Genomic DNA, 57671 nt, shown 5'->3' with positions numbered 1-57671 from the left:
GGTGGGAGACCTGGAAGAAGGCAGGTCCTGCAGGCATCATGATACCAATCTTACGCTGGCCCGTTGCTGGCAGATGATGAGTAAGCACGACAAAGCCGAACGCCTGCTGACGGCCACGTTCAGGCAGGAATCGGCAAAGGCAGGTGATCTGGAAGCAGGCACGCCCTGCAAGAACCATGAAACGAATCACACCCTGGCCCGTCTCTGGCAAATCATGGGTAAATTCGAAAAAGCAGAAACCCTGCTGATCGCCATGTTCAGGCAGCAATCGGTGCGGGCGGACGACCTGGAAGCCGGCAGGGCCTGCCAACACCATGTAACGAATCTCGGGTTGGCCTGTCTCTGGCAAATCATGGGTAAACTCGAAAAAGCCGAATGCCTGATGATCGCCATGTTCAGGCAAGAATCGGCGAAGGCAGACGATCTGGAAGCCGGCAGGGCCTGCAAGATCCATGAAACGAATCTGGGGCTGGCTCGTCTCTGGGAGGTGATGGGTAAACTTGATAAAGCCGAACACCTGCTGATCGCTATGTCCAGGCAGGAATCAGCGCAGGCGGTTGATCCGGAAGTCAGCGGAGCCGGTAAAAACCATGAGACGAATCTCACGCTGGCTCGTCTCTGGCAGATGATGGGTAAGGTCGATGACGCCCAAAGCCTGCTCGAACAATCCCTGTCCGATAACAGGTTGATCGATGTAGAAAAAGACCGTTACCGGCTGACATTATGCATTCTGCATTGCGGGACCCATGCATTTGATACGTTTATTGGTGCTATCACCAACGGTGTCGATAAAGCACTTGCCCAGTCAATCCATCGATTCATGATTTATTGCGAACGTGTCGGCGAAAACGGCTGGCAAGAACCTGTATTACTGGATCAAGCCTTAAATTATGTGGAGGAAGCTATGCAACTGCCTTCCTCCAGTGAAAAGCGGGCACAATTGTTGTCGCAAAAAGCGCACATCATGAGAATGCAGAAAAAGGCTGAAAGCGAATGGAAACCCCTTTTTCAGCAAGCATCCTGCCTGGACCCTTCAAGAGTATTAAAAGAAAAAACAGAGCCCTGGCGGAAAATAGAACAGCGGGCCCTGAAAAGTTAAAAATCCTGAGCACCACTTAACGATTTGAAAAGCCGCCCATTACTCGACTGTATTGAAAGTTTGCAAAAAAGAGCCCGGATTCTGATCCGCAGTAACCACACAGAACAGGCCATCATTGTTACGCCATGAGGTATCACTTTACCGTTGCCTTGGCTGGCAAAGTCATGGTCATTAACAACAGTGGGTTCGACAGCGTCTGCTACGCCTTCACGATAGAAGTTTCCCAGTGTTTCTTTCTTCTTGCTGTCGACGCTGAGCACAGGTTTACCTGCTTCCAAGTACTCCTTTTTCAATCGGTTAATTTGTTTGAATTGCACATCCCGGTCTTTGTTTTCGCCCATGGTCTTTTTCTTCCGGGGCTTTTGATTAGCTATGTAAGCGGTTGGCCAACCGCATATTGTAATACTTAGGCTGAGTTTGATAGAGAACAAGGTTATCCTGAGGATAACCTGGCTAAAAACGCTTTCTCTGCTTTCCTCCAATCTTCATTTTTGATCCGGTCCTGCCTGTAAGGGTCCAGGTTTTGAGCTTCTGAAAAAAATATAGTAACAAGGTTGTTGATCTCATCCTTTGAAAAGTCATCCCATACTTTCCCGGCAGGTAGTGTTGCGGCGATACGAACGCAGTGTCCTAGCTGGCTAAGAGATGAGGCATCGAGATACTGACTTTTTTCTATTGCCTCACATGCATGATGAATGGCTGTGGCTAAACGCATCAAAATGTCCTTATCTTGACAAGAATAAATGCACTCTTTGAAGTAACGGATACTGATACTCAAGTCCGCTTCTGAGCCTTCAAAACCCCTTTTACCAAGCTGCATTTGGTCGAACTGATCCCAGTTGTTTAAGTCAACATAAATATCGCCAAGGGCCAGTTCGATCTCTTTGTCGTCGCAGGGGGTGTCCGCCTGACCATTGGCAGCCCGGGTGCGCAGCCGGGTATAGATGTCCAGCGCCCGTTCCAGGTTGTCCCTGCCGCCCATGATCTGGTAATGCCGGCCAAGGGTTAACTCAATATCCTTATCGTCGCAGGGGGTGTCCGCCTGACCATTAGCGGCCCGGGTGCGCAGCCGGGTATAGATGTCCAGCGCCCGTTCCAGGTTGTCCCTACCGCCCATGATCTGGTAATGCCGGCCAAGGGCCAGTTCGATCTCTTTGTCGTCGCAGGGGGTGTCCGCCTGACCATTGGCGGCCCGGGTGCGCAGCCGGGTAAAGATGTCCAGCGCCCGTTCCAGGTTGTCCCTACCGCCCATGATCTGGTAATGCCGGCCAAGGGCCAGTTCGATCTCTTTGTCGTCGCAGGGGGTGTCCGCCTGACCATTGGCGGCCCGGGTGCGCAGCCGGGTATAGATGTCCAGCGCCCGTTCCAGGTTGTCCCTGCCGCCCATGTTCTGGTAATGTCGGCCAAGGGTTAACTCAATGTCCTTGTCGTCGCAGGGGGTGTCCGCCTGACCATTGGCGGCCCGGGTGCGCAGCCGGGTATAGATGTCCAGCGCCCGTTCCAGGTTGTCCCTGCCGCCCATGATCTGGTATAGCCGGCCAAGGGCCAGTTCGATCTCTTTGTCGTCGCAGGGGGTGTCCGCCTGACCATTGGCGGCCCGGCTGCGCAGCCGGGTAAAGATGTCCAGCGCCCGTTCCAGGTTGTCCCTACTGCCCATGATCTGGTTTAGCCGGCCAAGGGCCAGTTCGATCTCTTTGTCGTCGCAGGGAGTGTCCGCCTGACCATTGGCGGCCCGGGTGCGCAGCCGGGTAAAGATGTCCAGCGCCCGTTCCAGGTTGTCCCTGCCGCCCATGATCTGGTAATGCCGACCAAGGGTTAACTCAATGTCCTTGTCGTCGCAGAGGGTGTCCGCCTGACCATTGGCGGCCCGGGTGCGCAGCCGGGTAAAGATGTCCAGTGCCCGTTCCAGGTTGTCCCTGTAGCCCATGATCTGGTAATGCCGGCCAAGGGTTAACTCAATGTCCTTATCGTCGCAGGGGGTGTCCGCCTGACCATCGGCGGCCCGGGTGCGTAGCCGGGTAAAGATGTCCAGCGCCCGTTCCAGGTTGTCCCTGCCGCCCATGATCTGGTAATGCCGGCCAAGGGTTAACTCAATGTCCTTGTCGTCACAGGGGGTGTCCGCCTGACCATCGGCGGCCCGGGTGCGCAGCCGGGTTAAGATGTCCAGCGCCCGTTCCAGGTTGTCCCTGCCGCCCATGATCTGGTTTAGCCGGCCAAGGGCCAGTTCGATCTCTTTATCGTCGCAGGGGGTGTCCGCCTGACCATTGGCGGCCCGGGTGCGCAGCCGGGTTAAGATGTCCAGCGCCCGTTCCAGGTTGTCCCTGCCGCCCATCTTCTGGTAATGTCGGCCAAGGGTTAACTCAATGTCCTTGTCGTCGCAGGGGGTGTCCGCCTGACCATTGGCGGCCCGGGTGCGCAGCCGGGTAAAGATGTCCAACGCCCGTTTCAGGTCGTCCCTGCCGCCCATGATCTGGTAATGCCGACCAAGGGTTAACTCAATGTCCTTGTCGTCGCAGGGGGTGTCCGCCTGACCATTGGCGGCCCGGGTGCGCAGCCGAGTAAAGATGTCCAGCGCCCGTTCCAGGTTGTCCCTGCCGCCCATGATCTGGTAATGCCGGCCAAGGGTTAACTCAATGTCCTTGTCGTCGCAGGGGGTGTCCGCCTGACCATTGGCGGCCCGGGTGCGCAGCCGGGTAAAGATGTCCAGTGCCCGTTTCAGGTTGTCCCTGCCGCCCATGATCTGGTAATGCCGGCCAAGGGTTAACTCAATGTCCTTGTCGTCGCAGGGGGTGTCCGCCTGACCATTGGCGGCCCGGGTGCGCAGCCGGGTAAAGATGTCCAGCGCCCGTTCCAGGTTGTTCCTGCTGCCCATGATCTGGTTTAGCCGGCCAAGGGCCAGTTCGATCTCTTTGTCGTCGCAGGGGGTGTCCGCCTGACCATTGGCGGCCCGGGTGCGCAGCCGGGTAAAGATGTCCAGCGCCCGTTCCAGGTTGTCCCTGCCGCCTATGATCTGGTTTAGTCGGCCAAGGGCCAGTTCGATCTCTTTGTCGTCGCAGGGGGTGTCCACCTGACCATCGGCGGCCCGGGTGCGTAGCCGGGTAAAGATGTCCAGCGCCCGTTCCAGGTTGTCCCTGCCGCCCATGATCTGGTTTAGCCGGCCAAGGGCCAGTCCATTAACTTTTACTTCTTTTTCATTTTTTGAGCGATTATAAAGCGCTTGAAAAATAGGCAGTGCTTCCGTGAGTCTGAACTTGGCCTGAAGCGCTCTGCCTTTTGCCATCAGAAATCCTTTATTTAACGGAATCTCGCTCTGCTCCAATGTTTCAAATATATGCAGACAATCATCAAAACGCCCTAACTGAAAGAGTGCTCTCACTTTTAACAGGTATGCACTTTGAGTGTCAGGCGGAGAAAGATTGGCACCCTGAGCCAATATCCTTTCTGTGATGTTGAGAGCTCGTTGTGGATTCTGTTTTAAGGATTGAAACCCCTCACGGAAACGCTGTTCATTACCCTGCTGTAGATAACATCCTCCTGGCTGAACATTGGATGGGTTTCGAAGGGACAATGCTTGAAGCCGCTGATGCAATCCGTGGCCCGCACGGTCAAGGTTTGCCATCGACAAATTGGGGCGAGAGGCTGGTTGTCCTTGTGAGTGCTGTATGAATCCCACCTGTCTATGACCTGCCTGAGCATAATGTGGCCTATGTCCTTCTACGTACTGATGATTAAAGGAGGATATTTGAGAATGATGAGGAGGCCAGTAAGGGGAATGAGAATCCATATATAGTAAATACCAATGATACGCGAAGGCCGGCCCAGGAGCCTGCCGGAAAAAAATAGCCCTCTTGATTTACATGGGCTCCAGAGCATATGACCGTATGATCGGGGCTCTTTTCGAATTCCGACCTGCTGAACTATCCCCGGCGGATAGAATTAGCCATCGCCAGAATTGACCATGAATATAGGCCGAATCTTTGATCTTATCAGTAATGAAACCTGCTTTGAGATGATCAGTGAGAACCGCTGGCCAGATGGCACTGTTCTCTGTCCGCACTGTGATTCTGAGAATGTCAAAAAGAATGGACACAACAATGTGCAGGTAGAATGCCAGCGCTATTACTGTAAGTACTGTAAGTCCTGTAAGCGCTACTTCGATGACCTGACAAATACGGTTTTCGCAGGACACCAACGACCACTCAAAGTCTGGATTGCCTGTCTCTATTTAATGGGGCTGAACGTCTCCAACAGCCAGATAGCTCAGGAACTTGATCTGTGTCAGTGATGCACACCATATGACCACAGTCTTACGAAATGGTGTTGTTGACCGAAAGCCTGAAGTGATTGTTGGTGGCGAAGTTGAATTCGACGAGGTCTACATTGTAGCTGGTCACAAGGGACAACCTGTAGCATTAAAAAAATCTGGATCGTACCCCGAGAAAAAGAAGGCCTAAAGGCGCTCCGGGCCGTGGGACTCTTGAAAAAGACAAACCGCCGGTATTGGGAATGATTCAAAGGGGAGGCCAGGTCATTATCAACATGCTGTCGAACGTTAAGAAGACGACAATCGAACCATTTATCAAGAAACACCAAGAAACCTGTATTGAAGGTTTGCAAAAAAGTGCCCGGATGCTGATCCGCAGTGACCACACAGAACAGGCCATCATTGTTAATCCGATGTCAGTCCGCGATGAACCGCGATGAACCGCGATGAACAAAGTATGACGCCAGCTCCATTGTTCGACTGATGACGGAACCAAACTCGCTAAGGGTTGTCTTTCCATGCATGAACACGGCTGATCACTCTACCATCTATACAAACTCATCCGGGCCAATCGGTAGATCACCTCCCGTTATTGGAAGAGGATCGGTGAGAAGGGCAGGAAGAGAAAGCGCTGGCAGGGCTGCTGGAGTGTCGGGCTGTCAGGGAGCGACAGTGAGGCCGGTCACCTCGGCAAGCACCCGTGGGTTAAGACAAAATCCTGCCGGGAGTGCTTATCAATCTGCCTTGACAAGAGCGGTAAAAAAAACTGGAAATACAAAAGAGCTTTTTTCTCAGGGGTTCGAATTACTCAGGGAAAGGCAATGGCACCGTGCGTTTAACGTCTTTCAGGCTATCAAACCGGCAACTCAAAAACAAAATGAAAGCAAAGTCATTGGTCTTGCCCGGGCACTTTATCCCCAGCCCGGAAAGGCTAAAGAGGCACTGAATTTATTAAATCAATTACCGGCTTCTGTCCAGACTGCTGTCTTGCTGACAAAGTCCAGGATTCTGGAAACACTGGAACGTTATCAAGAGGCAGAAGCTCTGCTGAAGCAGATTGCTGTGAAGGAAGCGGGCGACCCGGAAAAAGGCCGGGCCTGCAAGCACCATGATACAAATATCGCGTTGGCCCGTCTCTGGCAAATGGAAGGTAAGCACGATAAAGCCGAACGCCTGCTGATCGCCACGTTCAGGCAGGAATCGGCGAAGACGGACGACCTGGAATCCGACATAGCCTGCAGGCACCATACGACAAATCTCGCTTTGGCTCGTCACTGGCAGATAATGGGTAAGTACGATAAAGCCGAACGCCTGCTGATTGCCACGTTCCGGCAGGAATCAGTGAATGCGGGCGATCCGGAAGCGGGCAGGGCCTGCAAATACCATGAGACGAATCTCGCACTGGCTCGTCACTGGCAGAGGATGGGTAAGCATGATAAAGCCGAAAGTCTGCTGATTGCCACGGTCCGGCAGGAGTCAGCGAATGCGGGCGACCTGGAAGCGGGCAGGGCCTGCCAATGCCATGAGACAAATATCACGCTGGCCCGCCACTGGCAGATCATGGGCAAGCTTTGTCACGCTGAACGCCTGCTGATCGCCACGTTCCGGCAGGAATCGCCGCAGGCAGTTGACCCGGAAGCAGGCAGGGTCTGCAAGTACCATGATACAAATCTGGGGCTGGCTCGTATCTGGCAGATGATGGGCAAGCACGATAACGCCGAACGTCTGCTGATTGCCATGTTCAGGCAGGAATCGGTGACGCCAGGTGACCTGGAAGCAGGCAAGGCCTGCAAGCATCATGAAACGAATCTGGCGCTGGCCCGTCTCTGGCAGCTGATGGGGAAACTTGACCAGGCCGGACCTCTGCTGATTGCGATATTCAGGCAGGAATCGGCGGAGTCGGGCGACCTGGAAAAGGGCAGGGCCTGCAAGCACCATGAGACAAATCTGGGGTTGGCCCGTTACTGGCAGATGATGGGTAAGTTTGATAAGGCCGAACGTCTGCTGATCGCCACCTTCAGGCAGGAATCGATAAGGGCGGACGGCTTGGAAGCAGGCAGTGCCTGCATGTACCATGAGACGAATCTCACATTGGCCCGTTTCTGGCAGATGATGGGTAAGCTTGATAAAGCCGAACGCCTGCTGATCGCCACCTTCAGGCAGGAGTCGGAACAAGTGGACGACTTGGAAGCAGGCAGGGCCTGCAAGTACCATGATACGAATCTCTCGCTGGCCCGTCACTGGCAGATGATGACTAAGCACGATAAAGCCGAACGCCTGCTGATCGCCACCTTCCGGCAAGAATCCGTGACGGCACAGGACCTGGAAGCAGACAGGGCCTGCAAGCACCATGAAACGAATCTCGCGCTGGCCCGTCACTGGCAGATGGTCGGTAAACTCGATAAAGCCGAACGACTGCTGATCGCCACGTTCAGGCAGGAATCGGCGAAGTCGGAAGACCCGGAAGCAGGCATGGCCAGCAAGCACCATGAGACGAATCTCACGTTGGCCCGTTTCTGGCAGATGATGGGTAAGCTTGATCAAGCCGAACGTCTGCTGATTGCCATGTTCAGGCAGGAATCGTTGAATGCAGGTGACCTGGAAGCAGGCAGAGCTTGCAAGAACCATGAGACGAATCTGGGATTGGCCCGTCTCTGGCAGGTGATGGGTAAGTTTGATGAAGCCGAACGTCTGCTGATCGCCATATTCAGGGAGGAATCGGCACAGGCGGGTGATCTGGAAGAAGGCCGGGCCTGCAAGCAACATGAAACGAATCTGGGGCTAGCCCGTTGCTGGGAAACGATGGGTAAGCTTGATCAAGCCGAACGCCTGCTGATCGCCACCTTCAGGCAGGAATCAGCTAAGACGGACGACCTGGAAGAAGGCAGAGCCTGCAAGAACCATGAGACGAACCTGGGGCTGACCCGTTGCTGGCAGATGATGGGTAAGTTCGATAAAGCCGAGTGCCTGCTGATTGCCATGTTCAGGCAGGAGTCAGCGAAGCCGGGCGACCTGGAAGCAGGCAGGGCCTGCAAGCTCCATGAGACCAATCTGGGGCTGGCCCGTTGCTGGGAAACGATGGGTAAGCTTGATCAAGCCGAACGCCTGCTGATCGCCACCGTCAGGCAGGAATCGGCGAGGGCGGGCGACCCGGAAGCAGACATAGTCTGCAAAAACCATGAAACCAATCTCACGCTGGCCCTTCTCTGGCAGCTGATGGGTAAGGTCGATAACGCCCAATGTCTGCTCCAACAATGCCTGTCCGATCAGACGTTGGCCGATGTGCAAAAAGACCGTTACCGGCTGGCATTAAGCATTCTGCATTGTGGGACCGATGAATTTGATACGTATATTGGTGCTATCACCAACGATGTCGATAAGGCACTCGCCCAGTCAATCCATCGATTCATGATTTATTGCGAGCGTGTCGTCAAAAACGGTTCGCAAGAGCCTGTATTACTGGATCAGGCCTTCAATTATGTGGAAGAAGCTATGCAACTTCCTTCCTCCAGTGAAAAGCGGGCAAAACTGTTGTCGCAAAAAGCGCACATCATGAGAATGCAGAAAAAGGCTGAAAGCGAATGGCAATCGCTTTTTCAGCAAGCAGCCTGTTTAGACCCTTCAAGGGTATTAAAAGAGAAAACAGAGCCCTGGAGGAAAACAGAGCAGCGGGCCATGAAAAAGTTAAAAATCCTGAGCCCCGCTTAATGATTTGAAAAACTGTCTAGTGCAGAAAAGTGCTAATACCCATACAGCCAGATCCCTCGTTCCCATGCTCTGCGTGGAAATGTATACCGGAGCCTGCCAGATACAAAACAATCTATTTATGCCCGACATGCATTCCCAAGGGGGAGAGGTTGTCGCAAAACCCTCGTTCTCACGCTCCGCGTGGGAATGCATACCGGATCTGGCAACATGAGAAAGAGCCACTGCCTGAGAGGGTTTTCGGGGGCTCCATGAGAGTATGGTATTTGTGGCTGGATCGGGGTGAGTAGACCTGCCCGGTCACCCGGGCAAGCCCCTCCTCAGAACCGGACTTGCGGAATTACCGCATCCGGCTCCCGAGAGACCCGTGTCCCCACACATGTTCGGTGAGACCGGAACATTGACACCGTTTTCCAACTCTCTGGATACGCCAACACTTTAAGAATTTTCTTCAGCTTTCCCCAGCTCAAGTATCCTTTTCCTCCCTGACGATTAAGCCATCTGTGGATCGTTCGTTTGCCTTGCAGAATGAACTGCCTGACCCGTCCTTGATTGTCTGTGATCCCATGATAGTTGATCCATCCCTTGATCCCCCGAATCGCTCTCTTCAGCGTTCGCACCCGGTCAGAACTCAGGCGCTTCCAGAGGAACTCCCTTAACCCTTTGAGCTTCGATGCAAAACGATCTTTACGGCTGGTGAACTTCAGTCGCCAACCACCTTTTCGCATCTTACCCCAGTAACAGGTGAACCCCAGGAAGTTAAACGTCGAAAGACGCTTACCTGATTGATTGGCCCTCTGAGCTGCAATCCATCCTGCAGGAATTATCTGCGCTTTCTCTCTATGCAACTCCAGACCAAACTTCTCTAACCGTCATTCAACACTCAATCTGAGAATTTCCCTACACCGGCTAAAATGTAAAAAATTCTCAGAATGAACATGTCCAATGCATCCTCATCAGTTCCACATTCAACGTATCGATCATATGGGTTTGGTTGCCGGTATGTGCAAAGAACTCGGTATCTCTAATCATCTGGATTCCCTGGTTCCTAACCAATCTGAACACCGGAATATTTCCTTTGGCGAAACCGTAGTATCAATGCTGCTTAACGGCCTTGGGTTCACTGCCCGCACGCTTCATATGTTCCCGGAGTTTCATGCTGATAAACCGCTGGATAAACTCATCAGGCCCGGTATTAAACCCGAACACATTAACGACAGTGTACTCGGCAGAGCCCTGGATCAGCTTTTTGAACTGGATGTAAGTGAGGTCTATTTATCGCTGGCTGTCAAGGCAGTGAATGTCTTAAAACTGCCGTGCAAGGCTCTGAACCTTGACTCAACAAGCTTGCATGTGGACGGCGTTTATAACAGCGAATCTGACGTCGACGAAGAAGATATGCACTGTATCAAACTCTGTCGTGGATACAGCAGGGATCATCGACCCGAGCTCAACCAGGCAATACTGCTGATGATGACGGAAAATCAGGCCGGTATTCCCGTTTGGCTCTATTTTGATTACGAACTGCTCTACAGTGAAAACTGACTGTAGGTCACGAAAAACAAGGATTGAGCAACATTACCGGACAATATGCTGACAACCTTTGTAGATAAAGGGCTTCAGCAATGTTCAACCCAGTAGCAGTCTGAAATCCTACAAGAGCCTCCCGTTTTTATGAAAGCGTCCAGTGGCAACGTAAACGACAATAAAAACTTTAAAAAAGTCATCAGCAGGGCCAGCAATTTATCACCCGGGTTCCGTCAAAAATCAAAGAAGCCAGAGAACTGATTGACAGTGTCGCTTCTTGTGAAATGACACCAGTGGAGGGTGCTGAGGGCTATGAGAGTCATGAAATGCTGTCAGATCATGCGGGTGTCTCCCAGCGCTGGATTCTGGTCCGCAGCGAGCAGGCTCGAAAGAGCGAACAAAAAACACTGCTGAAAAAAATGCTAAATCTGAGAAAGAAGCAGAAGCGCTGACCAGTAAACTGGCCAAAAAAGCCTTCAAGTGTGAAACCGACGCATTGCGTGCGTTCGATGAATGGCAGTCAAAAACTATTTATTGTCAGGCGGAACCTGTCATTACTGAGAAACCCTGCTATACCAAGGTAGGTCGTCCGGAGAAAGGCTCTAAACCGGACAGTATTGAATATTATGTGAGCGGATATCCTTGGGTATCCGTTGACTGTCGCAAAGATGCAGAGTGTTCTCTGGGTTGCTTTGTGCTGGCGACGAATGATCTGGACGACAGTCGGCTGAGTACAGCAGAAGTGCTAAGTACTTACAAATCACAACAGTCAGTAGAGCGTGGCTTTCGGTTTTTGAAGAGCCCGGAGTTTCTGGTTTTTTCGCTGTTTTTAAAGAAACCGGAACGAATAGAAGCCTTGCTGATGGTGATGACGCTGTGTCTGTTAGTGTATGCGGCGATTCAGCATCGAATTAGGCATGAGCTAAAACGACAGAGTCGGTTTTTCCCGGACATGAAGCGGAAACCCTGCCAAAACCCGACAGCGCGTTGGGTGTTTTTCTGCTTTCAGGGTATCAACGTGCTATTGGTCGATGGACATGAAAAGCATGTGGTTGGATTACAAGAAAGGCAGTTGACTATTATTTCAATTCTTGGGCGACCGTATCAGGAAATTTATTCCTGATACGGGTGCTGAATGACGGATTGAGGGAAATCTTATTACTTATATGCATTTCCACGCTGGAGAGCGTTGTCGCAAAACCCTCCGGACACTCCGGACATCTCGTTCCCACGCTCTGCGTGGGAATGCATACCGATCCCGCCACAAATACCATACTCGCATGGAGCCCCCGAAAACCCTACCAGGTAGCGGCTCTTTCTCATGCTGCCAGATCCGTATACATTCCCACGCGGGACCCACAGGGCCTAAAAGCGTGGGCACGATACAAAGTGAGTATTTCTGACCTGCCTGTTAGTGTTTGAAGAAAAAACAAATAGTTAAATACGCTTATACGTCCTCAAAAACCAATGAACCGGATTCATCAGTTTCGAATCAAAACTTGCACATTCAATCTGAATCCAGGCAATTAACTCAGGGAGAGACCTATGGATAATGGAATTAGTCGACATTCAATGCCTTCAATACCAACTGTAAATATGGGGTCCTTTCAAGCAGCAGAAGCCCAACAGGGGGACTACAAAACTTTTGATTCCCACAGCCATATAAACTCCGGGCTGTCAGTTTATCACAGGACAGTGTCCTTACCGATGACACCTCCAGAGCTTGATGAGTCAGAGAATCACGGACAAGTAATGACATCTCCACCCGGACAAATAGCATTTAACAAGATGGAGTCTTCATTTACCGCTGAGGATATTACCATTAAGGATCCTGAGTTTAGTCGTCTACCATTCAAAAAGAGCAAGCTGGCCCTGGCGATTAAACTCTTTTGTATAAGTTTTAAGGACATGATTCGGATCAATAATCCAGAGACTGATCGAAGTTCCGTGGTGGAATCAATACGTAGTAAGGTTCTCACCGTAACCTCTTCGGTAACCCTGGCATTGTTCAGCATACTATCCTGTGCAACATCCACTGCTATAGGCGTTGGCATTACCATTGGTATACTGACTCTTTGCACAACTCCGGGAGATGCAGCGATCGGATTTATCTTTGCTATTTTTGCTTCTATATCCATAGCCATTGGGCTATTTCTTCTTGGTTTGGCACTCGCCTCGTTAGTTGACCGATTAATTACTGCAACCGTGGCAGCGTCGGCGGATACCTGTGAGAAATTGACTGAGCTAACGGCTTCACCAGAAGAGAAGTTTTTAAAGAAATACCAAAGAATGGAGGATACGCTCCGCGAATCGCGAATCAAGCTTTATGCGGCAGAATCCAAAATGATTAATGACATGACAAAATTATATGAAAAATATGGTGAAACTGAAAAACTGAAGCTTGTGAACGAAAGGTGCGCCAAGCTTGATGCCTACAAAGTTGAGGCAGGCATTCCTGATCTTGATAACGATAAATGGTTTGATAACTATCAGCGCAGATGCCTGAGAGATAGCTATGAGGGCGACATTAAGGAACTAAGGGAGGCCATCCGTAAAACCAAAGACTGGCTTAACAGGGCAGCAAAGCAGAAAGAACTGCTCACTTGTCAATACTCAGAGCTGCAGGAACTGAATGGTAAGGTTGCTACCAAACAATCGATTGCTACGGTGAACGAGGCGAAATACGAAGCAGCATCAGCTGGCTGGCTTCCTGTGTAATTCTCAGTAATAGCAATCGTTTTTTCTCTGGTTAGAATCGAGAAACCCCGGCTTATGCCGGGGTTTCTATGGGAGTCAATGATAAATTTTCGCTGGAAAATTTATTACTCGAAGATCTTGGCAACAACGCCCGCACCAACAGTACGGCCACCTTCACGGATCGCGAAGCGCAGACCTTCTTCCATCGCTACCGGGTTGATCAGGGTAGCAACGAAGTTGATGTTGTCACCAGGCATAACCATTTCAACGCCTTCGTTCAGTTCTACAGCACCGGTTACGTCAGTAGTACGGAAGTAGAACTGTGGACGGTAGCCCTTGAAGAATGGAGTGTGACGACCGCCTTCTTCTTTGGACAGGATGTACACTTCAGCTTCGAACTTGGTGTGTGGAGTAACAGTGCCTGGCTTGATCAGACACTGACCACGCTCAACGTCTTCACGCTTGGTACCACGCAGCAGGGCACCGATGTTCTCGCCTGCACGACCTTCGTCCAGCAGCTTACGGAACATTTCAACACCAGTAACGGTAGTCTTGGTAGTCTCTTTGATACCAATGATTTCTACTTCGTTACCCACGTTGATGATACCACGCTCAACACGGCCAGTTACTACAGTACCACGGCCAGCGATAGAGAATACGTCTTCGATAGGCATCAGGAATGGCTGATCGATGGCACGCTCTGGCTCTGGGATGTACTCGTCCAGAGTTTCAACCAGCTTACGTACAGCAGAAGTACCCATTTCGTTGGTGTCTTCGCCGTTCAGAGCCATCAGGGCAGAACCGATAATGATTGGCGTGTCGTCACCCGGGAAGTCGTAGGTGTCCAGAAGTTCACGAACTTCCATCTCTACCAGTTCCAGCAGCTCTTCGTCGTCAACCATGTCGGCTTTGTTCAGGAATACCACGATGTACGGTACACCTACCTGACGAGACAGCAGGATGTGCTCACGAGTCTGTGGCATGGGGCCATCAGCAGCAGAACATACCAGAATAGCGCCGTCCATCTGGGCAGCACCGGTGATCATGTTCTTAACGTAGTCAGCGTGTCCCGGGCAGTCTACGTGCGCGTAGTGACGGTTTGGAGAGTCGTACTCTACGTGTGCAGTAGAGATGGTGATACCACGCTCACGCTCTTCTGGAGCGTTGTCGATCTGGTCGAATGCACGCATGGTGCCGCCCCAGGTCTCAGCACATACGCGAGTCAGTGCTGCAGTCAGGGTGGTTTTACCGTGGTCAACGTGACCGATGGTGCCGACGTTTACGTGCGGCTTCGAGCGTTCAAATTTTTCCTTAGCCATATCTCTTAACCTTTAGCTATAGATAGTTCGAGGGTAGCAATATCAAGCAGGGCATTCTAACAGCCATTTTCACCGGAAAGAATTTCTCATGTAAAAAAAACATAAAAAATCCTGTTATTTCCGAGAGCCAATAACCGTTAGAGCCCCTTTTTAATATCAACCCTGGTTTTTGATGACCGCTTCAGCAATGCTGGCGGGCGCTTCGGCATACTCATGGAATTCCATGGAGTATGTAGCACGCCCCTGAGTTGCTGAACGCAGATCGGTAGCGTAGCCGAACATTTCACCCAGCGGCACCTGAGCATTAATCACCTTGCCAGAAGGTGTATCTTCCATGCCCTGAACAATACCGCGACGACGGTTCAGGTCGCCCATAACGTCACCCATGTAGTCTTCCGGTGTGACCACCTCGACCTTCATCATAGGCTCCATCAGGACAGGCTTGGCCTGTGGCGCGTATTTCTTCAGAGCCTGCGAAGCAGCGATTTTAAACGCCATTTCGTTAGAGTCAACATCGTGGAAGGAACCATCGTACAGACGAGCCTTCAGACCCAGCAGTGGGTAGCCGGCGATAACGCCGTTCTTCATCTGTTCTTCGATACCTTTCTGGATAGCCGGGATGTATTCCTTCGGAATCGCACCACCCACGATTTCATTGATGAATTCCAGACCTTCTTCGCCATCAGCAGCAGGAGAGAACTCAACAACAACGTGACCGTACTGACCACGACCACCAGACTGCTTGGCAAACTTGTGGTTTGCGTCAACAGAGCCTTTCAGCTTCTCACGGTAGGCAACCTGTGGCTTACCAATGTTCGCTTCTACCTTGAATTCGCGACGCATACGGTCAACGATGATATCCAGGTGCAGCTCACCCATACCGGAGATAATGGTCTGGCCACTCTCTTCGTCAGTGTGTACGCGGAAAGAGGGATCTTCCTGAGCCAGTTTGCCCAGGGCGATACCCATTTTTTCCTGGTCAGCCTTGGTCTTTGGCTCAACCGCAACCGAGATTACCGGCTCTGGGAACTCCATGCGCTCCAGAGTGATAACGCTGTCCATGGCACACAGAGTGTCACCGGTGGTGACGTCTTTCATGCCGATCAGCGCTACGATGTCACCAGCAACACACTCTTTCAGCTCTTCACGGTTGTTGGCGTGCATCTGTACCATTCGGCCAACACGCTCTTTCTTGCTCTTGACCGGGTTATAAACCGAATCACCGGAGCTCAGAACACCGGAGTAGTTACGGATAAAGGTCAGAGTACCAACGAACGGGTCGGTGGCAATCTTGAACGCCAGGGCAGAGAAAGGAGCGCTGTCGTCTGCTTCACGAGTGGCAACAGTACCTTCTGCGTCGTCCAGAACACCTTCAATCGCCTTCACTTCTTTTGGCGAAGGCATCAGCTCGATAACGGCGTCCAGAACCGCCTGCACACCCTTGTTCTTGAAGGCAGAGCCGCCGAACACAGGGATGATTTCATTGGCCAGAGTACGGGCACGGATACCGGCCTTGATCTCTTCTTCTGACAGATCACCCTCTTCGAGGTATTTTTCCATCAGTTCTTCCGTGGCTTCAGCGGCAGCTTCGACCATGTATTCACGCATTTCTGCGCACAGGTCTGCCATGTCAGCAGGGATGTCTTCGTAAGTGAAGCTCATACCCTGGTCTTCTTCGTTCCAGATGATGGATTTCATCTTCACGAGGTCAACCACACCCTTGAACTCGTCTTCGGAGCCAATGGTCATCTGCATAGGCACAGCGTTGGCATTCAGGCGGTCACGCAGCTGGCTGATCACCATTTCGAAATCAGCACCGGTACGGTCCATCTTGTTGACGAAGACCATGCGCGGAACTTCGTACTTGTCAGCCTGACGCCATACGGTTTCCGTCTGGGGCTGAACACCGGAAGAACCACACAGTACGACGACAGCGCCATCGAGTACCCGCAGGGAACGCTCTACCTCAATGGTAAAGTCAACGTGTCCTGGGGTATCGATGATGTTGATACGGTGCTCGTCAAACTGAGCATCCATACCACGCCAGAAACAGGTAGTCGCCGCAGAAGTAATGGTGATACCACGCTCCTGCTCCTGCTCCATCCAGTCCATGGTGGCAGCACCATCATGAACTTCACCGATTTTATGGCTCAGACCGGTGTAAAACAGAACACGCTCTGTGGTCGTTGTCTTACCCGCGTCAACATGGGCACAGATACCAATGTTGCGATAGCGGTTGATCGGGGTTTTACGGGCCACGACTCAATCCTCTGATACTTAGAAACGGTAGTGGGAGAATGCCTTGTTGGCTTCGGCCATACGGTGCACGTCTTCACGCTTCTTAACGGCAGCACCCTTGCTTTCGGCAGCGTCCAGCAGCTCACCGGCCAGGCGCAGCTTCATGGACTTTTCACCACGCTTGCGCGCAGCGTCTACCAGCCAACGCATGGCCAGGGCAGTACGACGGGCAGGACGAACTTCAACGGGTACCTGGTAAGTGGCACCACCAACACGGCGAGACTTAACCTCTACCATAGGAGCGATGGTTTCCAGAGCTTTTTCGAACAGCTCCAGTGGCTCCTTATTGGTACGCTCCAGAACAACGTCCAGCGCACCATAGACGATCTTTTCAGCGACGGATTTCTTACCGCTGACCATCACGTGGTTGATGAATTTTGTGAGTGTTTTGTTGCCAAACTTAGGATCTGGCAGCACGTCGCGCTTAGCGACTACGCGTCTTCTTGGCATTGATAAGCCCTCTACGTCGGTCTTCAGGTAATCCAGGATCAACCAGTAACTTTCTCTACAGGAAAAAGCAGTGACCTGGCCTTACTCTCATCAACCTGATTATTAAATAAATTCTTACCCGGCTTGACACTGGTCTCTGGCAACCGGTTTCTAGCCCTTAGGCCTCTTGGTACCGTACTTGGAACGGCCTTTCTTACGGTCGTTAACACCCTGGGTATCCAGGCTACCGCGAACGGTGTGGTAACGAACACCTGGCAAGTCCTTTACACGACCGCCACGGATCAGAACAACACTGTGCTCCTGCAGGTTGTGACCTTCACCACCGATGTAGGAAGTCACTTCAAAGCCGTTGGTCAGACGCACACGACATACTTTACGCAGCGCCGAGTTAGGCTTCTTGGGAGTAGTGGTATAAACACGGGTACAAACCCCGCGACGCTGAGGACAGGCCTGCAGCGCAGGCACGTCCGTCTTTCTAACCTTACGCTTCCGGGGCTTGCGCACCAGCTGGTTAATGGTTGCCATTCAGCAAACTCCAATCTCTATTCGAGAACCGTTTCTAAGTGTTGAGCTGGACCATCAGAGGAAATAGCAGTCCAGACTCCTGCTTTAAACAGCAAAAGCCGGCAGAAACCGGCTTATGCAGCACCCGGCCAATAGCTGGACCAAGGGCAAAATAAAGCGCACAGATTTTACGGATTGGCAAGACTATCGTCAAGTATAAGGCTTTGAATCGAGGGGATAAGCCCATCGGCTGACAGGAAAAGGGAACTAAAAAAACTGCGGTTAGTCAAACAAGGCGCTGGGGAGAACCTGATGCAGAATCGCAATGAGGAATTGCATTGTTGCCGTGAACAATCCCTGATCAGGCATAAACTGACCTGAACTGCGGGGGATTGTCATTGCACCGGGTGACCAACATATCAGATTACAAATTCCCATGACCGACGATACCGGTCTTGGGAATTTGACAGTAACAAGAGGTTTATCATTATGAGCAACCCTATAAACAGCTCAGCACCGCGATACCCGAACTGCACCCCGCCTCACCCTTCGGGTGTTGAGGATACACTGCATTCTCCCGGCTCAGCCAGAGCTACGGCTCACAGGGTTATTGCCGACAGGGCCGGACCCGCTACTCGCAAAAACATTTCCGACGGAGCTGAACCCGCCAATCCCCGAAACATTTCTGCCAGGCGTGGACTCACCCCTCGCCGAAACATTTCTGCCATGCGCGGACTCCCCCCTCGCAAAAACATGTCTGCCGAGCTCGAACTCCCCCCTCACCAAAACCTGTCTCTTGATCACAAATAGCTACCTTGTTCTATCATTTCTCACTGATAAAACAGGTCATGCTTCCACTTTCTCCTAAACCATGGTCAGAACTAACTTTTGGATGTGCTGATTTGGGCGATACTCGACGTACAAAACGACTTGTCAAAGTTGCTGCCGAGCTTTCAGCTCATACCGGTAATTCTTTGTCATCTTCATGCGAAGGTTATACCGCACTGGTAACTGGAGCTTACCGGCTGATTGAGAATGAGGCCGTAAAGCCTGAAGCAATAGCTGAGGCAGGCTTTCAGGCAACTGCCAAAATAGCGAGACAGTCTCGCCTACTTCTGGCTCTCGAAGATACAACAACCCTGGGTTATAAACATGCTGTCAGATCCGAGCTTGGTGATCTTGGAGGTCCTGAAGGCTCTAAAACCAGAGGATTCCACGTCCACTCTGTCTTCTTGGTTGATGCGGATACAGAGCGAAGCATTGGGCTTATTGATCAAGAACGATGGGTTAGAGAGGACGTTCAGCGGGGGAAAAAGAACCAACGTCGTCAGCTACCTTACGAGGGAAAGGAAAGCTTTAAGTGGCAAAGAGCCTCTGAAAACACAGAACAAAGGATGGGGGGTAAAATGCCTGACATCATCAGTGTTTGCGACCGGGAGGCGGATATATACGAATATATGCACTACAAACTGGATAACCGACAGCGGTTTGTTGTAAGAGCTACACAAAACAGAATCCTGGTGGATGGCGAACTCTTATTATTTGATTCCTTAGCTCAGACTGAAGTGTTGGGGAAATATACGATAGTGGTTCCTCAAAAAGGAGGTAGAAAGAAGCGAAAGGCAACGCTGCAGGTCAAAAGAAAGAAGATGACAATACAGGCGCCGCAAAGGCCAGGCGGCAGGCCGGAACCGGTAACTATGAATATTGTGTCGGCTGAAGAGATTGGCAATGACTCCGAAGACCGTTTGCACTGGGTACTATTGACAACTGAAGATATTGAAACATTCGAAGACTGTCGCTCTATCATTCGATTTTACGAGCTCCGATGGCGAATAGAAGAGTTCCATAAGGCTTGGAAATCGGGAGCAGGAGTAGAAAGGCTTCGTCTGCAATCTCCGGATAACATTGAACGACTTGCGGTCATATTAATGTTTGTCGCTGTCAGACTAATGCAAATCCGTGAAGCATTAATGTTACCGAATGACAGGCAGCACAAAGACAGAAAGCTTTGGAGTGAAAAAACACTCGCGAATGAGGTGGTCAGTGATGATGAATGGCAGGTTCTCTGGCTAACCTATGAAAAAAAAGCGTTGCCCGATAAGCCGCCAACAGTCACTTGGCTGCTTCAAACGATTGCTCGGCTTGGTGGTTGGGGTGATTCAAAGCATACAGGGCAGCCCGGCTGGTTAGTGGTATGGGAAGGCTGGGCGAAATTGCAGGATCGGGTAAAAACCTGGCAGATAGCCCGGCAGTTCAGCGCTGGAGAGATGTGATCAAGAGTCAGCCTCACCAAAACATGTCTGCCAGGCGCGGACTCCCCCCTCGCCGAAACTTTTACGCCAGAGCCATCACCATTGCGCCACAACAACGCGCTTATCATGGACATCAATACAGGCCATCTCCATACGGCTCACCTCGACATGCTAACAATCCACCGCATTATCCGGGCACGTATTTACCAACCGCCCCAGCTCTGCCTACTTCGCAACATCGGATGATCGATGCGATTAACACCCCCCGTCCGGGAGCCTATTTCCCCGGTGCAGTCTTTACACCAGAATCCGGGCGTATGATCGGAACGTCCCGTGACCCTGATGCTCCGGGTCACAGTAGCAATGATGCGCCGGATTTTATGAGACAATGGGTAAATCCGGACGAAATGCAACCCTCCGGGCCCTATCACGGCGACTTGGGATTACCGAAACCCCGTACTCTCTGACCACATGCCATGCAGCAAGGTCATGGCCGATTCAACCCGTAAGTCAGTCCGGTAACCTCAAAAAAACAATACCAGCACTCATTGGCAAGAGAGGATTTATCGATGGTACAAGTCTTGGTCGCTGCAATGCCACTGCCTGAATCTGTTGTATTGAATTGATAATTTGAGGCAACTCAGAAAATAAAAAATAATAATCAGGCCAGAGAGCTTGGTTTCATTATTGCGGTATTGGCAATTACTCACCATACGGTCGTATTAATAATGTATTTACTCGCAAATTAACCATGAGTTCCGTATGCAGTTCCACCAACAATCTGTGCTAAAGTCTCCGCCTCATTTACCTCAAAGTTTACCATCCAATGAAACGCGAACTGGCAATCGAATTTTCACGGGTCACCGAAGTCGCCGCCCTGGCAGGTTACAAATGGCTTGGACGAGGCGATAAAAATGCCGCTGATGGCGCTGCCGTCGAAGCAATGCGTACCATGCTGAACAAAGTCGATATGCATGGTGAGATTGTGATCGGTGAGGGTGAAATTGATGAAGCCCCCATGCTCTATATTGGTGAAAAAGTCGGCACCGGCAATGGGGAAAGCATTGATATCGCTGTTGACCCGATTGAAGGCACCCGCATGACCGCCATGGGCCAGAATAACGCCATTGCCGTTCTGGCTGCCGGTGAAAAAGGCTCCTTTCTGAAAGCACCGGACATGTATATGGAGAAGCTGGTCTGTGGACCCGGTGCCAGGGGTGTCATCGACCTGAATCTGGGATTGCGTGAAAATATCCAGAATGTTTCCCGCGCCCTTCACAAGCCAATCGAGAGTCTCGTCGTCATTACCCTCGCCAAACCACGTCATGATGCCGCCATTGCCATGATGCAAAATATGGGTGTTCGTGTATTTGCCATTCCCGACGGTGATGTTGCCGCCTCCATTCTCACCTGCATGCCAGACAGTGAGGTTGACCTGATGTACTGCGTAGGCGGAGCACCGGAGGGTGTGGTTTCAGCTGCCGTTATCCGGGCGCTGGGCGGTGATATGCATGGCCGTCTGGTAACCCGTGACAAGGCCAAGGGCGAAACACCGGAAAATATTGCCGCAGGCCGACTGGAAGCTGAACGCTGTCGGGAAATGGGTGTTGAGCCGGGCAAAGTGCTGCGTCTGAATGATATGGCCAGCTCCGACAATGTGGTCTTCTCTGCTACCGGCATCACCAAGGGTGACCTGCTCCAGGGCATTATGCGCAAAGGCAATATTGCCACGACAGAAACCCTGGTTATTCGCGGCAAATCCCGTACCATCCGCCGCATACAATCCAGTCACTACCTGGATCGAAAGGATGATGATATCAAGAACATCATTCTTTAACCCACAAATAAGGAAATGAAAAGAGCGTGAGATAGAAATGCTCTCTAATGGAGATAGCTTCAACGAACAAGCCTTAAGAGGGTGTTAAACAGCACTTTCCTGAGCGGCTATCTATGGCAGCATCACAAACTGATCTTTGGACCGACCAAACAGTTCATGAGGGGGCGGGCAATCCGGGTTACTTATAGTACCGGAGTCTTGGAGTTCTTCAGCACAAGACCGGATTAAATCATAATGGGGTTTGAAGTAGACCGCATCGATACTGTAAAGCACAGTGGCAAGATTGGTTACCAGTGTGGCCATTGTCTTATAGGATGGGATGCGTTCCCGGGCGCACTGTATCACGCTCAGGAAGGTACCCAGGCCGCCGACAATGGCCGCAACGGTATATCCTAGCCATTTTTCCTGAGGGGAGGCGGAAAGCACACCAGCATTGAGTTTGATCACAGCTTTCATGCCAAACAATCCAAGTTGTGTTGCTGCTTCGCCGACATTCATACATGAAACCTTGGTTTTGCTAATAACGGACAACCAGTCTGACACCTGAAATTAATGAAAAGTTCCCATAAATCCAACCAGAGGTAAAACATCTCCTTTTTTTGTGTCCTGCCGATATAAATCGTCTGAACAGACGTCAGCAAGCCTCATGATCACTACTCTCAACAAAATCACCACGCCTATTTTCGCGTTGATCATGGCGACATCACCAACCGTCATCAGAGCGCAACCTGCCGAGTCCTGGTATCAGCAAGTCTGGTGCGAGGGGATGGATGGCAAAATAGAGCATCGACTGCCAGATGGCCGACGCATTGACTGCCTTACCGACCAATACGCGATTGAAATTGAGTTTGCACGGAAGTGGCAAGAGGCAATCGGTCAGTCATTGAACTACAGCATGCTGACCGGAAAGAAAGCGGGGATTGTCCTGGTCCTCAAGGCAACAGAAGATCAGACCCATTGGCAACAATTGCTCACCGTCATAGAACACTACACACTTCCCATCAAAGTATGGAAGTTGGGTCCATAGTTGGTAAAACAAACCTGAGCACTGCAACTCAACACCCCGTCATCAATTGCGTTGAGCCCAGATAAAAAACTCACGATTCCCATCACCTCCTGTAATCGGGCTGTCAAAGTAACCACAAACCTCCAGACCAAGTGCCACACAGCAAGCGGTGATGGCTTGCTCAACTTTCGAATAGAGCCTCTCATCCCGGACAATACCACCTTTGCCCAAGCCATCAGGCCCCACCTCAAATTGTGGCTTAACCAGACTGAGCAGTTGCCCGCCCTGTTTTAGTAAAGGCACCAGTGCCGGTAAAATTTTGGTTTGGGATATAAACGACACATCCATAACCGCAAGATCAAAACCCTGCTGCCGATCCGTATAGTCAAGCAGCGCAGCAGGCAGTGTCCGGGCATTCATCCCTTCAAGGCAGACCACCCTCGGATCATTACGCAGCGTCTCGACCAGCTGGCCATGACCGACTTCAATGCCCACGACCCTGGCCGCCCCGGCTTTTAATGCACAATCCGTAAACCCACCGGTAGACTGACCAACATCAATCACTGTCATGCCGGTCAGGGAAATACCTGAAATCTCCAATGCTCCGGCAAGTTTCATTCCGCCCCGGGAGGCAAATTGATCAGACGCATCCTCGCCGATAGCAACCTCAACCCAATCAGGGTATTTCTGACCAGCCTTAATGGGAATTTCCCAGTCACTGGAGTGCCGGACTTTCACCTTGCCCTCACTGATTAATCGCTGGGCTCGACTTCGAGAAGAAACTTTACCCTGCTCCACAAGAATAAGATCGAGTCTGCGCATAAAAAACATCAAATAAGAACGATTACTGATCCGGCATTATACATAAGTCTCCAACCCGTTCAGGGTTTACTTTGACCCTGCCACTTCAAACAGGACACTTGACGGAAGCGTACAGGGGGGGGAATAACCCTAATCACGTTTACAGGAGCAATTAACGTTAGCCCACTCTGCCACCGCCTTTATGAACCTTTTTCCACTGGGAAAACGCCACGCTGGCGGCTTTATCTATTTTATCCTTCAACTCACACGCTCTGCTTTCATCAGCTATGTTCCACGAAGCCGTTATCCCGTGAAGAATATCAACCTGAACCTTTTCAGACACAGGCAGACCTGCTTTGTCCTGAGAATCCACTTTGCCTGAATGAAGCAGTGAGTCCGCCAATTGTTGATAATCCGCTCGACCGATCCGACATATTCCTGGGCATGGGTTGTTAAATTCGCCCTGCAATATCTTATTACCTACCATGTCGCAAATATCTTCCCCCACTGAATTTACCCCCGACAGCTCATGCAGCACGGCAAGCAAGATGCGAGGTTTCAGCGCACAGGCAATCTGGAAGACCTCCTTTAAATCTCTGTCAACCGGCAGGCCTTGCGCTATGCCTCCCTCCTTATTAGAGGATTCTGCATGCAATTTATTGACTGCAGCAATTGTCCTTTCTGCAGTCAAAGCATCCACCTTGAAAGTTATGGCTAAAAAGGTCATCAGAAGATCATCGATTACTTTCATCAGCTCGACAATCTCTTCTTTTGCGCCTTCTTTGGAGCCACTGTTTTTTCCCAGGCGTTCGGATGAATCGGATAGAGAATCATTGAGCACCAGATCAGCGCCCTCTCTTTCCTTCATTGCGCCACGGCAATAAAGCGCCCCCACGGCAAACCCACTCCCAAGGTAGCAAAGCGTAGGGAGGGAAATCATACCGGTATAAAATCCAACACACACTGCTACCCCTGCTAACCGATCACACCAGACCTTATTTTCCCGGTAAGTGTGTTCAACCGCAGGCAACAGCTTTCTGGTGGCAGGAACACATACATCCCACACCCAGGCCCTTGCTCTCTGAAAACGACACCCTTCCCCGGCGGGCTGGGTCTGCGTCAAAGCCCCTAAACCGGAGTTTTTTATATCTGACGTTTCCATAACGCACTCATTTACCCCGAATTCACTTATCCAAGAGGGCCACTGAATGATTCCAACTGTTATTGGAATCACAAGCCCGTACGGAGTATTGAGAGTAATAAAGCAAACACCAGTTCCCCGGGATAATCACAAACAGCGTCAAGTAAACGTAAAATATCGGGTGGCTAAGCAGTGTCATCCTGAGAGTTGGTGTAAAGAAGCAACGCGGAACTGAAAACTGGATGATGAATTCTGGCAGAATCCTGACCAATCTGGCGTCGGGCAGTTAAGCAAGGCGGAGTGAGTTGAGGCGACAACGCTGGCAAACACTGTACAAAAGCACAGCAAATAATGTTGATTTATATAAAATAAAAAGGGGACCTAAGCATTACTTAAGTCCCCCCTACTTACCAGCCTACCATTGCGGTGGCTTTTTTTGGGTTTAAGAGCGGCAAACCACCCTTTAACCCATCAACAATTAAACTTCACCGAAGTTCAAAGCATCAGACAGCGCCTGCTCAACTTCAGAAGCGGATACCTTGGCCGGAGTTTCAAACTCAACTTCCTCACGACCCTTACGACGCTCGGCGTGGTAAGTCAGACCGGTACCTGCCGGAATCAGACGACCAACGACCACGTTCTCCTTCAGGCCGCGCAGGTAATCACGCTTGCCAGTAACTGCCGCTTCGGTCAGGACACGGGTAGTCTCCTGGAAGGAAGCCGCAGAGATGAAGGATTCTGTTGCCAGCGATGCCTTGGTAATACCCAGCAGCACACGCTCAAACTTGGCCGGGAAGCCGTTCTCACGGTTAACGCGATCATTCTCTTCCAGCAGGCGTGTGTACTCCAGCTGGTCACCTCGGATAAAGGTCGAGTCACCGGTATCGGTGATTTCTACCTTACGCAGCATCTGACGCAGAATAGTCTCAATGTGCTTATCGTTAATCTTTACACCCTGCAGACGATATACGTCCTGGATTTCGTTAACGATGTAGCGAGCCAGTTCACCAACACCCAGCAGACGCAATACGTCGTGTGGATTGGTGGGGCCGTCGGAGATAACTTCACCACGGGTTACCTGCTCACCCTCAAACACGTTGAGGTGACGCCATTTTGGAATCAGCTCTTCATAAGGATCAGTACCGTCAGTCGGTGTAATCACCAGACGCTTCTTACCTTTGGTTTCCTTACCGAAGCCGATGGTTCCGGAGATTTCCGCCAGGATAGAATGCTCTTTCGGCTTACGGGCCTCAAAGAGGTCAGCCACTCGAGGCAGACCACCCGTGATGTCCCGGTTACCGGAAGACTGCTGAGGAATACGGGCAAGTACCGCACCCACTTCCACCGTGGCACCATCCACCAGGTTCACCAGGGCGTTCGCTGGCAGGAAGTACTGGGCAGGAACGTCAGTACCTGGCAGCTTCAGCTCGTTACCATTGGCGTCTTTCAGCTGAATGGCTGGACGAATATCCTTACCGGCGGACGGCCGATCCTTCGGATCCATCACTTCCATATTGGACAGACCGGTCAGTTCATCCGTCTGTGTCTTCACGGTAATGTTTTCATCCATACCCTGGAATTCAACAATACCGGCGGTTTCCGTGATGATCGGGTGGGTGTGTGGATCCCACTTGGCCACGGTCTGACCCGCTTCCACCAGGTCACCATCCTTCACCGAAATCATCGCGCCATAAGGCAGCTTGTAACGCTCACGCTCACGGCCAAATTCATCAGCAATGGCCAGCTGTCCGGAACGGCTGACCGCTACCAGAGTGCCATCCTTACGCTCAACCGACTTCAGGTTCAGCAGACGAATAGAACCTTTGTTCTTAATGGTTACACTGTCTGCCGCTGCGTTTCTGGATGCGGCACCACCGATGTGGAAGGTACGCATCGTCAGCTGTGTACCCGGCTCACCGATGGACTGGGCAGCGATAACACCCACAGCCTCACCTTTGTTCACCAGGTGACCACGACCCAGGTCACGGCCGTAACACTTGGAACAGATACCGTGACGGGTTTCACAGGTAATCGGTGAACGTACGCGCATCTCGTCAACATTCATGGTTTCGAGACGTTTCACCCACATTTCATCAATGAGTGTGCCGGCTGGTACGGCAATTTCACTGTCGCTGCCTGGCTTGAGTACGTCTTCGGCCACCACACGACCCAGGATGCGCTCACCCAATGGCTCTACGATATCACCACCTTCAATATGCGGTGTCATCAGCAGGCCGTCACTGGTACCACAGTCGTCTTCAGTCACCACCAGATCCTGGGCAACGTCAACCAGACGACGGGTCAGGTAACCGGAGTTCGCCGTTTTCAGAGCGGTATCCGCCAGACCTTTACGAGCACCGTGGGTAGATATGAAGTACTGGAGTACGTTCAGACCTTCACGGAAGTTCGCAGTAATCGGCGTTTCGATGATAGAACCATCCGGCTTGGCCATCAGACCACGCATACCCGCCAGCTGACGAATCTGTGCCGCACTACCCCGCGCACCGGAGTCCGCCATCATGTAAACGCTGTTGAAGGATTCCTGCTCTTCTTCCTCACCCTGTTTGTTAATAACAGTGTCGGATTTCAGGTTACCCATCATGCGCTTGGCCAGCATTTCGTTGGCACGGGACCAGATGTCGATAACCTTGTTGTACTTCTCGCCGGCAGTTACCAGACCGGAAGCAAACTGGTTTTCGATTTCCTTAACCTCTTCGTTGGCGTCATCAATGATGCGCGCCTTCTCAGGAGGAATAACGAAGTCGTTAACACCGATGGACGTACCGGAAATCGTCGCGTACTGGAAGCCCAGATACATCATCTGGTCAGCGAAGATAACGGTTTCTTTCAGACCAACGTTACGGTAACAGGCATTCAACAGGCCGGAGATTGCCTTCTTCTTCATGGCCTGGTTAACCAGGGCAAAAGGCAGGCCTTCAGGCACGATATCCCACAGGATCATCCGACCCACGGTGGTGTCAGCCAGGAAATGGTTATCGTGGTCGACACCTTCGCCGTCCCGGTATTTTTCATGGACACGCACCTTGATACGCGCATGCAGATCAACCGCCTTGGTACGGTAGGCTCGCATTACTTCGTCGATATCAACGAAGGCCATGCCTTCACCCTTGGCATTGATACGCTCACGGGTGATGTAGTACAGACCCAGTACCACGTCCTGGGAAGGTACGATGATCGGCTCACCGTTGGCGGGTGCCAGGATGTTGTTGGTGGACATCATCAGGGCACGGGCTTCCAGCTGGGCTTCCAGCGTCAGAGGAACGTGCACCGCCATCTGGTCACCGTCGAAGTCCGCGTTATAGGCCGCACACACCAGTGGGTGCAGCTGAATCGCCTTACCTTCGATCAGTACCGGTTCGAACGCCTGAATACCCAGACGGTGCAGGGTAGGCGCACGGTTCAGCATGACCGGGTGTTCGCGGATGACGTCCGCCAGAACGTCCCACACCTCAGGGGTTTCCCGCTCAACCATCTTCTTGGCAGCTTTGATGGTGGTAGCCAGACCTTTGGCTTCCAGCTTACCGAAGATAAATGGCTTGAACAGTTCCAGCGCCATCTTCTTGGGCAGACCGCACTGATGCAGACGCAGGGTAGGACCTACGGTAATAACCGAACGACCAGAGTAGTCTACACGCTTACCCAGCAGGTTCTGACGGAAACGACCCTGCTTACCCTTGATCATGTCAGCCAGGGATTTCAGGGGACGCTTGTTGGAACCGGTGATGGCACGACCACGACGGCCGTTATCCAGCAGCGCGTCAACGGACTCCTGCAGCATCCGCTTTTCGTTACGAACGATGATATCAGGCGCATTCAGGTCCAGCAGACGCTTCAAACGGTTGTTACGGTTGATCACCCGACGATACAGATCGTTCAGGTCAGACGTGGCAAAACGACCACCGTCCAGCGGTACCAGAGGGCGCAGATCTGGCGGCAGAACCGGAAGAACGGTCAGGATCATCCACTCAGGGTTGTTGCCTGAGTTATGGAACGCTTCCAGCAGTTTCAGACGCTTGCTCAGCTTCTTCAGCTTGGTCTCAGAGTTGGTCTGTGGAATCTCTTCACGCAGTGTGTTGACTTCGTCTTCGATGTCGATATCTGCCAGCAGACCTTTGATGGCTTCGGCACCCATGCGGGCATCAAAGTCATCACCGAACTCTTCCAGGGCTTCGTAGTATTGCTCATCCGACAGCAGCTGGTTTTTCTCCAGCGTGGTCATACCCGGATCAACAACAACGTAAGATTCAAAGTACAGTACCCGCTCGATATCACGCAGGGTCATGTCCAGCAACAGACCGATACGGGATGGCAGGGACTTCAGGAACCAGATGTGGGCAACCGGGCTGGCCAGCTCAATGTGACCCATGCGCTCACGACGCACTTTGGCCAGGGCAACCTCAACACCACACTTCTCACAGATAACACCACGGTGCTTCAGTCGCTTGTACTTGCCACAGAGGCACTCGTAGTCTTTGACCGGGCCAAAAATCTTGGCACAGAACAGACCGTCACGCTCAGGCTTGAACGTACGGTAGTTGATGGTTTCCGGCTTTTTCACTTCGCCGTATGACCAGGACCGGATCATGTCCGGTGAAGCCAGCGCAATCCGAATAGCGTCGAATTCGTCCGTCTGGCCCTGTGTCTTGAGCAGATTCAATAAGTCTTTCAAGATCGTATCTCCTCGCGGTGCAAGGTGCCTGCTGTTCTATCAATCAGAAAGCAGGCACCCTGGCCACACGTTCGTTATTCGGTTTCCAGTTCGATGTCGATGCCCAGTGAGCGGATTTCCTTCAACAGTACGTTGAAAGATTCCGGCATACCGGCTTCCATTCTGTGGTCGCCATCCACGATGTTTTTGTACATCTTGGTACGGCCGGTGACGTCATCGGACTTCACAGTCAGCATTTCCTGCAGGGTGTAGGCAGCACCGTAAGCTTCCAGTGCCCAGACCTCCATCTCCCCGAAACGCTGGCCACCAAATTGTGCCTTACCACCCAGAGGCTGCTGGGTAACCAGAGAGTATGAACCAGTAGAACGAGCATGCATCTTGTCGTCTACCAAGTGGTTCAGCTTGAGCATGTACATGTAGCCAACGGTGACCGGACGTTCAAAGGATTCACCGGTACGACCATCAAACAGCTTGACCTGGCCACTGTCATCCATGTCCGCCAGACGCAGCAGGCGCTTGATCTCGGTCTCTTTGGCACCGTCAAATACCGCCGTTGCCATCGGGACACCGCCACGCAGGTTACGGGCCAATTCCAGCACTTCGGCATCGCTGAAGGAGTCAACCTCCACCGGGCTGGAACCAGGAATACCGTTGTAAACCTCATCCAGGAACTTGCGCAGCTCCGCCATGCTCTGCTGAGCTTCCAGCATACGGTTGATCTTGACGCCAAGACCCTTGGCCGCAGCACCCAGGTGAGTCTCCAGCACCTGACCAACGTTCATACGCGACGGCACACCCAGGGGGTTCAGTACGATATCAACCGGATTACCCTCTTCATCGTGCGGCATATCTTCTACCGGCATGATGATGGAGATAACACCCTTGTTACCGTGACGGCCCGCCATCTTGTCACCAGGCTGGATACGACGCTTGATGGCCAGATAGACCTTGACAATCTTCAGCACGCCAGGCGCCATGTCATCGCCAGTCTGGAGCTTCTTCTTCTTGTCTTCGAAGCGCTCATCCAGCTGGGCACGACGCTCTTTCAACTGCTCTCTGGACAGATCCAGCATCTCATTGAGTGCTTCGTCTTCCATGGACAGTTTGAACCACTGCTCGTGCTCCAGGCCATCCAGATAGCTGTCGCTGATCCGGTCACCTTTGCCAAGACCCGGTGCGCGGACCACCGGTTGATCACGCAGGGCACCACGCAGACGGGCGAAGGTGTCATGCTCAACCACACGGAACTCTTCATTCAGGTCCTTGCGGTACTCATCCAGCTGTGCCTTTTCAATGGAAAGCGCACGGGAGTCCTTCTCTACGCCATCACGGGTAAAGACCTGAACGTCAATAACAGTACCTTTGACACTGGTTGGCACACGCAGAGAGGTATCCTTAACATCGGATGCCTTCTCACCGAAGATGGCACGCAGCAGCTTCTCTTCCGGCGTCAGCTGGGTTTCGCCTTTTGGTGTCACCTTACCGACCAGAATGTCACCAGCGCCCACTTCCGCACCGACATAAACAATACCGGCTTCATCCAGCTTGTTCAGGGCAGACTCACCAACGTTGGGAATATCGCCAGTGATCTCTTCGGCACCGAGCTTGGTGTCACGGGCCACACAGGTCAGTTCCTGGATGTGGATGGTGGTAAAGCGGTCTTCCTGAACAACACGCTCAGAGATGAGGATGGAATCCTCAAAGTTGTAACCGTTCCAGGGCATGAACGCGACGCGCATGTTCTGACCCAGCGCCAGCTCACCCATGTCCACAGACGGACCATCTGCCATGATGTCGCCACGAGCAATCTGATCGCCCGCCTTAACCAGGGAGCGCTGGTTAATACAGGTGTTCTGGTTAGAACGGGTGTATTTGGTCAGGTTGTAGATATCAACACCGGCCTCACCTGGCTGTACTTCATCATCGTTCACACGCACCACGATACGGGCAGCATCAACGGTATCGATCACACCGCCACGACGGGCAACCACACAGACACCGGAGTCGGAAGCCACGTTACGCTCCATACCGGTACCCACCAGAGGCTTCTCTGCTCTCAGGGTTGGTACGGCCTGACGTTGCATGTTCGATCCCATCAAGGCACGGTTAGCGTCGTCGTGCTCAAGGAATGGAATCAGAGAGGCCGCAACCGATACCATCTGTTTGGTGGACACGTCCATATACTGGACTTTATCCGGGCTCATCAGGGTGGCTTCACCACGGTAACGCACAACGACCAGTTCATCGGTCAGCTGTTTGTTCTCATCCATGGCAGCAGATGCCTGGGCGATAACGTATTCACCTTCTTCAATGGCAGACAGGTAATCAACGTCATCAGTAACCTTGCCATCAACAACACGACGGTATGGCGCTTCAAGGAAGCCATAGTCGTTAGTACGGGCATAGGTTGCCAGCGAGTTAATCAGACCGATGTTTGGACCTTCAGGTGTCTCGATCGGGCAGACGCGACCATAGTGAGTCGCGTGTACGTCACGAACCTCAAAGCCGGCACGTTCACGGGTCAGACCACCCGGGCCTAACGCAGATACACGACGCTTGTGAGTAATCTCGGACAGCGGGTTGTTCTGGTCCATAAACTGGGACAGCTGGCTGGAACCGAAAAATTCCTTGATCGCCGCCGCCACCGGTTTGGCATTGATCAGATCCTGAGGCATCAGGCCTTCGGATTCTGCCAGGCTCAGACGTTCCTTGACGGCACGCTCAACACGCACCAGGCCGACACGGAACTGGTTCTCAGCCATTTCACCAACGGAACGTACACGACGGTTACCCAGGTGATCGATATCGTCACAGATACCTTTACCATTACGGATATCCACGAGGATACGCAGGACATCAATAATGTCGGCGTTATCCAGAACACCGGAGCCGGTATCTTCATCACGCCCCAGACGACGGTTGAACTTCATTCGACCGACAGCAGACAGATCATAACGCTCTGCGGAGAAGAACAGATTCTGGAACAGGGCTTCTGCAGCATCCTGTGTGGGTGGCTCACCAGGACGCATCATGCGGTAGATTTCAACGAGTGCTTCCAGACGGTTGGTGGTGGTGTCTGCACGCAGGGTGTCAGACATGAACGGACCGCACTCCAGCTCATTGATGAACAGTGTTTCTACAGTTTTGATACCCGCAGACAGCAGCTTTTCATAAATTTCCGGGGTGATTTCAGTGTTGCACTCAACAATGATTTCACCGGTAGATTTGTGAATAACAGTCTTCGCCAGAACACGGCCATAGATGTAATCAACCGGCGCATCCAGGTTCTTGATGTTGGCTTTCTGCAGGTCACGGATATGTCTGGCAGTTACACGACGACCTTGTTCTACAACCACATTACCGTCGTTATCGTAGATATCAAAGCTGGCTGCCTCACCTCTCAGGCGATCGGCAACAAACTCCGTACTGACACTTTCAGAACCAATATTGAATTCAACAAAGTCAAAGAAACTGTCAAGAATTTCTTCATTGGAAAGCCCAAGAGCTCTCAGCAGGATAGTGGCAGGCAACTTACGACGACGGTCGATACGGACATACAGCAGATCCTTTGGATCAAACTCGAAGTCCAGCCATGAGCCACGGTAAGGAATGACACGGGCAGAATACAGCAGTTTACCGGAGGAGTGGGTTTTACCCCGGTCATTATCAAAGAATACGCCCGGAGAGCGATGCAGCTGGGATACGATAACACGCTCTGTACCATTAATAACAAAGGTACCGTTATCGGTCATGAGCGGAATTTCGCCCATGTACACTTCCTGTTCCTTGATGTCCTTGATTGCCTTGTTGGCGGAGTCTTTATCGTAGATAATCAGACGCACCTTGACACGCAGAGGTACTGCGTAGGTGACGCCTCTGAGCTGACATTCCTTGACATCAAACGCAGGAGCGCCCAGTCTGTAGCTAACATATTCAAGGGCGGCATTGCCGGAATAACTTACGATTGGGAAGACGGATTTAAAGGCTGCGTGAAGCCCGATATCTTCTCTGGCTGCCGGTTCTTTATCTGACTGCAACAGCTTGTGATATGAATCAAGCTGAATCGCCAGAAGATACGGCACATTCATGACACTCGGCAGCTTGCCGAAGTCCTTGCGGATGCGTTTTTTCTCTGTATACGAGTATGCCATCAGCGTTCCCCAGCTTGGTTACCTGTTTTTGACTTCAGGCGGCATCGCCTGGCCATAGTAGGTTAGTTCGAGAGCGGGTGGCTCCCTGTCAAAACCAATAAATTTTCAACTTTTCTGGTCATTAACTGACCTGTATCACAGACACCGTTGAGGTGTTGAAGATACTCTCAATGTCCTTACAGGGACTTTCGTATCGTTGTAGACACTCATGTCGCTGCAGACATTAACCGTTGCATGAGCTTTAGCGTCTGAGCAGAAAGTAATCTGTCCCAAATAGTCAGATTTACCAGCCTGCTTGCACGGCAAAACCGCTTACATCGCACAAGGCAACAGAAGCGGTATTCTGATCTACCCGATGAAGCATCAGGCAGCAATTTAGTTCAGGCCGAAACAAAACGGTCAGCGCATGAATTCTCCATAGTAACCTGTCATCGTCTCACAGCTTGTTATAAAGTGGAACTATAACAATGAAAAATCCATGCATTGAGTTGTTTTGCACCAACATAAAAAGTCTTCTCGGGATTAACCCGTTCCTGTGACGACTTTTCCGAACTCATATCCATGCCACACATATCCTGCCGAAACAGCAATACCTCAGCCAACATCACAAAGAAACCCCGGCAGTAAAAACTGAAAGGGGTGATACGCTTCATGATAAAAGACAGGTTCCACTCGCAAATACAGTTACTCAGACGATACAGCTCATACAACGGAAAAAAGGCCGGCACCTTCGCAGGCACCAGCCACCTGAATCTATTATGCAACAGACTCGGGATTATACAATGCTTTTATAGAAATTACTTGATTTCTACTTTTGCACCAGCTTCTTCCAGCTGCTTCTTCAGCTCTTCAGCTTCTTCCTTGGAAGCGCCTTCTTTCAGAGGAGCTGGAGCGCCGTCTACAACAGCCTTGGCTTCTTTCAGACCCAGGCCAGTAGCAGCACGTACTACCTTGATGACGTTAACTTTCTTCTCGCCAGCGTCAGCCAGGATTACGTCGAACTCAGTTTTTTCTTCAGCAGCGGCAGCAGCTTCAGCAGGAGCAGCAGCAACAGCAACAGCAGCAGCAGCAGAAACGCCGAACTTTTCTTCCATAGCGGAAACCAGTTCAACAACGTCCATTACAGACATTTCAGCGATTGCATTCAGGATATCTTCTTTGGACAGAGCCATCTCTATATCTCCAAAAATCTTGGTTGGGGCAAACAAACAGCTGGCCCCGGAATTTGTTTAAGCAAAAAAGCAAGAAAACCAATCCAACAAGGATTAAGCGGCTTTCTTCTTCTCGTCGGCAACAGCTGCCACTACACGGGTAATGCTTGCAGGAATCTCGTTCAGAGTTCTTGCCAGCTTGGTTACCGGTGCGATCATTACGCTCATCAGCATTGCGCGAGCCTGATCCAGAGTCGGCATCTTGGCCAGAACATCGATCTGTTCTGCACCCAGCAGCTGTCCGGAAATAGACAGTGCCTTGATGTCCAGCTCTTTGTTCTCTTTGGCAAAATCCTTCATCAGACGCGCAGCGGCACCTGGATCTTCCATAGAGAAAGCAAGCACAGTTGGGCCTACCAGAACTTCCTGCAGGCACTGAAGCTCAGTACCTTCTACCGCGCGCTTGGCCAGGGTGTTACGCACTACCTTCAGGTAGACGCCACCTTCACGGGCCTGCTTACGCAGAGCAGTCATTTGACTAACAGTAAGACCACGGTAGTCCGCGATTACAGCCGACAGAGCGCTTTGTGCAGCCTCGCTGACTTCGGCAACAATGGCCTTCTTGTCTTCGAGTCCTAACGCCATGGGCTTTACTCCAAATTTATGAAGTTTCACTTATGATTTATCCGTGATAAATCATTAAGCGCTTACAATACGGTGATGGGTGTATATCGTTTTGGATAAAACGCATACTCACCGTCTACGCAGGACATTAAGCCCTCTACCTATAACCCTTTGTGAAGAAAGGCCCCTGACTGAACAGGCACGGTATTGGACACCTGCGATCTTTGACGACCCCCGCTATGAAAGCAGGGACCCCAAAGAGGGTTGTGGCTGGCTTACACCAGCCAGAAATCTGATAATTCAGATTTCGGTAATTCTTTCTATCGCTTACGCAGACCGTCTTAGGCAGAAAGAGAAGACATGTCGATAGTCAGACCCGGACCCATGGTAGAGGACAGGGTAACTTTCTTCATGTAAACGCCTTTGCTGGAAGAAGGCTTCAGCTTCTTCAGATCAACCAGCAGAGCTTCGACGTTCTGCTTCAGGGCAGCCGCTTCAAAGTCGATCTTACCAACACCAGCGTGGATGATACCGTTCTTGTCAGTACGGTAACGAACCTGACCAGCCTTGGCGTTTTTAACCGCTTCAGCAACGTTAGGTGTTACAGTACCAACCTTAGGGTTAGGCATCAGGCCGCGTGGACCAAGGATCTGACCCAGCTGACCAACAACGCGCATCGCATCCGGAGAAGCGATGACTACGTCAAAATCCATCTGACCCACTTTAACCTGTTCAGCCAGATCTTCCATACCAACCACTTCAGCACCAGCTTCTTTAGCCGCTTCAGCATTAGCACCCTGGGTAAACACAGCGACGCGAACATCTTTACCAGTACCGTTAGGCAGTACAGTAGAGCCACGAACGACCTGGTCAGATTTACGAGGATCCACACCCAGATTCACAGAAACTTCGATCGTTTCCTTGAACTTGACGCTGGAAATCTCTTTCAGCAGGCTGGCCGCCTCTTCAAAGCCGTAGGACTTGGTAGAGTCGATCTTTTCAGCGATCAGTTTTGCACGCTTTGATAACTTAGCCATTACTCAACACCCTCCACGATCAGACCCATGGAACGAGCTGAACCAGCAATGGTACGTACCGCTGCGTCTTCGTCAGCAGCCGTCAGATCAGGCTCTTTGATCTTGGCAACTTCAAGCAGTTGCTCGCGAGTCACAGTACCGACTTTCTCGGTATTTGGACGGCCAGAACCTTTTTTCAGCTTCAGAGTCTTCATCAGCAGAACAGAGGCAGGCGGAGTCTTGGTTTCGAAAGTGAAACTGCGGTCGCTGTATACAGTAATAACAACAGGAATCGGCATGCCAGCATCCATTTTCTGGGTGCTTGCATTAAATGCCTTACAGAATTCCATGATGTTTACACCGTGCTGGCCCAGGGCAGGACCAACAGGTGGAGATGGGTTCGCCTGTCCAGCAGGCACTTGAAGCTTAATATAAGCTTGTACTTTCTTGGCCATTTTCAACCTCTACATGGGTCACTGCCTCATCCAACCCTCTTTCCCAGACCCCTCCTACACAAGGAATCCCAAAAAGAAAAAGGATCAAACTCCACGGCTACCCGTCTACAAAGCGCGGTAGTTTACAGAAATCATCCCGAAAGCACCAGCGCAAAAACACTTAAGACAATTGCAATTTTCACAATTATCTCTTTTGAGCAAAAACAAGGGAAAAGCAAATAGAGAAAAGAACACAGCCCTACCTCAGATCCCATCCCCTGAAAATACAAAACCCCGCTACCAGAACTGGAAAACGGGGCAACAAGATCAATCCGATCAGCTTAAACTTTTTCGACCTGGCCAAACTCAAGCTCTACAGGCGTTGAGCGACCAAAAATCATTACCGCAACCTGAAGACGACTTTTCTCGTAGTTAACACCCTCTACCACACCATTAAAGTCGGCAAAAGGACCTTCAATAACACGAACCATCTCACCAGGCTCAAACAACGTCTTGGGTCTTGGAGCCTCTGCACCTTCGTGCACACGTCGAAGTATCGCGTCTGCTTCCTTCTCAGTGATCGGCGCCGGTTTATCGGCTGTACCACCAATAAAGCCCATAACACGAGGGGTATCTTTAATGAGATGCCAGGAGTCTTCGTTCATTTCCATCTGGACTAACACATAGCCCGGAAAGAACTTTCTTTCACTCTTGCGCTTCTGGCCGTTCTTAATCTCTACCACTTCCTCGGTAGGCACCAGAATTTCACCAAAATACTCTTCCATACCAAGACGCTTGATACGCTCATTCAAAGAGCGCAACACCTGCTTCTCGTATCCAGAGTAGGCATGAACCACATACCAACGTTTCGCCATGTCCTGTCCCTATCAAATCAGGCTGCTGACCATCCAGCCTAGCAGAGAATCGAGCCCCCACAAAACAAGACCCATCACCAACACGACAGCAACAACCACTAGCGTGGTCTGCACTGTTTCCTGACGAGTAGGCCAGACAACCTTGCGAATCTCGGTTTTGGCATCCTTCAACAGCGTCCAGAAGGCACCACCCTTAACAGTCTGCAAAGCAACAATCCCGGCTACCGCAGCAATTACCAGCAGGCCAACAACCCTGAGCAGGATGGACTCAGCAGAGAAATAATAATTACCGTAAACAGCAATAGCGACCAGAAACGCCACAAGGCCCCACTTGAGACCATCCAGACGACCCGCAGTCGCAATTTCAGAATTTCCACTCATCAGCTTGATTTTCTCTATCTAGGCTTTCTATAAAGACCTTTAAAAGACTTTTGAGAACAAGCACCACAAGAGCTTGATCACTGGAAATGGCAGGCCAGGAGGGAATCGAACCCCCAACCCCCGGTTTTGGAGACCGGTGCTCTACCAATTGAACTACTGGCCTAAATCCTTATCACCCTGAACTCAGGACTGACGAATTATAATCATCATCAGCCGATCTGAAAAGCATTGCAACTTAACGAATGCAAAAAAGCGATCAGAATCCGAAAAAAAAGAGACTAATGCCTCTCAAAAATGGAGCTCTTAACCGGAATTGAACCGGTGACCTCATCCTTACCAAGGATGCGCTCTACCGACTGAGCTATAAGAGCAATTATTAGAAACAAATAAGTAAAGAAAAAACTGGAGCGGGTAGCGGGAATCGAACCCGCATCATCAGCTTGGAAGGCTGAGGTTCTACCATTGAACTATACCCGCGTAAACAAACCTTTGTTTATGCAGAAGCTTCCATTCACCCAATAAAGAATACAAAAGAAGCCATCAGTCTCCAAGCATTAAGAATGCCTACCATGAGCCGCTCAATACCAGGAAATACAATCTGGTGGTGGGGGCTGGATTCGAACCAGCGAAGCTTTCGCGTCAGATTTACAGTCTGATCCCTTTGGCCACTCGGGAACCCCACCAGATGCTGCGACATTTTATTCAGGAAGTTATGATTGTCAAGCCAACCTTTTTTTGAGGACAATCCAGTTTTACTGATTACCTTTCATATCCCGGTCTGGCTAACTGTCTCCCTGAGCAGCGAGGCGTATACTAGAGAAACTCTTGGTCCGTTGCAATGCTTTTACCTCACTTTTTTCTATCCTGCATTTTTCTTGCAGGTCGTTGTTAACTTTTCCAGTTCAGGAAACTGGTCAGCTGCTTTATCCCAGAATGACTCGCTCAACTTTCCCCCTGCTGCAGCATCCATCTCTAGCCACCATTGTTCCGGAACCCTGGGCAGAGACTTGATCGCAACATCATACCCTGCATCCATTAAACGACGACCTACTGATTTTGCAGATTCACTGCGCGAAAAAAGCCCAAGCGATATCCCGTTAGCCAGCTCACCCTGAGTAATCACAAAGCTGTCAATCCTCTGAGCCTGAAGCTCTCTTAACAGCCGTGTCGCTGCATCCCTGCTGGCCAGTGGCGGTATATGAACCCAGTAATCTTCCTGCTGACTGTTTTCATCCGCACGCTCTTTACTACTGACACCAATAGCAAAGAGGCGCTGCTGCAGTTCGTCTAACTCCACCACATTGGCAAAAGGCCCGACAATCAGACACTCCCGGACAGTCCTCTGCGAATCAAGTGATGCGTTCAACGCAGGCTGAACCTCAGCCTGATTCCGAAGAGACTGAAGATAATCATCAGTTTCAGTTAACAAAACCAGTCGCTCACCAGAGGCTTCTGTATACGCATCATCACTCTCAGGGAGCCAGTAACCGACCCTGGACTCCTGCCAGCACCCCCAGGCAAAGTAACTGATGTTGGCAAACACAAGAAATATCACAGTCAAACGCATCTTATCTAACGGTGTTACCCTGCCCCTCCTCTTCGAAAGCCAGTGCCAGACCATCCATCACCAATGCGGGATGATGGTAACACTCACTCTGGATATACGGCTGAATCAAAGCAGCATCCCCCCCCGTGAGATAAACCGTACACTCTTTTCCACCCTTTCCACCCTTTCCACCCTTTCCACCCTTTCCACCAACCGCTTTATACCGTGCCTGTTGTGTATTTATCATCGATACGGCCATGGCCAGAATACCGTTATTGATGCACTCAGCGCTGCTTGCTCCTGGCATCATCGTTAACGCATCAGCTTCAACCATAGGAAGCTGAGCCGTCTTGCTGTGCAGCATACTCTTCATCAAGCCAACCCCCGGCACAATATATCCACCCAGGTGGTTACCACTACCGCTCAATAGGTCAATGGTAATAGCTGTGCCACAGCTCACAATTAATTTATTAGAGCGCTCTTTATTATTCTCAGCCCCATCCACATGGTGTGTAGCAAGCATAGCCAACCAACGATCAACCCCCAGGCCAGGATAAGCGACCTGAACCCCTCGCCACTGCTCTTTAACCTCGGCCTTTAACAGGGATACATTAAAATGCTGATCAACAGCAGCTCTGAGCAGCGCAAAACGCTCATCACCAGAGACAATGGATGCCCTGGCAGAATCAATCTGCCCGATTTGATCCAACAGCCCGGGCAGCTCGCACTGCCAGTCTTCGCTATTGGCCAGAAAGCCATGGGAAGTGATCAGGCCCTTATTCAGAAGTCGCCATTTTAATCGGCTATTGCCTGCATCCAGCTCCAGAATTCTCATTTTATTCGCTCTTACCACACCGGCGCTTTTCAGGTGTCATCGCCCTTAACGAAACCTCACCGCCATTGAAAATAATCATGCCTTCACCGGTCTTCAATAACAGTCCACCATGGCCATTAACCCCTGAAGCCACGCCAAAAACCGTTTTGCCCGACGCGTCCAGGACAACATCCTGCGCGGCAAATGCATCATATTGCTCCCACTGTTCTTTAAAATAGCCAAACCCTTGTTGGCTGAAGATATCCAGGGTACGGCACAACTCATTAATCAGCTCACTGGCTACCCGGTTGCGACTCACTGTGGAGCCACAGACACGTTGCATATCCACTGCCGGCTGGTTAATACTGTTGATATGCTCCGGGCTCAAGGCAATATTGACGCCAATACCGATGATCACCTCACAATCTCCGGTAGGATCTCCATGAACTTCCAGCAGGATTCCACTCAGTTTCTTAAAACCGTTTGCAGAGCTCCACAACACATCATTAGGCCACTTCAACCGGAGATGACTACCTTCGCAACGCTCAAGCGCTTTCAGTACACCCAGCCCAATCGCCAGACTCAACCCTTCCAGGGATGCCATACCCGCACGGTAAAACCAGCGCACAGACAGACTGATGGTAGAACCAAACGGGTTACTCCAGGATCTGCCCCGACGTCCACGGCCGTTGGACTGATATTCTGCCAGGCACACCGTTTTTATTAAGGGACCGGCAACTGGAATCGCTCTGACCAGATCATTGGTAGACCCTGTTTTCAAACAAGTATGGACAACGACTGCCTTTTGGACAGATGGGTCCAGAGCATGGAGAATACGTTCACTATCCAGCAGCTCAATCCCGGGATGCAGCCGGTACCCCCTGCCTTTGACTGAATCAATCTGAAGACCCAGCTGCTCAAGCATTTTCAGCTTTTTCCAGATTGCTGTGCGACTGATGCCCAATACACTACCCAGAGCTTCACCTGAGTGAAAACCGCCATCAGCCAGAAGTTCTAATACCTTTTCCATTTATCGGAAGTCCGGATATCTGTCAGGAAACTGACTAGTATATCAGGCCAGGCCATTTAACGGACCCGGCATCTTTCTGATAGCTTCACCCGGGAACTCTGCCCTATACTGCGTGCTCTCCAGATACCGACAACAACAGATGGATCAGGGAAACGCAAATGAATATTTTCAAGTCCCACATCATTCAGATGATCGCTTATGTGCCACCGCTTGAAGGCAGAAACCCTCATCACCATCTGCTGCTGGACTTCAATGAGAGAACACGGCCCGTCAGTGAGCATGTCAAACAGGCACTGATAAACTACATCAGTGAGGATCGTTTGCAGGTTTATCCATCCTATGGCGACCTGACCCGGAAAATTGCCGACTATGCTGGCATCAATGAACCCCAGGTAATGATCACCAATGGGTCTGACCAGGGAATTGACATCATTATCCGTGCCGCCTGTACCGAAGGCGATGAAATCATCATCCCGGTTCCGACCTTCGCGATGTACCACCAATGTGCCAGAATTGCCAAGCTGAACGTTGTTGAGCCTGAATACACACGGGAAACCGGCTTCCCGGTTAGCGCCCTGTTGGACGCAATCACACCCAAAACCCGGCTGATTGTCATCGCAAACCCCAATAACCCCAGCGGCACCCGAATACATCGTAACGATATTCTGACCATTGCCAGATCCGCACCGGATATCGCCCTGCTGGTTGATGAGTGCTACTTTGAATATTCTCAGGAAACTGTCGCTGATGCGGTGATGGAATACCCGAATATTCTGATCACACGCACCTTCTCGAAAACCTGGGGCCTGCCTTCCATTCGGCTGGGCTACGTGATCAGCCACCCTGATAATATACGTGCATTACTGAATATTCGTGGTCCTTATGATGTTAACCAGTTTGCCGCCGTTGCCATCAGTGCCGCCCTGGATCACCCGGAGTATACCCATCAGTACGTCAGGGAAGTCATGGAAGAATCCAAACCGTTGTTTGAGCAGTTCCTTGATCAACAGGCCATTCCCTATTGGCCCAGTTCGGCTAATTTTATCTGGGCATTTCCGGATAATCCTGATGTCATCGAACAGCACTTGCGCCGCCATGGCATTCTTGTTCGCCCCAGGTCTGACCAGAGCGGACACAAAGGCCTGAGAATAACACTTGGTGATATTGCTCAGACCCGGCAGCTGGTAGACAGGATTCAGGAGGGACTTTCTATCGCCGGAGCCGGGATGATGAAGGTGCCTCTCCCGAAAAAGTAGTACCGGAGGCCCTGTCAGGTGTAATCACCATCCAGTTCTTTGAGTAACTTGTCCATATATTCCCTGAGATAATCAGAATTCCGCTCTGCCATCCTGCGTCCGGCAGTTGTCTGCATGGTTTCTGACAGTTTTAACAGTTTTACCTGAAAGTGATCCAGAGCGTATTCACGGTCATCAAGCCCCCGATGCTTCGCCAGCGGGTCTTCAGGGTCGAACATTTTCCGCCGCAGGAGGCCTGAGGTATAAAAAACCCGGGCCAGCCCGATAGCCCCCAGAGCCTCCATCCGATCAGCATCCTGTACCACTTTTGCTTCGATCGTTTCGGGTACAATACCGGCGGAATAGCTGTGACTTTCTACTGAGTGACATACGTTCTCAATCAATTCACAGGGAAATCCCATATCCTCAAGGCAAGCTCTGGTCTTCAGGGCAGCGAGCGACGATGCCCTGAACCTCTCAGGATGGTCCTTGGGCAAAACCACAATATCGTGGAAGTAGCAGGCAGCCAGAACAACCAGACGATTCACAGGCATTGGCTCCTGATCCATTATCTGCTGCGCAGTCTTCCAGACACGCTGAAAATGGGAAAAGTCGTGGGAATCGTCATCATGGTTATGATTCAAGGATTGTAGTCGGACGATAATTTTCCGTTCCCAACTACTCAGGGTGTCGATACTGCTATTGCTCATGGGTTCAAAAAAAATAGTGACTGGAAGGAAATAAGTAGAAGCACTGATAATGGTGCAAAAAAATTGTGCTGCAACTATATGAGATGAGCTGTTTTCAGCCAATAATTCATATTGGCGATTGTATGCGATAACGCGCAACAGTACAGGTACTCCACCCTTCGAAGCGGTCAAGGGTCATTCCCAGTTGCTGCATGACACCTTGGGCAAATTCATTACTGGGTGTGATGTAAGAAATAATCTCTTCTATGCCCAACTGGTTAAACCCAAATTGCGTCACGGCCTCAACAGCTTCAAGTACTAACCCCTGACCACGGTAAGCGGGTAAAAAACGCCAGCTCATTTCAATATGCTTGCCATAGGGGGAAAAGCCACAGTACCCAATCAGCTGATTATTCTCCTTGAATACCACCGCCCAACGAGACCATCCCCATTTATCAAGCTCAACCTGATAGCGCCACAGCTCCGTTTCTGCAAGACTTCCGGGCTCTGTCGCCATGGCATCTGAAGCACGGGCAGGCGCTTCGCCCAGCAGAGCAGAGTATGCATCCACATCCTGTAGTTGCCAGGTACGGAGTATTAGACGGGGCGTATCAGTAACAATCAGCACGGTAAAACAGTCTCCAGAAACTTAACTCCAATTAAACGATTGCGCCGACATTTGGACAGTTAGATGATCTTAAAAGTTCTCACTAAATAGATAGCCTGATTAATACAACTGACTGATTTACTGATGTAAATATCAAGAACAGCGATTGCCATCATAATACAGAAAAATTACGCCAATAACTTAACAGACAAAATCTCAACCCAGACGACCTGATGATCAGGCAACGGCGAAAAGTGCTTTAAGCTGCAACCTGTTGCAAATAGATAATGATTTCAAAGGCTACACAAATTCCTCTGCGGGTATTAGTGTGCTCAGATAGTCAAAAGTTCCCTGATCAAATAAACCAGAAACTGCTGGTAACCGGCAATATTCGTTAGTACTGTGTTTTTAACGTAAAGTGGAGAACAACAAGTGGCTATTGTTACCTTGCCCGAGCCTGAAAAACAGATCACACTGGGTATCAGTTCCTGTCTTTTAGGCCATAAAGTACGTTATAACGGGGGGCACAAGCGCTCATCATTTTGCGTAAACACCCTGGATAATTTCTTCCATTTTGAGCCGGTCTGCCCGGAAATGGCCATAGGATTGGGGACTCCGAGAGAACCTATTCGCCTGGTCGGGGAGTTGGCTGCAACATCGCAAATATCCGGACAAAGCTCATCGTCTGCGCCGGACAAACAACTGGAAGTCCGGGTAGTTGGTACTGAAGATGCCAGCCTGGATGTCACTGACGCATTGACGCAGTATGGCCATCAGATGTCTTCACAACTCGCGCATATCGGTGGCTATATTCTGATGCAAAAGTCGCCCAGCTGTGGAATGGAACGGGTTAAGGTATACCATGAAAATGGCCATCCACTGGGTGAAAGTGCTCCCGGGGCCTATGCCCGGGCATTCATGGAGAAAAACCCGCTGCTGCCCGTAGAAGAAGAGGGCAGACTTCACGACCCGATTCTCTGTGAAAATTTTTTCACCCGCGTTTACGCCTACGATTGCTGGCAAAAAACCGTATTGGCAGCACCATCCTATGCCGCACTGGCCGACTTTCACGCTACCCACAAGTATATGATCATGGCTCATTATCCCCAGGGGTATGAATTACTGGGCCAAGTTGTGGCCAAAGGCAGCAAAGTGTCTCTTGAAGCATTGCTGGGGGAATATCTGCTCAGCTTTATGAGCGCCCTTAAACGACGTGCCAACCGCAAATCTCACACCAACGCCATGATGCATATTCTCGGATATGTTAAAAAGAGCGTCGATGGCAAAGAGAGGAACCAGCTTCTCAAGCTGATTGAAGAGTACCGTCAGGAAATGGTGCCTCTTATTGCACCAATGTCCATGCTTCGATGCTTCATCGAAAGTCATGGAAATGAATACATTCAACGACAAACCTACCTGAATCCTCACCCGGATCAGCTGGGCTTGCGAAACCGGATCTAACCAGTAACCGGATCTCTCAATTAACGAGGAGAAAAGAACCAGGATGTCGATCTGGAAAAGACCTTTTAACCCTGAATCAGCGGTGTTCAGGGAGAATATGTGCGACCATGTGGGTATTGAGATTACCGACATTGGCGATGACTTTCTGCGTGGCACCATGCCAGTTGATCGCAGAACCATTCAGCCCATGGGGCTGCTTCATGGTGGAGCCTCTGTGGTTCTCGCGGAAACACTGGGCAGCATTGCCGCGAACCTGAGCTGTGAGGACGGAACCTACTGCGTTGGCCTGGAGATTAACGCAAATCATCTGCGCTCTGTGACATCGGGCAAAGTGACCGGCACAAGTCGGCCAATTCATATCGGGCGCAGTACTCAGGTATGGGAAATCAAAATTGAGGATGAACAGGGCAGGCCTACCTGTATTTCCCGCATTACTATGGCAACCAAAAAAATGTAGTAACTATTCAGCACTGAGCAAAGGCATATTACAGTAATTCCGAACAGCTCTATGAAGTGATTGATATATGTCCATTCCCTGTTTTCTGGCAGACGACAAATAGCTGCGAATCCGTGCAAACATAGAACCACCGTCTGCACTCCTGAAGCAGCCTGAGATTTTCTGCTTTAACTTGGCCATTCGAACATCCCGCTCACTGCCATTGTTATCGAAGGGAATGGTAAAATCTGACATGAAGCGCAGTGTCTCAGCCTTGAACTCAGTGAGTCGTTTGAAGAGATTGTAAGCTTTAGTATTCTTGACTTTCTTGCGCTTAAGCTCCTCTCGTTGCTTCTCCATATAGACGACTTCTTTCATTAGAGCCCGCTGAAGCAACCGGTCATAAATCTTCTCGATTCGTTCACAGACAACACTTGGCATCTGTAGCATACCTATGGTCTTAAAGCCCTTGCAGTAATGCCAGGAAAGCCTCAGTAGCTTCATCAATCGCAACGCCAGTTGATTGCTGTCCCTATCAACAACACCCAAAAGCTCCCTCAGGTGATGGGCATTGCAAAGTACGTGAGTTGCCGCATATGCAAAATAGGATTTCCAATGATCATGAACCAGAACGCCTGCAAATGTTAGCAGTATGCCCATCGTGTCCATGGCCTCACGACCTCGCTTTTCAGACAAGTAGTAGAGCGTCCATTGTTCATCCCGCATAACGTGTAGCCAGTGCAAAGAGCCCTCGGCCCGCATACCCGTTTCATCGGCTCCGGCAACAGACGATTCCCGCAAGGCGTCACGAATAACCTCTTCAGTAGAAGCCAGATTTTCATAGGTTCTGGCCACAAAATTGGCGACAGTGCCTGCACTTACACTCATTTTATAGAGAGTATTAAAATACTCTGACACGCGCTTAAAAGGCAGGAAATGGTATTGGTTAAGATAGACGGCCATAGCCTGTGTGGCTGAGCCATATTGTGCGGCAGCGGTAACACCTTCCGGGAATTCAGCCTGATTCCGACAACCACAAGTGCAGATTTTTACTTCAGCTCTATGGGCCGTTACTTCAAATTCACCCGGTCTCCCTGGTTCAAACACCTGTCGTTCAATATATTTGACCGGCTCACTATCAAGAAGAGACGCCTGACATTTATTGCATTCTTTAACCGGAAGGTACTCAATATAGTCAGGGATATCGACCTGTTTAAGACAAGTGCCCTGATGCCCTTTCTTTCCACCGGCTTTATTACCAGAAGACTGTCTCAGACTTTTAGGATTGGGTTTTTCATCCGATGGATCGGTACCTTTATCTGCGGAAAGGTCGTCAGAATGATCTGGAGAATTACTGTTTTTACAAGGTTTTTGATAACCATCAGACGATGGCGGCTTGCTGCTGTTTTGACTGTTCTTGCCAACCTTTTCTTCCAATTCTCGACATCGCTCTTCCAGACAGGCAACTCTCATCCGCAGCTCTGCATTCTCTTTCAAGAGAATCTCAGCCGACATAGTTGCGGGTAGTTCTGGAATCATGCTGGCGAATATTGTGGAAAAATGGTGCTTAAGAGGATGGTATAAAAATCAGAAAATTCCAGATTTATGTGGGGGTGCTGAACAGTTACAAAATGTAATTACCTTCCTGCCCCGGACTTTCAACTGCCATCGACCTCCGGTGTCCGGGGCCAATCATCTGAAAGCATCAACCAGACTTTGCTCAGGTGATACAGCCGGACGTTCTATCGATCAATCTCAAGGCTATTATCCGTATCTATTTGATAGCGTATACAACCCTGCATTTTTTTACCGGGTTTATCAGTACAGTGCTTTCCTTTTAGAGTGCATCAAGCAACTGTTTTTCCAGCTTAATCTGATCAGCAGTAAAGTTCCGGATGCCCTCGGCCAGTTTTTCTGTCGCCATGGCATCGTCGTTCATCGCCCAGCGAAATGCAGCCTCATCCAGAACCACTTTTTCATCACGACATCCCGGTGAGACAACGGAAGGGTCAGCAAACAATTTTTGTTCCAGCAGCTTGTCTGATGATTCCAGCTGGTCCAGAAGATCCGGACCAATGGTCAGACAGTCACAGCCTGCTAACTCAATAATCTCACCGGTATTTCGGAAGCTGGCTCCCATCACGATGGTTTTATAGCCATGCTGCTTATAATAGTTGTAGATACGGGTAACCGATTGAACGCCCGGATCTTCTGACGCTGAGAAGTCTCTACCTTCTGCTTTTTTGTACCAGTCCAGAATCCGGCCAACAAAGGGTGAGATCAGATAGGCACCGGCATCGGCACAGGCCCGGGCCTGGGCGAAACTGAACAGCAAGGTCAGGTTACAGCGAACGCCTTCTTTTTCCAGGACTTCAGCCGCTCTGATACCTTCCCAGGTAGAGGCAATTTTGATCAGCACTCGTTCACTATCTGCCCCCAGCTGTTGATAAAGATCAATCAGTTGTCTGGCCTTTTGAATCGTCGCATCCGTATCAAATGACAGCCGTGCATCCACTTCCGTTGAAACCAGGCCCGGCACTACCTGCTGGATCTCTTTACCAATACCAACAGTCAACCAGTCGCAGGCATAACGGGCACTTTCCGCTTTGTCTTTGCCATGGTTGCCAGAATGGCTGCGTCCAAAGGCAACGGCTTCATCCAGGAGCGTTTTATACGCCGGTAGCTGAGCAGCTTTTAAAATCAGTGACGGATTGGTCGTCGCATCTACCGGCTGGTATCGACGAATGGCCTCGATATCACCGGTATCGGCCACAACCTTGGTCATTTTTTTTAATTGGTCGAGCTGATTTTGCATACGCCACCTTCTTCCAGCCAACAAACAGGCTGGTTCCTTTATAACCATGCAATAAACGTCAGGCTTCCAGAGTATCCGTATTAACTATTTAAATCAAAGAAATACAAGAATCGTCAGATAGGTGAGACGGCAACCGCATCGGCAATTTCCCGATCGCACTGAATGAACTCCTCAACCTGAAAACGATAGGGAATGGACGCCTGAGAGCCAGCACTCATAACGGAAAGACCCGCACTGGCATTAGCAAAAAAAACAGCGTCCTCCAGAGACTTTCCTTCTGCCAGGGCCACCAGCAACGCACCATTGAAGGTATCACCGGCAGCGGTTGTATCCACTGCTTTAACCGGAAACCCCGGAACGGCCAGCCCCTCAGGCTGGCCTGATGTCATTGACGATAGATAGGCGCCACCCTGCCCCATGGTGATCACAACATCAGTAATACCCTGGTCATGCAGTATGGCAGAAGCCTGTATGGCAGAATTTATGCCTGAGATTTTAATGCCGGTTAACATTTCAGCTTCCGTCTGATTTGGGGTAATCAAATCCACAGGCGGTAGGCCATCAATAGCATATCTGGCCGGTGCAGGGTTCAGAACAATGGCGGTGTTATTTTCCCGGGCAATATGAGCAGCCTGAAGAATGACAGGCTCCGGAACCTCTTGTTGCATAAGCAGATAATTCGCATCAGCAATAAGATGCCGGTTCTGCTCAATACGGTGTTCGCTCAGGCAACCATTGGCACCTGCTGAGACACCAATAATATTTTCGCCGTTGTCGTTAACAAAAATCAGCGCAACCCCGGTTTCCGTATTCACTATTTCTGAAATTGCCGTCGTATCAACACCTTCATCACTCAGTTGCTGCACTATTTCCCGCCCCGGATCATCCGCACCAATGGCTGCCATCATATGAATGTTTCCGCCAAGACGGGCACAGGCTACCGCCTGATTAGCACCCTTGCCTCCCGCCATAATGGTATACGATGAGCCAGTAATGGTTTGACCTGGCTTTGGAAAACAGTCAACCCTCAGCACATGGTCAACATTGATACTGCCTAGGAGGCTGTCCGAGAATAGCCTGATTAAGTATAATCAGGCATCTTCTGCCCACTTTGTTGTTGCCGAAACGGATGTCATCAATCAAATTCAAAGATAACCCTGCTGATTTTGACCAGCACCTGATGTTCCCATCGAACATCTTCGACCTGCTGCCACCAGATCATGATTGCTTCGTTTTTGAAGATATCTTCAAGCATATCGACACCTCTGAAGTGGAAAAGCAGTATCACCATCTTGGCCAGAATGCCTACCACCCACGACTGATTATATCGATCCTGATCTATGCCTATAGCCATGGTGTGTTCAGCTCCAGGGAGATTGAACGGCGCTGCAATCAGGACTTGGCTTTCATGTATATCGCCAAACAGCACTGCCCAAATTTCCGGGTGCTCAGTGACTTTCGTAAAAACCAGGCCACCTTTTTTAAAAGCAGTTTCAAACAGAGCGTGCTGCTCGCCCGGGAACTACAGATGGCCTCGCTGGGCCACATCGCTCTTGATGGTTCCAAATTCAAAGCCGACTCATCAAAGCATAAGGCCATGAGCTACGCACGACTTAAGGCCAAAGAAGCTGAATTAATGGCTGAAGTTGAGGCCCTGATTAAAAAAGCCGAAACCAGTGACAGTGAAGAGGACGATGCTTATCAGCAGGAGACTGGCTACAGCATTCCTGAAGACTTGCAATTCAAGCAGGAACGGTTAGAGAAAATCCAGGAGGCCAAAAAAGCGCTTGAAGAACGGGAACAGGCCCTGAATCCCGATAAGCCGATAGACGACAAAAAGCAAATCAGCTTTGCTGATCATGATGCCAGGATCATGGGTAAAAAAGGCAGTGGCTATCAGTACAGTTATAACGCCCAGATCAGCGTCGACAGCGATAATGGTATCATTGTTGGCCAGCACATCAGCCAGCATGCCAATGACAAGCAGGAAGTAAAGCCTGCACTTGAAGCCATTGCAGAAGCAACAGATAACGCGTCCATTGGCAAAATGAGTGAGGATAATGGCTATTACTCAGGGCCCAACCTGCAAGCGTTTGATGATGCGAACATTGACGCTTACATGGCTACGGATCGACAGGAGAAGCCTGCAACAGAGGGACTGGAAGACTCTGACAGAAAGTTTGTCAAAGCGGATTTTATTTACCATGAAGCAGACGACAGCTTTACCTGCCCTGCCGGTGAGAAGCTGATTTATAACACGGCTAGCAAAGCAAAACACAAAAGCTACCGCGTCAGTAAAGATATCTGCCGGGATTGCCCGTTACGTAAAAGGTGCAGTGGTGACAACAAAGACCCGGGGAAAGTGATTCGCACAGACCGCCACGAAGCCATACGCCAGGCGATGAACCGCAAAATGGAAACCAAAGAGGCCAAAGCGGTTTATGAGCGTCGCAAGGTGATTGCGGAACCGCCTTTTGGCCAAATCAAGAACTCAGGATTCAGAGGGTTCAGTGTCCGGGGTAAGGAAAAAGTGGCTGGAGAATTTTCACTGGTCTGCAGTGCTTATAATTTCAAAAAAATTGTCAAATCGGTTTCAACGGGATCAATCCGTCTTGAAGAAGCAAAAAGGCTTAAAATGGCAGCATAAAGGCAAGCAAAAGGGTAAAAAACGCAATTTTTACCCCAAAACAGGCTAAATTTAGGTCAATATTTGATCAGCCAAGAAAATGCTGAAGCTTTCGTTTTTTCAATAGCTAGTTCTCGGACAGCCTCCTAGTACGAGAATCTGCTTACTCATATCACCACCGGTGAAAATCAGGCTGACAACTCGTAAAGTGTAATTCAAATGTCGTTTAACGCAGGTGGTTTTATTTATAAGGGACAGTCTGAGAAATACTGCGTTCATCAAGATACTGGCGCAGCAGGGGACCCGGCACCTGATGATTCAAGAGTTATGTTTTACTCAAAAAAAGCCTCTTGGATCCGGGTGACATACTCCAGTTCAACCAATTTTTCCAGGGTCCCCCGATAATTAGCCTGATAAGTATCACCAATCACCAGGTACTGTTCCTTACCACACTGTAACCGCCCGGGGGATTCATGGTAGACAATCGCTGTTGGATCAATAGACATCACCTGCCGTGCCGTATTCACGCGTGCCGGAATACAAAACTCATAGCTCAGGGATCGCTTGCCATCAGCTGGCCCATGAAGACCATCGTCATCCAGGCGTGTCAAATCAAAGGTCACCTTCTGCTGAATTTTTTTTTGCTGAGCACTGCCTTTCAGCAGGCCATCCAAATGGCTACAGGCCGACAGTAAAAACGCGCTCAGCACAATGACAAATAATGTTGATGTGTTCATGGGAGTTCCAATCAAGCGATGATGCCTGTCATTATTGCTTTTATTATTCAGCATGGCCTTCCCAAAGGAAAGCCATGCTGGTGGGAACGTTCACCACCAGGAGGCTGCAGAATGTTATGCCAACGGCCTGAGGCCTACGGCTTGACGAATTGACGCCAGGAAAGGAGCAGCTTCGGCCCTGGCCTTGTCAGCTCCCTTAAGCAGCTCTTTTTCGATAAAAGCCGGATCTTCAATCAGGGCGTTGTAACGCTCTCGGGGCGCTTTCAAGTGAGCATTCAGAAACTCAAACAGCTCATTTTTCAAGTCTCCCCAGCCAGCGCCGTCGGCATATTGCTGACGTTTCACCTCGATCCGGGTGGCATCGGCAAATGCCGAGTAGATCTGGAAAAGCGTACAGGTATCCGGGTCTTTCGGCTCGCCCGGTTCCAATGAGTTGGTTTTGATCTTGCGAATCAGCTTAAGCAGTTGCTTTTCAGGCACAAAAAGCGGAATCGTATTATCGTAGCTCTTGCTCATTTTTCGACCATCAAGACCATTGAGAACCGCCGTGGTTTCACCAACCACCGCTTCAGGCAAAACAAATCTGGTCTGGTAATGGTGGTTCATACGCCCGGCGATATCCCGGGCCATCTCAATATGTTGCACCTGATCACGGCCCACCGGCACTTTATGGGCATTGAACATGAGAATATCTGCACTCATCAACACCGGATAGCAGAACAGTCCCATGGTGACCCCCTTGTCGGGATCCGGTTCACCGGCCTCTTCATTGGCCTGAACCGCTGCTTTATAGGCATGGGCACGGTTCATCAGACCTTTGGCCGTCATGCAGCCAAGAATCCAGTTCAGCTCGGCAATCTCCGGAATGTCTGACTGCCGATAGAAGGTCACACGATCCGTATCCAGACCCAGTGCCAGCCAGGTAGCCGCAATCTCCAGCGTAGACTGGTGGATTCGCCTGGGGTCACGGCCTTTGATCAGGGCATGAAAATCGGCCAGAAAGTAGTACGAAGCGATATCGTCACGCCAGCTTTCCTCAATCGCAGGCTTGATAGCCCCCACGTAGTTACCCAGGTGTGGTGTTCCGGTGGTCGTAATACCTGTCAGTACTTTCGTTTTATTCATGAGTTCACTCGCACAGCGACGATGTAACCTGGCCACAACTGCAGACCAGAAAAGAATTTCCCCAGACTCTGCTGATCGGACTTCAGGGAAAGGGCCGCATTATAGAAGAGCGCAGCCCTCTCTCACAATAGACACCAGGTGTCAGGATCAGGCGGGCATAGGCACGACTTCAGAATCAGATCTCCGATTTCGCCGGATAATGACTCGCAGACGCAAGGTCAACAGAAAGGCACCCATGACCAATGCGCTCACCAGACCAATCCACAAGCCATGAGGTCCCATTGGCTCAACCATCCAGTCGGTCAGCCCCAGAATATAGCCCAGGGGCAAGGCTACACCCCAACAGGCAAATAGAATCATCGTCATCGGCACACGGGTATCTTTATAGCCTCGCAATGCACCATTGGCGGCAATCTGAATGCCATCGGCGTACTGGAACAGTGCCGCATAAACCAACAGCTGGGCAGCCAGAACGGCGACCTCCGGGTTCTGTGTGTAGATTGAGGTCACCACTCCCGGCAGGAACAACATAACCGAAGCACTGACGGTGGCACTGACCAGCGTCGTCGCAATCCCCGCATAACTGGAGAATGCCGCCTGCTCGGTGTTACCGGCTCCTAATGCCTGCCCGACACGAATGGTAAGCCCCATCGCCAGGCTCATCGGCACCATAAAGGCCAGCGAGGTAAAATTAAGGGCAATCTGATGTCCCGCCACCACGATGGCACCTAACTTCCCGATCAGCAGAGCCACGACCGAGAAGATGCTGGCCTCAAAGAAAATGGCCAGACCAATTGGCACACCCAGCTTCAACTGACTGGAAATAATGCCCGGGCTCGGCAAATCCCAATGGCCAAACAGGCCAATTTTACGATGCTGCTGACCCAGCATGGTGTAACCGGCCATCATCAGGAACATGGCCCAGAAACAAACGGCTGTCGCATAACCACAGCCAACGCCGCCAAGCTCCGGGAAACCGAACTTGCCATAAATCAATACATAGTTCAGTGGAATATTCAGTGCCAGGGCAATGAAACTGAACACCATGCCGGGCTTGGTTTTACCCATTCCTTCGCAGTAACAGGTAAGCGCCTGGAATAAACATATCGCCGGAATGCCCCAGGCCAGCGCCTTTAGATACTCGAGCGTTTTTGCTGCCATCTCAGGCTCAACCTGCAACCATTGCAGTACGACATCAGATTGGTAAATAAACCCCAGGGCCAGCAGGCTCATCAGCAGGGCAATCCACAGCCCCTGACGGACCTGACCACCAATCTCTCCGGTTTGACGTGCCCCATAAAGATGGGCAACCGTTGGCGTGATCGCCATTAATATGCCACGGATTAACAGGTAGACCGGCATCCAGATACTCGAGCCCAGCGCGATGGCCGCCAGATCCATTGCCGAATATTGCCCGGCCATACTGGTGTCGACAAATGTCATACCGGTGGTTGCCATCTGAGCGCCCATAATAGGCCCGGCCAGATACAGTAATTCACGAAGTTCGCCACGATAGCGGGCAAAGGCTGAAAGATTTGTTGTCATTTTTGCTCACAGAAACAACTCCCAACGCCATGCAGACTTGGGGCGAAGGGTTTTATATTCTATCAATGAATCAAAAAATGGTTGGATCAGAAATTTCAGAAATTATACGCGGTGTTTATCCTTATTTTCGCTGACAGTTGACGCTTTTATTAACTCAAGTTACGCACCTTGCTGAAAATCAGCCATTATTGGTGGCATGAAAAATGATCTCATAGAACTTTATTCTGCTCGACTTTAGAGTCTGTATAAAACGATAATTCGGTCAGCTTTTTATAGTGAAGCAAGCCGAAATCAGTGAACTGTTTTTCCAAGTTCGTTATTACTTCCGTTTTTTGCCTAAAAGCCTTTAGTTATGCTGCTTCTGAATTATCCGGTATTAACTGGTCGATCAGATCGCGAAAATTGAACTCATATTTTTGCTTATATCTGTTCCAGCCCTTGCGAATAGAGAACCTCGGAATAATTCCTGAAAGAGCAATTTTCATCATGCCTGCAGTGGTTGTATCCGGGCTTCTCCAGGGTATCCGAGAAATATTCAGACATGCCTGATTTTTACAAACGGTTAATAACTGCAATAATGCATAGCCTGCCATTTTCAAATGCATCCATCGAAGCAGTGTTCGCAATTTCTGCTGCCATAAATGGCAACAGCCAAAAGCATGTTTGAGTTGGTGAAACATTGGCTCTACCGGCCATCTCCGGGAATAGGCACGAAGCACCTCCAGTCCCTCAAGTTCCGGATTGGTCGAGATGAATATTCTGCTTTCGGTCAGACCTTTGTCATTTTCAAAGCGACTCCAGACGACGCGTACTTCACGACCTTTAAGGAATCTGGCGCGACAGATCAGGGTACGATAACGTATTTTGCGAAATTTGCCGTACATCCATACTGTTGCTTTTTCTTCCGGCAGTTTCTTAACCTGTTCTGTCGTCATCTTGATGCCGTACTTTTTTGGGCGCCCTCGCTTCTTTACGGTGGGTGCTGGCGGCAAAGCATAGAGGGCCCGATTTGAAGGTATCTGACCAACAACTTCTATGTTCATTTCCAGAGCTGGCTTTATCAGTGTCCAGTTCATATACCAGCAATCGGTTAGCAGGCGTAGCACTCGATCCTTCACTTCATTGCGTACCACCCTGAGCATGGCCACGGCAATTTTCAGTTTGCTGGTGTTACCTGAAGCTGGTGTCGGAAATGAGATCACCGGTATGGCGGTAAATACTTCATCTGCAGCCCGCTCAAATATGATGGCCAGGGAAACCCAACACTGCCCCCAGATGTACGTCGGCCGATTGCGTTTCTTGCTGTGTTGATGATGTGTACGACAAGCAGGGGCTTTGTCGGAAAACCGTTCGATTACCCAGTCATCAAGCCCCAGGACCACAGGTTGATTCTCAGGAGCTTTGGAGCAGACCAGACGGATCAAGTGGCGTGCCAAGTTCTTCCATTGCCACTTGCCCTGAGATAGCCAGTGGTGGTAGCTGCTCCACACACAATGAAAATCAATTGTTAACAACGCCTGTGTAACAAAGCCGTCGGCTGAAAGCATGCAACCGAACAGCAGTTCGCAGAACGTTGGTACTGCAGTTGATGATAGCGCTCCAGCAAGAAAGGTTGTATATGAAGCGAGCTCCCTGAGGATTACTTGATGATCTGAAGTGAGCATGGCAACCATCTCGAATTTCGTCATTGGGGATGGTTGCTTTTAGCAGATTATGCGCCGGAACTATTGTGCTCTTAAAACTCTAAAGTCGAGCTTTATTCTGACTACCTGTTGTCGTCGTCTGGGAAGACCACTGCAACGGGAGTGTCAGAGCTTTTGGATAATGTCTACAGTCATGACCAATTCACCCGATTGCTTTCAAACAATGAGTTTACCAGTCGTGACTTATGGCTTTACGTTAAACCCGTCGTGCGACAGGTTGAGTGCAGTGATGGGGTTTTGATCTTTGACGATACGATTCAGGAAAAGCAGTTCAGCAAAGAGAATGCCCTGAACACCTGGCATTTTGATCATACAAAAAATCGCACCGTGAAAGGTATAAATCTGCTCAATGCACACTACCATGCCGGAGATGCGTCGATTCCTGTCGCCTATAAATTGATCGAGAAAACCATCCTGTACACCGACTTGAAGACAAAAAAGGTAAGACGATATGCAGAGCAAACCAAAAATGAAATGATGCGGGAGATGCTGATGATTTGCTGCCATAACCAGCTTATGTTCCGCTATGTCCTTGCAGATAGCTGGTTTTGCTCAAACGACAATATGATGTTTATTCGACACGACTGTAATAAACATTTCCTGATGGCGATGAAGTCAAACCGCAAGGTATCCCTCAGTCTGGACGACAAATTACAAGGCCGTTCACAGCGTATAGATACTGTTGATTTTTCAGAAGATAAGCCTGTACAAGGGTGGATAGCAGGTGTCGATTTCCCTGTTCTGCTATACCGTCAGGTCTTTAAAAACAAAGACGGAAGCACAGGCATTCTCTATCTGGTTTGCAGCGATCTTGACTGTGATGCCGAGACTCTCAAGGCAATCTACGAGAAACGGTGGAAAGTCGAGGTCTTCCATAAAACGCTGAAATCGAATGCGTCAATGGCCAAGTCACCGGCGCATACTGTGAGAACACAGAGTAATCATATCTTTCTTTCAATTTACTCAGCCTTCAGGTTGGAAGTATTGTCATTGAAAGTAAATCTGAATCACTTTCAGCTCAGAGCCAAAATCTATATGGCAGGGCTGAAAGCTTCGTTGGGGCAGCTGAGAGAGCTG

General features: G+C 50.5%; 45 protein-coding genes, 4 tRNA genes and 1 pseudogene (2 of these 50 cut by a window edge). 16 read left to right on the top strand and 34 right to left on the bottom strand.

Annotated features, from left to right (window positions below):
• Window positions 1–1099 carry the 3' end of a lipopolysaccharide assembly protein LapB gene (locus tag MJO57_RS06405; RefSeq protein WP_252023826.1) on the top strand. 1748 nt of this gene lie to the left of the window's left edge, so 1099 of the gene's 2847 nt are visible here — the last part of the coding sequence; the start codon falls outside the window, past its left edge; the stop codon is at window positions 1097–1099.
• On the opposite strand, the gene MJO57_RS06400 is transcribed toward MJO57_RS06405, so the two are convergent.
• Both MJO57_RS06400 and MJO57_RS06395 read right to left on the bottom strand, forming a co-directional pair.
• The gene (locus tag MJO57_RS06400) at window positions 1096–1530 is read right to left on the bottom strand and encodes a hypothetical protein (RefSeq protein WP_252023824.1); all 435 of its coding nucleotides are present in this window, start codon (window positions 1528–1530) and stop codon (window positions 1096–1098) included. The two genes, MJO57_RS06405 and MJO57_RS06400, sit on opposite strands and share 4 nt — an antisense overlap.
• Before the next feature lie 2 nt (window positions 1531–1532).
• Entirely contained in the window at window positions 1533–4379 is a 2847-nt protein-coding gene (locus tag MJO57_RS06395) for a lipopolysaccharide assembly protein LapB (protein ID WP_252023822.1), read from the bottom strand.
• A gap of 678 nt (window positions 4380–5057) precedes the next feature.
• On the opposite strand from MJO57_RS06395, the gene MJO57_RS06390 reads away from it, so the two are divergent.
• The 6 genes from MJO57_RS06390 to MJO57_RS06365 all read left to right on the top strand — a co-directional run bounded on the left by MJO57_RS06390 (window position 5058) and on the right by MJO57_RS06365 (window position 13313).
• On the top strand, window positions 5058–5384 hold the full coding sequence (locus tag MJO57_RS06390; protein ID WP_252023820.1) for a transposase: 327 nt from the start codon (window positions 5058–5060) through the stop codon (window positions 5382–5384).
• Between the two features lie 221 nt (window positions 5385–5605).
• The gene (locus MJO57_RS06385; protein WP_252023818.1) at window positions 5606–5803 is read left to right on the top strand and encodes a hypothetical protein; all 198 of its coding nucleotides are present in this window, start codon (window positions 5606–5608) and stop codon (window positions 5801–5803) included.
• Window positions 5804–6011: 208 nt separating this feature from the next.
• Entirely contained in the window at window positions 6012–9071 is a 3060-nt protein-coding gene (locus MJO57_RS06380; protein ID WP_252023816.1) for a lipopolysaccharide assembly protein LapB, read from the top strand.
• 942 nt (window positions 9072–10013) lie between these two features.
• Window positions 10014–10613: an IS1634 family transposase gene (locus MJO57_RS06375; RefSeq protein WP_252019854.1), complete on the top strand. Its 600-nt coding sequence runs from the start codon at window positions 10014–10016 to the stop codon at window positions 10611–10613.
• A 340-nt stretch (window positions 10614–10953) separates the two neighbouring features.
• On the top strand, window positions 10954–11718 hold the full coding sequence (locus MJO57_RS06370) for an IS1634 family transposase (RefSeq protein ID WP_252026967.1): 765 nt from the start codon (window positions 10954–10956) through the stop codon (window positions 11716–11718).
• Between the two features lie 422 nt (window positions 11719–12140).
• A complete protein-coding gene (locus MJO57_RS06365; protein WP_252023814.1) occupies window positions 12141–13313 on the top strand; it encodes a hypothetical protein in 1173 nt (390 codons plus the stop codon).
• Window positions 13314–13417: 104 nt separating this feature from the next.
• On the opposite strand, the gene tuf is transcribed toward MJO57_RS06365, so the two are convergent.
• The 4 genes from tuf to rpsL form a co-directional block, all read right to left on the bottom strand.
• The gene (gene tuf / locus MJO57_RS06360; RefSeq protein WP_252023812.1) at window positions 13418–14611 is read right to left on the bottom strand and encodes an elongation factor Tu; all 1194 of its coding nucleotides are present in this window, start codon (window positions 14609–14611) and stop codon (window positions 13418–13420) included.
• A 156-nt stretch (window positions 14612–14767) separates the two neighbouring features.
• Complete coding sequence (fusA, locus tag MJO57_RS06355) at window positions 14768–16870, bottom strand: elongation factor G (protein WP_252023810.1); 2103 nt, start codon at window positions 16868–16870, stop codon at window positions 14768–14770.
• Window positions 16871–16888: 18 nt separating this feature from the next.
• Entirely contained in the window at window positions 16889–17359 is a 471-nt protein-coding gene (gene rpsG / locus MJO57_RS06350) for a 30S ribosomal protein S7 (RefSeq protein ID WP_252023808.1), read from the bottom strand.
• A gap of 150 nt (window positions 17360–17509) precedes the next feature.
• Window positions 17510–17884: a 30S ribosomal protein S12 gene (gene rpsL, locus MJO57_RS06345; RefSeq protein ID WP_101748082.1), complete on the bottom strand. Its 375-nt coding sequence runs from the start codon at window positions 17882–17884 to the stop codon at window positions 17510–17512.
• A gap of 468 nt (window positions 17885–18352) precedes the next feature.
• Here rpsL and MJO57_RS06340 point away from each other — a divergent pair, with 468 nt between their 5' ends.
• The 3 genes from MJO57_RS06340 to glpX all read left to right on the top strand — a co-directional run bounded on the left by MJO57_RS06340 (window position 18353) and on the right by glpX (window position 21955).
• The gene (locus MJO57_RS06340) at window positions 18353–18673 is read left to right on the top strand and encodes a hypothetical protein (protein ID WP_252023806.1); all 321 of its coding nucleotides are present in this window, start codon (window positions 18353–18355) and stop codon (window positions 18671–18673) included.
• A 38-nt stretch (window positions 18674–18711) separates the two neighbouring features.
• Window positions 18712–20139 carry an IS4 family transposase gene (locus tag MJO57_RS06335; RefSeq protein WP_252017676.1) on the top strand — a complete coding sequence of 476 codons (1428 nt, stop codon included), beginning with the start codon at window positions 18712–18714 and terminating at the stop codon, window positions 20137–20139.
• 805 nt (window positions 20140–20944) lie between these two features.
• Entirely contained in the window at window positions 20945–21955 is a 1011-nt protein-coding gene (gene glpX, locus MJO57_RS06330; RefSeq protein ID WP_252023804.1) for a class II fructose-bisphosphatase, read from the top strand.
• A 111-nt stretch (window positions 21956–22066) separates the two neighbouring features.
• Here glpX and MJO57_RS06325 read toward each other — a convergent pair whose 3' ends face one another.
• The gene (locus MJO57_RS06325) at window positions 22067–22453 is read right to left on the bottom strand and encodes a hypothetical protein (protein ID WP_252023803.1); all 387 of its coding nucleotides are present in this window, start codon (window positions 22451–22453) and stop codon (window positions 22067–22069) included.
• Between the two features lie 148 nt (window positions 22454–22601).
• On the opposite strand from MJO57_RS06325, the gene MJO57_RS06320 reads away from it, so the two are divergent.
• Complete coding sequence (locus MJO57_RS06320; protein ID WP_252023802.1) at window positions 22602–22982, top strand: hypothetical protein; 381 nt, start codon at window positions 22602–22604, stop codon at window positions 22980–22982.
• Between the two features lie 42 nt (window positions 22983–23024).
• Here the strand turns inward: MJO57_RS06320 and MJO57_RS06315 are convergent, their stop codons facing one another.
• From MJO57_RS06315 to birA, 18 genes are all read right to left on the bottom strand, one after another.
• On the bottom strand, window positions 23025–23783 hold the full coding sequence (locus tag MJO57_RS06315) for a TlyA family RNA methyltransferase (protein ID WP_252023801.1): 759 nt from the start codon (window positions 23781–23783) through the stop codon (window positions 23025–23027).
• A 157-nt stretch (window positions 23784–23940) separates the two neighbouring features.
• Window positions 23941–24792 carry a hypothetical protein gene (locus tag MJO57_RS06310; RefSeq protein ID WP_252023800.1) on the bottom strand — a complete coding sequence of 284 codons (852 nt, stop codon included), beginning with the start codon at window positions 24790–24792 and terminating at the stop codon, window positions 23941–23943.
• Between the two features lie 589 nt (window positions 24793–25381).
• On the bottom strand, window positions 25382–29593 hold the full coding sequence (gene rpoC, locus MJO57_RS06305) for a DNA-directed RNA polymerase subunit beta' (RefSeq protein WP_252023799.1): 4212 nt from the start codon (window positions 29591–29593) through the stop codon (window positions 25382–25384).
• Window positions 29594–29667: 74 nt separating this feature from the next.
• A complete protein-coding gene (gene rpoB / locus MJO57_RS06300; protein ID WP_252023798.1) occupies window positions 29668–33744 on the bottom strand; it encodes a DNA-directed RNA polymerase subunit beta in 4077 nt (1358 codons plus the stop codon).
• A 446-nt stretch (window positions 33745–34190) separates the two neighbouring features.
• Complete coding sequence (locus MJO57_RS06295; RefSeq protein WP_252023797.1) at window positions 34191–34484, bottom strand: hypothetical protein; 294 nt, start codon at window positions 34482–34484, stop codon at window positions 34191–34193.
• Between the two features lie 57 nt (window positions 34485–34541).
• Entirely contained in the window at window positions 34542–34916 is a 375-nt protein-coding gene (gene rplL, locus MJO57_RS06290) for a 50S ribosomal protein L7/L12 (protein WP_101748386.1), read from the bottom strand.
• A 93-nt stretch (window positions 34917–35009) separates the two neighbouring features.
• Window positions 35010–35540, bottom strand: coding sequence for a 50S ribosomal protein L10 (rplJ, locus tag MJO57_RS06285; RefSeq protein WP_101748379.1), 531 nt, complete (start codon window positions 35538–35540; stop codon window positions 35010–35012).
• Window positions 35541–35860: 320 nt separating this feature from the next.
• A complete protein-coding gene (rplA, locus tag MJO57_RS06280; protein WP_252023796.1) occupies window positions 35861–36556 on the bottom strand; it encodes a 50S ribosomal protein L1 in 696 nt (231 codons plus the stop codon).
• Window positions 36556–36990, bottom strand: coding sequence for a 50S ribosomal protein L11 (rplK, locus tag MJO57_RS06275; RefSeq protein WP_020581778.1), 435 nt, complete (start codon window positions 36988–36990; stop codon window positions 36556–36558). Before rplK ends, rplA begins: the two co-directional genes overlap by 1 nt.
• A gap of 320 nt (window positions 36991–37310) precedes the next feature.
• On the bottom strand, window positions 37311–37844 hold the full coding sequence (gene nusG / locus MJO57_RS06270; protein ID WP_101748382.1) for a transcription termination/antitermination protein NusG: 534 nt from the start codon (window positions 37842–37844) through the stop codon (window positions 37311–37313).
• A 12-nt stretch (window positions 37845–37856) separates the two neighbouring features.
• Window positions 37857–38225, bottom strand: coding sequence for a preprotein translocase subunit SecE (gene secE, locus MJO57_RS06265; RefSeq protein ID WP_252023795.1), 369 nt, complete (start codon window positions 38223–38225; stop codon window positions 37857–37859).
• 87 nt (window positions 38226–38312) lie between these two features.
• A tRNA-Trp gene (locus MJO57_RS06260) sits at window positions 38313–38388 on the bottom strand.
• A 132-nt stretch (window positions 38389–38520) separates the two neighbouring features.
• Window positions 38521–38596: transfer RNA gene (locus tag MJO57_RS06255), tRNA-Thr, on the bottom strand.
• Between the two features lie 32 nt (window positions 38597–38628).
• Window positions 38629–38702: transfer RNA gene (locus MJO57_RS06250), tRNA-Gly, on the bottom strand.
• Between the two features lie 122 nt (window positions 38703–38824).
• A tRNA-Tyr gene (locus MJO57_RS06245) sits at window positions 38825–38908 on the bottom strand.
• A gap of 176 nt (window positions 38909–39084) precedes the next feature.
• Window positions 39085–39792: an SPOR domain-containing protein gene (locus MJO57_RS06240; RefSeq protein ID WP_252023794.1), complete on the bottom strand. Its 708-nt coding sequence runs from the start codon at window positions 39790–39792 to the stop codon at window positions 39085–39087.
• A 1-nt stretch (window position 39793) separates the two neighbouring features.
• A complete protein-coding gene (locus MJO57_RS06235; RefSeq protein WP_252023793.1) occupies window positions 39794–40606 on the bottom strand; it encodes a type III pantothenate kinase in 813 nt (270 codons plus the stop codon).
• Window position 40607: 1 nt separating this feature from the next.
• On the bottom strand, window positions 40608–41615 hold the full coding sequence (gene birA, locus MJO57_RS06230; protein WP_252023792.1) for a bifunctional biotin--[acetyl-CoA-carboxylase] ligase/biotin operon repressor BirA: 1008 nt from the start codon (window positions 41613–41615) through the stop codon (window positions 40608–40610).
• Between the two features lie 158 nt (window positions 41616–41773).
• Between birA and MJO57_RS06225 the strand changes: the two genes are divergently transcribed.
• On the top strand, window positions 41774–42871 hold the full coding sequence (locus MJO57_RS06225) for a histidinol-phosphate transaminase (protein WP_252023791.1): 1098 nt from the start codon (window positions 41774–41776) through the stop codon (window positions 42869–42871).
• A 14-nt stretch (window positions 42872–42885) separates the two neighbouring features.
• Here the strand turns inward: MJO57_RS06225 and MJO57_RS06220 are convergent, their stop codons facing one another.
• Window positions 42886–43560 (bottom strand): phosphohydrolase, encoded by a 675-nt coding sequence (locus tag MJO57_RS06220; protein ID WP_252023790.1) that lies wholly within the window; start codon window positions 43558–43560, stop codon window positions 42886–42888.
• A 106-nt stretch (window positions 43561–43666) separates the two neighbouring features.
• Complete coding sequence (locus tag MJO57_RS06215; protein WP_252023789.1) at window positions 43667–44167, bottom strand: GNAT family N-acetyltransferase; 501 nt, start codon at window positions 44165–44167, stop codon at window positions 43667–43669.
• 411 nt (window positions 44168–44578) lie between these two features.
• Between MJO57_RS06215 and MJO57_RS06210 the strand changes: the two genes are divergently transcribed.
• Together MJO57_RS06210 and MJO57_RS06205 are read left to right on the top strand one after the other, a co-directional pair.
• Window positions 44579–45607, top strand: a complete 1029-nt coding sequence (locus MJO57_RS06210; protein ID WP_252023788.1) for a DUF523 and DUF1722 domain-containing protein — start codon at window positions 44579–44581, stop codon at window positions 45605–45607.
• 43 nt (window positions 45608–45650) lie between these two features.
• Window positions 45651–46064, top strand: coding sequence for a hotdog fold thioesterase (locus MJO57_RS06205; RefSeq protein WP_252023787.1), 414 nt, complete (start codon window positions 45651–45653; stop codon window positions 46062–46064).
• 3 nt (window positions 46065–46067) lie between these two features.
• On the opposite strand, the gene MJO57_RS06200 is transcribed toward MJO57_RS06205, so the two are convergent.
• From MJO57_RS06200 to rbsK, 3 genes are all read right to left on the bottom strand, one after another.
• Complete coding sequence (locus MJO57_RS06200) at window positions 46068–47582, bottom strand: IS66 family transposase (RefSeq protein WP_252017330.1); 1515 nt, start codon at window positions 47580–47582, stop codon at window positions 46068–46070.
• A 298-nt stretch (window positions 47583–47880) separates the two neighbouring features.
• Window positions 47881–48858, bottom strand: a complete 978-nt coding sequence (gene tal, locus MJO57_RS06195) for a transaldolase (protein WP_252023786.1) — start codon at window positions 48856–48858, stop codon at window positions 47881–47883.
• A 113-nt stretch (window positions 48859–48971) separates the two neighbouring features.
• Complete coding sequence (gene rbsK, locus MJO57_RS06190) at window positions 48972–49907, bottom strand: ribokinase (protein ID WP_256493326.1); 936 nt, start codon at window positions 49905–49907, stop codon at window positions 48972–48974.
• An 80-nt stretch (window positions 49908–49987) separates the two neighbouring features.
• Here rbsK and MJO57_RS06185 point away from each other — a divergent pair, with 80 nt between their 5' ends.
• Complete coding sequence (locus MJO57_RS06185; protein WP_252017502.1) at window positions 49988–51505, top strand: IS1182 family transposase; 1518 nt, start codon at window positions 49988–49990, stop codon at window positions 51503–51505.
• A 311-nt stretch (window positions 51506–51816) separates the two neighbouring features.
• Here the strand turns inward: MJO57_RS06185 and MJO57_RS06180 are convergent, their stop codons facing one another.
• The 4 genes from MJO57_RS06180 to MJO57_RS06165 all read right to left on the bottom strand — a co-directional run bounded on the left by MJO57_RS06180 (window position 51817) and on the right by MJO57_RS06165 (window position 56579).
• On the bottom strand, window positions 51817–52275 hold the full coding sequence (locus MJO57_RS06180) for a hypothetical protein (RefSeq protein ID WP_252023782.1): 459 nt from the start codon (window positions 52273–52275) through the stop codon (window positions 51817–51819).
• A gap of 60 nt (window positions 52276–52335) precedes the next feature.
• A complete protein-coding gene (trpS, locus tag MJO57_RS06175) occupies window positions 52336–53346 on the bottom strand; it encodes a tryptophan--tRNA ligase (protein ID WP_252023780.1) in 1011 nt (336 codons plus the stop codon).
• 147 nt (window positions 53347–53493) lie between these two features.
• On the bottom strand, window positions 53494–54891 hold the full coding sequence (locus MJO57_RS06170; protein WP_252023778.1) for an MATE family efflux transporter: 1398 nt from the start codon (window positions 54889–54891) through the stop codon (window positions 53494–53496).
• 350 nt (window positions 54892–55241) lie between these two features.
• Window positions 55242–56579, bottom strand: a complete 1338-nt coding sequence (locus MJO57_RS06165; RefSeq protein ID WP_252017304.1) for a transposase — start codon at window positions 56577–56579, stop codon at window positions 55242–55244.
• Window positions 56580–56636: 57 nt separating this feature from the next.
• Between MJO57_RS06165 and MJO57_RS06160 the strand changes: the two are divergent.
• Window positions 56637–57671: pseudogene (locus MJO57_RS06160) on the top strand (transposase); its annotated part runs 12 nt beyond the window's last position; the annotation flags it as partial.

Source organism: Endozoicomonas sp. SCSIO W0465, from assembly GCF_023716865.1.
GTDB lineage: Bacteria > Pseudomonadota > Gammaproteobacteria > Pseudomonadales > Endozoicomonadaceae > Endozoicomonas.
Note: the sequence above shows the minus strand (reverse complement) of the source record. Positions and strands in the feature narration are given on the sequence as shown.

Coding starts and splice junctions, on each gene's coding strand:
- MJO57_RS06395 (WP_252023822.1), bottom strand. CDS start 4,379: ATGGCAAAAGGCAGAGCGCTTCAGGCCAAGTTCAGACTCACGGAAGCA.
- MJO57_RS06390 (WP_252023820.1), top strand. CDS start 5,058: ATGAATATAGGCCGAATCTTTGATCTTATCAGTAATGAAACCTGCTTT.
- MJO57_RS06385 (WP_252023818.1), top strand. CDS start 5,606: ATGATTCAAAGGGGAGGCCAGGTCATTATCAACATGCTGTCGAACGTT.
- MJO57_RS06375 (WP_252019854.1), top strand. CDS start 10,014: ATGCATCCTCATCAGTTCCACATTCAACGTATCGATCATATGGGTTTG.
- MJO57_RS06365 (WP_252023814.1), top strand. CDS start 12,141: ATGGATAATGGAATTAGTCGACATTCAATGCCTTCAATACCAACTGTA.
- tuf (WP_252023812.1), bottom strand. CDS start 14,611: ATGGCTAAGGAAAAATTTGAACGCTCGAAGCCGCACGTAAACGTCGGC.
- rpsG (WP_252023808.1), bottom strand. CDS start 17,359: ATGCCAAGAAGACGCGTAGTCGCTAAGCGCGACGTGCTGCCAGATCCT.
- rpsL (WP_101748082.1), bottom strand. CDS start 17,884: ATGGCAACCATTAACCAGCTGGTGCGCAAGCCCCGGAAGCGTAAGGTT.
- MJO57_RS06340 (WP_252023806.1), top strand. CDS start 18,353: ATGAGCAACCCTATAAACAGCTCAGCACCGCGATACCCGAACTGCACC.
- MJO57_RS06335 (WP_252017676.1), top strand. CDS start 18,712: ATGCTTCCACTTTCTCCTAAACCATGGTCAGAACTAACTTTTGGATGT.
- glpX (WP_252023804.1), top strand. CDS start 20,945: ATGAAACGCGAACTGGCAATCGAATTTTCACGGGTCACCGAAGTCGCC.
- MJO57_RS06325 (WP_252023803.1), bottom strand. CDS start 22,453: ATGAATGTCGGCGAAGCAGCAACACAACTTGGATTGTTTGGCATGAAA.
- MJO57_RS06320 (WP_252023802.1), top strand. CDS start 22,602: ATGATCACTACTCTCAACAAAATCACCACGCCTATTTTCGCGTTGATC.
- MJO57_RS06315 (WP_252023801.1), bottom strand. CDS start 23,783: ATGCGCAGACTCGATCTTATTCTTGTGGAGCAGGGTAAAGTTTCTTCT.
- rpoB (WP_252023798.1), bottom strand. CDS start 33,744: ATGGCATACTCGTATACAGAGAAAAAACGCATCCGCAAGGACTTCGGC.
- rplL (WP_101748386.1), bottom strand. CDS start 34,916: ATGGCTCTGTCCAAAGAAGATATCCTGAATGCAATCGCTGAAATGTCT.
- rplJ (WP_101748379.1), bottom strand. CDS start 35,540: ATGGCGTTAGGACTCGAAGACAAGAAGGCCATTGTTGCCGAAGTCAGC.
- rplA (WP_252023796.1), bottom strand. CDS start 36,556: ATGGCTAAGTTATCAAAGCGTGCAAAACTGATCGCTGAAAAGATCGAC.
- rplK (WP_020581778.1), bottom strand. CDS start 36,990: ATGGCCAAGAAAGTACAAGCTTATATTAAGCTTCAAGTGCCTGCTGGA.
- nusG (WP_101748382.1), bottom strand. CDS start 37,844: ATGGCGAAACGTTGGTATGTGGTTCATGCCTACTCTGGATACGAGAAG.
- secE (WP_252023795.1), bottom strand. CDS start 38,225: ATGAGTGGAAATTCTGAAATTGCGACTGCGGGTCGTCTGGATGGTCTC.
- MJO57_RS06240 (WP_252023794.1), bottom strand. CDS start 39,792: ATGCGTTTGACTGTGATATTTCTTGTGTTTGCCAACATCAGTTACTTT.
- MJO57_RS06235 (WP_252023793.1), bottom strand. CDS start 40,606: ATGAGAATTCTGGAGCTGGATGCAGGCAATAGCCGATTAAAATGGCGA.
- birA (WP_252023792.1), bottom strand. CDS start 41,615: ATGGAAAAGGTATTAGAACTTCTGGCTGATGGCGGTTTTCACTCAGGT.
- MJO57_RS06225 (WP_252023791.1), top strand. CDS start 41,774: ATGAATATTTTCAAGTCCCACATCATTCAGATGATCGCTTATGTGCCA.
- MJO57_RS06220 (WP_252023790.1), bottom strand. CDS start 43,560: ATGAGCAATAGCAGTATCGACACCCTGAGTAGTTGGGAACGGAAAATT.
- MJO57_RS06205 (WP_252023787.1), top strand. CDS start 45,651: ATGTCGATCTGGAAAAGACCTTTTAACCCTGAATCAGCGGTGTTCAGG.
- MJO57_RS06200 (WP_252017330.1), bottom strand. CDS start 47,582: ATGATTCCAGAACTACCCGCAACTATGTCGGCTGAGATTCTCTTGAAA.
- tal (WP_252023786.1), bottom strand. CDS start 48,858: ATGCAAAATCAGCTCGACCAATTAAAAAAAATGACCAAGGTTGTGGCC.
- MJO57_RS06185 (WP_252017502.1), top strand. CDS start 49,988: ATGTCATCAATCAAATTCAAAGATAACCCTGCTGATTTTGACCAGCAC.
- MJO57_RS06180 (WP_252023782.1), bottom strand. CDS start 52,275: ATGCTGAATAATAAAAGCAATAATGACAGGCATCATCGCTTGATTGGA.
- trpS (WP_252023780.1), bottom strand. CDS start 53,346: ATGAATAAAACGAAAGTACTGACAGGTATTACGACCACCGGAACACCA.
- MJO57_RS06170 (WP_252023778.1), bottom strand. CDS start 54,891: ATGACAACAAATCTTTCAGCCTTTGCCCGCTATCGTGGCGAACTTCGT.
- MJO57_RS06165 (WP_252017304.1), bottom strand. CDS start 56,579: ATGACGAAATTCGAGATGGTTGCCATGCTCACTTCAGATCATCAAGTA.